Origin of the sequence: Sphingobium agrisoli (assembly GCF_041877245.1) — a bacterium.
Lineage (GTDB): Bacteria > Pseudomonadota > Alphaproteobacteria > Sphingomonadales > Sphingomonadaceae > Sphingobium.
Map to the genome: position 1 here is coordinate 1 of NZ_JBHDJI010000020.1, position 43,046 is coordinate 43,046.

41 protein-coding genes are annotated in these 43,046 nt (G+C 63.5%); 26 read left to right on the top strand and 15 right to left on the bottom strand.

Annotated elements, in window-relative coordinates:
- Positions 1–127 precede the first annotated feature (127 nt).
- Both ACETPF_RS20205 and ACETPF_RS20210 read left to right on the top strand, forming a co-directional pair.
- A complete protein-coding gene (locus ACETPF_RS20205) occupies positions 128–259 on the top strand; it encodes a hypothetical protein (protein ID WP_373936412.1) in 132 nt (43 codons plus the stop codon).
- A 122-nt stretch (positions 260–381) separates the two neighbouring features.
- Complete coding sequence (locus ACETPF_RS20210) at positions 382–1,647, top strand: tyrosine-type recombinase/integrase (protein ID WP_373936413.1); 1,266 nt, start codon at positions 382–384, stop codon at positions 1,645–1,647.
- On the opposite strand, the gene ACETPF_RS20215 is transcribed toward ACETPF_RS20210, so the two are convergent.
- The 6 genes from ACETPF_RS20215 to ACETPF_RS20240 form a co-directional block, all read right to left on the bottom strand.
- The gene (locus ACETPF_RS20215) at positions 1,623–2,918 is read right to left on the bottom strand and encodes a hypothetical protein (protein WP_373936414.1); all 1,296 of its coding nucleotides are present in this window, start codon (positions 2,916–2,918) and stop codon (positions 1,623–1,625) included. The two genes, ACETPF_RS20210 and ACETPF_RS20215, sit on opposite strands and share 25 nt — an antisense overlap.
- A 66-nt stretch (positions 2,919–2,984) precedes the next feature.
- The gene (locus ACETPF_RS20220; RefSeq protein ID WP_373936415.1) at positions 2,985–4,361 is read right to left on the bottom strand and encodes an MFS transporter; all 1,377 of its coding nucleotides are present in this window, start codon (positions 4,359–4,361) and stop codon (positions 2,985–2,987) included.
- 24 nt (positions 4,362–4,385) lie between these two features.
- Positions 4,386–5,783, bottom strand: coding sequence for an MmgE/PrpD family protein (locus tag ACETPF_RS20225; protein ID WP_373936416.1), 1,398 nt, complete (start codon positions 5,781–5,783; stop codon positions 4,386–4,388).
- Positions 5,784–5,888: 105 nt separating this feature from the next.
- Positions 5,889–6,611 carry an SDR family NAD(P)-dependent oxidoreductase gene (locus ACETPF_RS20230; protein WP_373936417.1) on the bottom strand — a complete coding sequence of 241 codons (723 nt, stop codon included), beginning with the start codon at positions 6,609–6,611 and terminating at the stop codon, positions 5,889–5,891.
- Positions 6,612–6,734: 123 nt separating this feature from the next.
- Positions 6,735–9,614, bottom strand: coding sequence for a TonB-dependent receptor domain-containing protein (locus ACETPF_RS20235; protein ID WP_373936418.1), 2,880 nt, complete (start codon positions 9,612–9,614; stop codon positions 6,735–6,737).
- Positions 9,615–9,878: 264 nt separating this feature from the next.
- Complete coding sequence (locus ACETPF_RS20240; protein WP_373936419.1) at positions 9,879–10,655, bottom strand: GntR family transcriptional regulator; 777 nt, start codon at positions 10,653–10,655, stop codon at positions 9,879–9,881.
- A gap of 298 nt (positions 10,656–10,953) precedes the next feature.
- Between ACETPF_RS20240 and ACETPF_RS20245 the strand changes: the two genes are divergently transcribed.
- The 13 genes from ACETPF_RS20245 to ACETPF_RS20305 all read left to right on the top strand — a co-directional run bounded on the left by ACETPF_RS20245 (position 10,954) and on the right by ACETPF_RS20305 (position 22,482).
- Positions 10,954–11,802, top strand: coding sequence for a PfkB family carbohydrate kinase (locus ACETPF_RS20245; protein WP_373936420.1), 849 nt, complete (start codon positions 10,954–10,956; stop codon positions 11,800–11,802).
- 39 nt (positions 11,803–11,841) lie between these two features.
- On the top strand, positions 11,842–12,822 hold the full coding sequence (locus tag ACETPF_RS20250) for an SIS domain-containing protein (RefSeq protein WP_373936421.1): 981 nt from the start codon (positions 11,842–11,844) through the stop codon (positions 12,820–12,822).
- 248 nt (positions 12,823–13,070) lie between these two features.
- Positions 13,071–14,546 (top strand): glucose-6-phosphate dehydrogenase, encoded by a 1,476-nt coding sequence (zwf, locus tag ACETPF_RS20255; RefSeq protein WP_373936449.1) that lies wholly within the window; start codon positions 13,071–13,073, stop codon positions 14,544–14,546.
- Entirely contained in the window at positions 14,539–15,204 is a 666-nt protein-coding gene (locus tag ACETPF_RS20260; protein WP_373936422.1) for a 6-phosphogluconolactonase, read from the top strand. The genes zwf and ACETPF_RS20260 overlap by 8 nt, the downstream gene beginning before the upstream one ends.
- Positions 15,201–17,036 (top strand): phosphogluconate dehydratase, encoded by a 1,836-nt coding sequence (edd, locus tag ACETPF_RS20265; RefSeq protein ID WP_373936423.1) that lies wholly within the window; start codon positions 15,201–15,203, stop codon positions 17,034–17,036. Before ACETPF_RS20260 ends, edd begins: the two co-directional genes overlap by 4 nt.
- On the top strand, positions 17,033–17,431 hold the full coding sequence (locus ACETPF_RS20270) for a methylglyoxal synthase (RefSeq protein ID WP_373936424.1): 399 nt from the start codon (positions 17,033–17,035) through the stop codon (positions 17,429–17,431). Before edd ends, ACETPF_RS20270 begins: the two co-directional genes overlap by 4 nt.
- Positions 17,428–18,099, top strand: a complete 672-nt coding sequence (gene eda / locus ACETPF_RS20275; protein WP_373936425.1) for a bifunctional 4-hydroxy-2-oxoglutarate aldolase/2-dehydro-3-deoxy-phosphogluconate aldolase — start codon at positions 17,428–17,430, stop codon at positions 18,097–18,099. The genes ACETPF_RS20270 and eda overlap by 4 nt, the downstream gene beginning before the upstream one ends.
- 120 nt (positions 18,100–18,219) lie before the next feature.
- On the top strand, positions 18,220–19,347 hold the full coding sequence (locus tag ACETPF_RS20280; RefSeq protein WP_373936426.1) for an NAD(P)/FAD-dependent oxidoreductase: 1,128 nt from the start codon (positions 18,220–18,222) through the stop codon (positions 19,345–19,347).
- A gap of 61 nt (positions 19,348–19,408) precedes the next feature.
- Positions 19,409–20,197 (top strand): LuxR family transcriptional regulator, encoded by a 789-nt coding sequence (locus ACETPF_RS20285; RefSeq protein WP_373936427.1) that lies wholly within the window; start codon positions 19,409–19,411, stop codon positions 20,195–20,197.
- A gap of 70 nt (positions 20,198–20,267) precedes the next feature.
- On the top strand, positions 20,268–20,870 hold the full coding sequence (locus ACETPF_RS20290) for an acyl-homoserine-lactone synthase (RefSeq protein WP_373936428.1): 603 nt from the start codon (positions 20,268–20,270) through the stop codon (positions 20,868–20,870).
- Positions 20,867–21,730, top strand: a complete 864-nt coding sequence (locus ACETPF_RS20295; protein WP_373936429.1) for a phytanoyl-CoA dioxygenase family protein — start codon at positions 20,867–20,869, stop codon at positions 21,728–21,730. Before ACETPF_RS20290 ends, ACETPF_RS20295 begins: the two co-directional genes overlap by 4 nt.
- A gap of 10 nt (positions 21,731–21,740) precedes the next feature.
- A complete protein-coding gene (locus ACETPF_RS20300; protein ID WP_373936430.1) occupies positions 21,741–21,923 on the top strand; it encodes a transcriptional regulator domain-containing protein in 183 nt (60 codons plus the stop codon).
- A gap of 289 nt (positions 21,924–22,212) precedes the next feature.
- Positions 22,213–22,482, top strand: coding sequence for a DNA -binding domain-containing protein (locus ACETPF_RS20305; RefSeq protein WP_373936450.1), 270 nt, complete (start codon positions 22,213–22,215; stop codon positions 22,480–22,482).
- Here the strand turns inward: ACETPF_RS20305 and ACETPF_RS20310 are convergent.
- Complete coding sequence (locus tag ACETPF_RS20310; protein ID WP_373936431.1) at positions 22,463–22,693, bottom strand: helix-turn-helix domain-containing protein; 231 nt, start codon at positions 22,691–22,693, stop codon at positions 22,463–22,465. The two genes, ACETPF_RS20305 and ACETPF_RS20310, sit on opposite strands and share 20 nt — an antisense overlap.
- Before the next feature lie 169 nt (positions 22,694–22,862).
- Here ACETPF_RS20310 and ACETPF_RS20315 point away from each other — a divergent pair, with 169 nt between their 5' ends.
- The 4 genes from ACETPF_RS20315 (at position 22,863) to ACETPF_RS20330 (ending at position 26,752) form a co-directional block, all read left to right on the top strand.
- Positions 22,863–23,099, top strand: coding sequence for a hypothetical protein (locus tag ACETPF_RS20315; protein ID WP_373936432.1), 237 nt, complete (start codon positions 22,863–22,865; stop codon positions 23,097–23,099).
- A 363-nt stretch (positions 23,100–23,462) separates the two neighbouring features.
- Positions 23,463–24,473, top strand: coding sequence for an ArdC family protein (locus ACETPF_RS20320; RefSeq protein ID WP_373936433.1), 1,011 nt, complete (start codon positions 23,463–23,465; stop codon positions 24,471–24,473).
- On the top strand, positions 24,470–24,904 hold the full coding sequence (locus ACETPF_RS20325) for a DUF2958 domain-containing protein (protein ID WP_373936434.1): 435 nt from the start codon (positions 24,470–24,472) through the stop codon (positions 24,902–24,904). The genes ACETPF_RS20320 and ACETPF_RS20325 overlap by 4 nt, the downstream gene beginning before the upstream one ends.
- A 90-nt stretch (positions 24,905–24,994) precedes the next feature.
- Positions 24,995–26,752: a ParB/RepB/Spo0J family partition protein gene (locus ACETPF_RS20330; RefSeq protein WP_373936435.1), complete on the top strand. Its 1,758-nt coding sequence runs from the start codon at positions 24,995–24,997 to the stop codon at positions 26,750–26,752.
- A gap of 89 nt (positions 26,753–26,841) precedes the next feature.
- Here ACETPF_RS20330 and ACETPF_RS20335 read toward each other — a convergent pair whose 3' ends face one another.
- The gene (locus tag ACETPF_RS20335) at positions 26,842–27,729 is read right to left on the bottom strand and encodes a hypothetical protein (protein ID WP_373936436.1); all 888 of its coding nucleotides are present in this window, start codon (positions 27,727–27,729) and stop codon (positions 26,842–26,844) included.
- Between the two features lie 76 nt (positions 27,730–27,805).
- Entirely contained in the window at positions 27,806–28,222 is a 417-nt protein-coding gene (locus tag ACETPF_RS20340; protein ID WP_373936437.1) for a thermonuclease family protein, read from the bottom strand.
- Positions 28,223–28,537: 315 nt separating this feature from the next.
- Here ACETPF_RS20340 and ACETPF_RS20345 point away from each other — a divergent pair, with 315 nt between their 5' ends.
- The 6 genes from ACETPF_RS20345 to rlxS all read left to right on the top strand — a co-directional run bounded on the left by ACETPF_RS20345 (position 28,538) and on the right by rlxS (position 33,380).
- The gene (locus ACETPF_RS20345; RefSeq protein ID WP_343890338.1) at positions 28,538–28,837 is read left to right on the top strand and encodes a DUF736 domain-containing protein; all 300 of its coding nucleotides are present in this window, start codon (positions 28,538–28,540) and stop codon (positions 28,835–28,837) included.
- Between the two features lie 332 nt (positions 28,838–29,169).
- Entirely contained in the window at positions 29,170–29,409 is a 240-nt protein-coding gene (locus tag ACETPF_RS20350) for a helix-turn-helix domain-containing protein (protein ID WP_343890339.1), read from the top strand.
- A complete protein-coding gene (locus tag ACETPF_RS20355) occupies positions 29,396–29,980 on the top strand; it encodes a S26 family signal peptidase (RefSeq protein WP_373936438.1) in 585 nt (194 codons plus the stop codon). Before ACETPF_RS20350 ends, ACETPF_RS20355 begins: the two co-directional genes overlap by 14 nt.
- Positions 29,968–30,576 carry a lytic transglycosylase domain-containing protein gene (locus tag ACETPF_RS20360; protein WP_373936439.1) on the top strand — a complete coding sequence of 203 codons (609 nt, stop codon included), beginning with the start codon at positions 29,968–29,970 and terminating at the stop codon, positions 30,574–30,576. The genes ACETPF_RS20355 and ACETPF_RS20360 overlap by 13 nt, the downstream gene beginning before the upstream one ends.
- A 218-nt stretch (positions 30,577–30,794) precedes the next feature.
- Positions 30,795–31,151, top strand: a complete 357-nt coding sequence (locus ACETPF_RS20365) for a hypothetical protein (protein WP_373936440.1) — start codon at positions 30,795–30,797, stop codon at positions 31,149–31,151.
- 252 nt (positions 31,152–31,403) lie between these two features.
- Positions 31,404–33,380, top strand: coding sequence for a relaxase/mobilization nuclease RlxS (rlxS, locus tag ACETPF_RS20370; protein WP_373936441.1), 1,977 nt, complete (start codon positions 31,404–31,406; stop codon positions 33,378–33,380).
- A gap of 70 nt (positions 33,381–33,450) precedes the next feature.
- Here rlxS and ACETPF_RS20375 read toward each other — a convergent pair whose 3' ends face one another.
- The 6 genes from ACETPF_RS20375 to ACETPF_RS20400 all read right to left on the bottom strand — a co-directional run bounded on the left by ACETPF_RS20375 (position 33,451) and on the right by ACETPF_RS20400 (position 41,771).
- Positions 33,451–34,848: an RES family NAD+ phosphorylase gene (locus tag ACETPF_RS20375; protein WP_373936442.1), complete on the bottom strand. Its 1,398-nt coding sequence runs from the start codon at positions 34,846–34,848 to the stop codon at positions 33,451–33,453.
- A 2-nt stretch (positions 34,849–34,850) separates the two neighbouring features.
- Positions 34,851–35,504, bottom strand: a complete 654-nt coding sequence (locus ACETPF_RS20380) for a GIY-YIG nuclease family protein (protein WP_373936443.1) — start codon at positions 35,502–35,504, stop codon at positions 34,851–34,853.
- Between the two features lie 13 nt (positions 35,505–35,517).
- Positions 35,518–37,950 carry an AAA family ATPase gene (locus ACETPF_RS20385; RefSeq protein WP_373936444.1) on the bottom strand — a complete coding sequence of 811 codons (2,433 nt, stop codon included), beginning with the start codon at positions 37,948–37,950 and terminating at the stop codon, positions 35,518–35,520.
- Positions 37,947–38,582 (bottom strand): hypothetical protein, encoded by a 636-nt coding sequence (locus ACETPF_RS20390; protein WP_373936445.1) that lies wholly within the window; start codon positions 38,580–38,582, stop codon positions 37,947–37,949. The genes ACETPF_RS20385 and ACETPF_RS20390 overlap by 4 nt, the downstream gene beginning before the upstream one ends.
- Positions 38,579–40,333, bottom strand: a complete 1,755-nt coding sequence (locus ACETPF_RS20395) for an SIR2 family protein (protein ID WP_373936446.1) — start codon at positions 40,331–40,333, stop codon at positions 38,579–38,581. The genes ACETPF_RS20390 and ACETPF_RS20395 overlap by 4 nt, the downstream gene beginning before the upstream one ends.
- A gap of 172 nt (positions 40,334–40,505) precedes the next feature.
- Positions 40,506–41,771 carry a hypothetical protein gene (locus tag ACETPF_RS20400; protein ID WP_373936447.1) on the bottom strand — a complete coding sequence of 422 codons (1,266 nt, stop codon included), beginning with the start codon at positions 41,769–41,771 and terminating at the stop codon, positions 40,506–40,508.
- Positions 41,772–42,195: 424 nt separating this feature from the next.
- Between ACETPF_RS20400 and ACETPF_RS20405 the strand changes: the two genes are divergently transcribed.
- Positions 42,196–43,046: type IV secretory system conjugative DNA transfer family protein (locus tag ACETPF_RS20405; protein ID WP_373936448.1), on the top strand; the 851-nt coding region annotated here is incomplete at its 3' end.

Genomic DNA, 43,046 nt, shown 5'->3' on the forward strand with positions numbered 1-43,046 from the left:
TTGAACTCTTCACTATGCTTGATCATCTCGTCGGTCTCCTTGAACGAGCCTTAAACTCTCAAGTGACCGGCACAAAACCGTTACAAGTCCATCCCCCGTTATGCCGATCTATCACCGAGCCCCGTCCATGACCAAGACCGCCCATACCACAGAGCGCGCCACAGCACTCGATGAGGATGAAGACCGCAGCGGTTCGGGTGTTCTTCTGGGCACCATTTGTTCTTCCGGTGACGTCCGAGGATGTCCCGGAAATGGCTGAAATCCGTCGATTCTTATGCTATAACCGTCCGGTGAAATCCGGGCGGATACGGCACCAATCGAGAACAATTCGGGTATCTCGGAAGGTATCGTTCTCCTCCCTTTTTGGAGGCGATACCCCAGATGGCCACCCTCTTTGCCACGACCGTGGCCAGCGCCAAGCCGGCCGCGAAGGACTATAAGCTCTCCGACGGCGCCGGGCTATACCTGCTCGTGCGACCGAACGGCTCCAAGCTGTGGCGCTTCAACTATGTCCATTGCGGCAAGCACCGCACGCTGGCCTTCGGCGCCTGGCCCGAAGTGGGCCTCGCCGACGCGCGCGGCAAGCGCGACGAGGCCCGCCGGCTGGTCGCGGCCGGCCTCGACCCCTCGCATGAGGAGAAGGTCGCGCGGGCCAAGGCGCGCGTCGAGGAGAACGACACCTTCAAGACGGTGGCCAAGGAGTGGATCGCCAAGAACGAGCGCGAGGACATGGCCGAGATCACGCTCAGCAAGATCCGCTGGCTGCTCGATATGGCCTATCCCAAGATCGGCAATCGGCCGATCGCCAAGATCACCACCCAGGAGGTGCTGGCTGTCCTCCGCTCGGTTGAGGCGACCGGGCGCTATGAGAGCGCCCGCCGGATGCGCAGCGTGCTGGGCCGCGTCTTCCGCTATGCCGTCGCCACCACGCGCGCCGAGCGCGACCCGACCGGCGACCTGCGTGGCGCGCTCACCGTGCCGAAGGCCAAGCATCACGCTGCGATCACCAATCCCAAGCGCGCAGGCGAACTCATGCGCGCGATCGAGGGCTATACGGGCCACGCCATCACCCTCTATGGGCTCCGCCTCTCGGCCCATCTGTTCGTGCGCCCCGGGGAGCTCCGGCAGGCTGAATGGGCCGAGTTCGACTTCGACCAGTCGGTCTGGAACCTCCCGCCCGAGAAGATGAAGATGCGTGGCGCCCATCGCGTGCCGCTCTCGATGCAGGTGAGGGCCATGTTCGAGGAGCTTTGGGAGCTTACCGGGACTGGCAGCTATTGTTTCCCTTCGTTCCGCACCGATCGGCGGCCGATGTCGGAGAACACCGTCAACGCGGCTTTGCGCGTCCTCGGTTTCGCCCAGGAGGAGATGTGTGCCCACGGCTTCCGCGCTATGGCGGCGACCTTGCTCAACGAGAGCGGACGATTCCATCCCGACGCGATCGAGAGGCAGCTTGCCCATGTCGAGCGCGACGGCGTGCGCCGCGCCTACACCCGCGGCGAATATTGGAAAGAGCGGGTCACGATGATGCAGTGGTGGTCGGACGAGCTCGACCGCCTGCGCAACGGCGCCAAGTTGCTGAAGCCCAACTTCCGGGGCAATGCGCAGCTCGGTCCAGACGATCAATCGAGACGTTTCGCGTCGTAGATGTAGACGTCGTCGTCCATCAGCTTGAGATCGGCGATCCGCTTGGCGATGGCATCCGGCGCAAGCTTGGTCTCGAGCCATTTCCGGTAGAGGCATGCGAACTCCAGCAGCTCGGCAAATTTCGTGTCAGGATCCTCGGCGGCGCTCCAAAGATCGATGAGACCAGCCAAGCCATCGATCTCGCGCTTCCGCTCGACCTGGCGTTGCAGGAACGTGATCCGGTAGCCTTCCACGCGGACCTGCCGTTCGTGGTCCTTTCTGCGGCGCTCCTGCTCTTCCCAGTTCCGTTTCCACTCGGCGCGTTCTTCGCGCTTGGCTTTCACGGCAACGGACCAGCGCTCGAGCGAATCGATCATCGAAGGGATCAGGTCCTCGAGCCGCTGGCGCTTGCCATCCGAAAAGGTCCGGCGCGTGCCGCCAGCGTCATAGTCATGGTCGAGCTTCAGGACGAGTTCGCCATTGGGCACATAGTCATGCTCGGGGATCGGCGGCTCGCGCCATGGCCGATAGCCGATCCCGCGATCGGCCAGCGCACATTTGCGATCATACTCGGCCTTTTCCTTGAGCTCGGCCGCCGTGACGATGTGCGGCAACCGGTCCAGCTTCTCCTCGATCATCAGGCCGACCGTCTCTCCGTCCGTGACGATGGCGTAGCCCTTCTCCGTGTTGTCGAGGGGCCAGCCCCTGGCCTCAACGGTTGCGACGAGCTTGTCGAGAATGGAACAGGCGCGCGCTCCCGATGCCGGCGCGACGAGCAGGCGGAACTTGCCGCGGCCGCCCGTTGATGCCCGGTCCGCTGAATGGCTCTTCGCGATCGCTGTCCGCGTGGAAGCGACCTTGCGTTGCTCTCCGACATTGTTCACCTGCGCTGCTTCGGAACTTTCTGTCCGGACAGCGCCGCCACCTTCCGCGGGGAGCAGATCCTCCGCCTCCAGTAAAACTGGGACCTCCGGCGGCCTTGGCAGTTCGACCGCAGTCGGCGCTAGCGGCCGTGTCGGCGTATTGCGAACCTTCGGACGCGGAAGTGGATAGCTCTTTTCGTCCAACTGCGGGTCTGCCGGATAGTCCGGTGTCGGCGGTTCCCTGCCGACCTCCTTCTTCATCCAATGTCCGGCGCGCGGGAGCGGCAGGCCGAGGCGCCGTGCCAAGGTCGAAAGCGCCGACGCCCTTGTACCGAGTGCCGACGCGTTGGTGGTCATTGGCGTCGACCAGATGCGATCGAACAATTCTCGTCGGCTGATTTGACCGTTGTCAGCCTGTCTGTCGCTCATGTGAAACACCGATGTTGCCGCGGCTACAGGGGCCGGGATGTATCGACGTCTCCATCGGGCTTGTCGTTATTCAAGCGGCTTGCGAAGGGTTTCAGGCGCCCACGCATAACATACAACGGCCGCGAAGATCATGACGACCATGCAGAACCCAAGAGCAGCCGATACTCCATATCCTTCCACAACTGCGGGGAGAACAAAGGTACTGCTTGCCGTACCGAACCGGCTAAACGCCAACGTTGCCCCAAGCCCTCGTGCGCGCAGTTCGGTCGGGAAGAGTTCAGGCGGATAGACGAACTGAAGAATTCCGGCGACCGACAACACGAAGGCAAACGCCGCGAAAAGCGAAACGGTGACCAGCGCGGGAGCTGCGCGCCAGCCGATCAGAATGGCGAGCAGGGTCGCCATTACGACAAAGCCGCCGACAAGCAACTTACGCCTCGGCATCCGGTCTATAATGAATGGACCAATCAAGGCACCCAACCAGAATAGGATATTGTAGACTAGCGCGCCGGTATATCCATCGCCCAGCCCCAGGTTCGCCATCACAATCGGAAGGTAGGTTCCGAGCGCGAACAAAGGTATTACCTGAGACGCGTAGAACACGCAGCCAACGACGAGATTCTTAAGCAATGGCGGCTTGAATAGCCGGGCCGCGCTTTGGGAGACGACGACGTGGAACTGGTCCACTGCGGGTAGCGAGATTCCTGGCCCAATATACTTCGAAACGACTCCGCGGGCCTCTTCCATCCGCCCCTTATGAGCGAGCCAGAGCGGCGATTCGGGAATCCGGCAGCGCAACAGGAATGCTATGAACGAGGGCGCCGCGCTGGCCAGAAGTGCGAGGCGCCATGCCTCTGGTCCGCCACTGCGAACCACATAGCCCGCAATAAAGGAGCAGAGATAGCCCGAGGTCCACGACAAGGCGAGAATGCTCAGATTCACGCCGCGGTTTCGGGATGGCGAATATTCCGTCACCATCGCCTTGCATGCTACATAGTCACAGGCGAGGATGACACCGAGCAAAAATCGGGCTGCGAATAGCACCTGAGCCGAAGGTGAGAGATATTGCATCACCGCGATGATCGTAAACAGCAGCATACCCCAGTTGAACATGGGTCGCCGGCCGTACCGATCGGTTATTGACCCGGCGATCAGGCTGCCGAAGAACAAACCGAAGAGGGTGCTGGCACCTAAGGCGCCCATCCACCATCCGCTCAGCCCTAGCGGTTCCTTAGCGAGGCTGAGCGCGATCGCGATGATACCGATCGAGAAGCCATCGGAGAATTGGCCGCTACCGGCGCTGATGACTAAGCGCCGATGAAAGCGGCCTACCGGAACATTTTCAAATGGTGTCATCGCGCCGTCTTCCACGACTGAGGAGGCCGGATACGGCCGGGCGGCTGTTGCGTGCTTGCACCAAGCCGATTCGAACTGGCGGGACACGCCCCTTGCTGGATACCGCTACGCTCAATGCATCCTCACATTCGATGGCAGATGGTCGAGCAGTCCGGAAAAGGATGGATGAGAGCCGGCCTGGATCAGGAGATGAAATACACGCGACGCGTCTGCGGGCTTCGCATCGCCAACGCATTCCACGAATTTGTCGTGAAGATCTTCATCGCTCAATGATTGGCCGAGACTCCCCGGTACGCACTCTTGGAACCGGTCGAACATAGCACCATTCTTGAGGGCGACTTGCAAGGTTGATGCATTCGAAGCTCCACTGGGACCTTTTGGGACGCCCGGGTCTGGAACTATTTCAACACGCTCCATGAGATCGCGAACGCTCGGATCGTTGACCGCCGCTTCCTCGAATTCCTTTATCCCAACGGCGCCGAAGGTCGCGGCAGCCGAAAGGCAGTACTGCATGCTGAACTTGGCCTGCGTGCCGTCGACCGGACGATCGTAAATCAGGATCGCAGGCTGCGCCGGGTCCAGATGGCAAACAATCGATGCGATTTCTTCGCTGGAGAATCTGTGCTCTGATCGCAATGCCAGCATCGAATAGATCGCGGTGTGTGTGGCGGTACAACAGGGATAGGCCTTTATCGCCATGCTCCCGCCGAGAAACCGATACGGCCTGCCGAAGCCTGCGATGATGGTCGCCATGTCTCGATCCTGCTCGAACAGGGAGGCATATCCCGAGGGACCGAACAGCGAGCCGGCCGATGCGGTCATACCCGCCATGGCCGCCTCCGCGGCGAATATGCCGTTCCTTACGGACTGACCGACCTGGAGCGGTTTTGCTTCGCTGCCGAAATTGGCGCGCAGACCCGAAGCCAACGATGCGCAGATACCGAAAGCATGGCGCATCTGTGCCACGGACAAGCCAAGGAGCCTGCCGGCTGCAGCGCATGCGGCAAAGGTTCCGAGCGTGGCGCTCGCGTGCCAGCCCCGTCGATAGTGATAGGGGTTTATGATCTCTCCGACGCGGAACGCCACTTCGGTCCCCAAGAGATAGGCTACTAGCACTTCATGCCCGCTGATCCCGGGGCGACTGTCAGCGCAAACGATGGCCGCCGTCGCTGCCGTGACGGTCACGTGAGCCATCGAATATTCGATCTCGTCGTCGTCGAAGTCGTGCACATGGCCTGCATAGGCATTGAGCAAGCCCGCTTCGCGCAGTGGTGCCCAGTGCCGCGTGCCCCAGACCCTGGCGGCGCCGGCCATTCTTGCAGGCGCTTCGGCTGTCAGCACCCGAAGTCTTCTGGTGTCGGGAAGACCGGCGCCCGCCAAGGCCACGCCGATCAGGTCCGCAACGTGGCGCGCCGCTTGCTGAAGCTCCTCGGGGCTGACGGCAGGAGCGTCGCGTACAACGAAACTCGCAAGACGCTCTTCAAGTTCATGAAATGTGCCTATCGACACGCCAAGTCTCTCCCGAAAATGCAAATTAAAGGTGTTAAAACCCTCTTTGATTCAGTCCCGAGTCTGCGGACTGAGGCAGTCTCGGGCGAGCGGCTTTCGTCGGCGTCAGAACAGGTCCTCGAATTCGCAGTTGACGAGCATCTCGGCCATCGCAGCGTTGTTGGGCAATTCGATCGCAGTCCGCACGAGTTGCGCGATCGTAGCGGGATCGATCATCTCTTCAGGCTGTAGCTTCAAGGTAGGAGACTTCATGCTCTTGGCCGTCCGGACCCAGCCTGGGCAGATCGCAGTAGCCCGGATGCCCTTGTCCCACCCGTAGGTTCTGATCGCGTGGGTGAGCCCCACTTGTGCAAACTTCGAGACCCCATAGCCGACCACGACGTTGCGGATGCGTTTGCCGCCGAGCGATGCGATGTTGACGACGCGACCGCGACCGCATTTCTCGAGATACGGCAAGCAAAGACGCGTGAGCCGCAGGGGCGTTTTAACATAGATTTCGTAGAGTTCGTCGAGCCCCTCGTCATCGTCGTCCAGGATCGAGACGCGCCGACCACCGCCAATCGAATTCACCAGGCCATCGATCTGCCCGAATCGCTCGATCGTCTGGGAAACCCATCCTTCTGCGCTGGGAGCGTCAAAAGCGTTGAACGGCACATAAAGCTTATCGTCCGTTTCCGGCCCGAATTTCTCGACAAGCACGTTTACGTCGAGTGATCCGATGCTCACACGATATCCGTGCGACGTCAGTTCCTCGACGATTGCCGATCCGATCCCTCCATCGCCACCGGAAATCAGGATCACGGGTTTCGGCGCATCTGTCTTGCTCATATCATCATCCGTCATTTGTTAGCTTCGATACTGAGCCTTGAAACGTACTCAGTGACATATTCCTGCCGTTGAACCGCGAACGATTAGGGAGGGACGGCGCGAGGGCGCCATCCCTCGCAAAAGTCACATCTTGAACCGGATGCCCGCCCGGAACGTCCGGCCGATCACATCATACAGAGACTGGTTTACGGCATGGGGAGGACCATTGGCCGCCCAAGCAACCTGAGCCGGATCCTTGTTGGCGATATTGTCGACCGATAGGAACGTCTCGACCCCGTGTCCGACCTTCACAGTGACGTTCGCGTCGAAGTAGATCGCGCCCGCGACATGATTGTCATCGATCGTAGTGGCGCTCACCGTCGAGGTTGGACAGTTGCTGGAGCACTGGACGTAGGTCGTGTTCAGCACACCGGCGCTTACGCCGCGAGCGGTCAGTTGAAAGGCGACGGGATCCCGGTCGAAGCCCAACGTTGCGTTGTAGCTCCACTTCGGCAGCGAGGTGGCATCTGCGCCATTCCCGTTGTTGTTTCCAACCAGGTCGATCGGGACGGTGATACCGTTGTTCGTTTCGTTCTTCAGGTATCGAGTGGCCAGGCCCCGGAAGCGCAGGGTGCCTCCGAACATCGGCCGCACGTAGCTGAGCTCAAAATCGAGACCTCGAGCTTTCTGCCTTGCTAGGTTGATCGGCTGGGACGTGACGGTCGTGATCACGCCGGCGGCATTCCGGTTCACCCGCGAACAGAAGGTAGCGTTACCCGCCGCGCACTGGTTCACCACATCCCCCGCAACCAGCGTCGTGATCGCGTCCTTGATGTCGACGTTCCAGTAATCGAATGACCCGGCCAGACCTGGAATGAAGCTGGGTTGCAACACGATGCCCGCGCTGAAGGTATTGGCTCGCTCGGGCTGCAGACTCTGATTGCCCGAGGTGATCTGGAAGATTGTGGTCTGAGCAAAACCCCGTAGCGGATCCGTGATTGTCGCTGAACCCGCCTGTTGCTGTTGGAAATACTCGGCAAGGTTAGGCGCGCGGATGTCGCGCGATCTGGTGACGCGGAAGGTGATGTCGTCGATCGGCTTGTAGGTCAGGCCGGCCTTCCAGGTCGTCACATAGCCCGATGTGCTATAGTTTGTGCCACGGACGCCTGCGAGGAGATCGAGGCTCTTGGCGAACGCGGAATCCTTGGCCAGCGGCACGACCGTCTGGAGATAGCCCTCGGTAACGGTGTACGAGCCAAAGCTCGGCAGATAGTTTCCGGTCTGATATGGCAACACCCGCGCGGCGCCAGTCGCCTGTGCCTGTGCCAGCGAAGCAGCATCGAGCGCGTCGACCGTTCCGCTTACGCTTTCACGCCGGTTCTCGATTCCGAGTGCCACTGACACCGGTCCTGCCCAAGTCGAGAAGGGATTGCCTCGGAGGTTTGCAGCGACAACCCGCTGCTTGAGGTTTTGCCGAAACCAGGCCGTGCCCTTCACATAATCGACAGCAGCCTGACTATTCACGCCTGTCCCGAAAACGCTGAAGGGGACACAGCCATTGGTCGGATCAGACAGCGTCGAGCGGCAAACGATCGTCCCATTCGGTGCTCGTACGGCGTCGATGGCACGAAGCCAGTTGGCAGTGATCGGAATTTTGATCTCGCCATAGCTGTGCGTGATCGTTTCCTGTCCATAGATGTCCCAGGTCCAATTGCTTCCAAGAGCATCGAAATCACCGCGCGCACCGATCACCGGTCGGTAATTGGTACGGCGCGTATTGCTGATGACCGGCCCGATGTCGTAAACGAAGGACCCCATATTGAACGACGTCACGCCAAGTGCTGCGGCTTGAGCTGCGACACTGGCTGGCAGAAACGCATTGTCGCTGTTGATCGAAATGTTGCCATACCTGGGCAGCGTGCCGAAGGCGATGCCGGTGGTAGCGCGGGCGAACGAAAACTGTGCGAAGACCTCAAAATGATCTGTCAGTTCGAAGCTTGCGCGAGCGAAAATATTCTGTCGGCCTTGTTCAGGAGCAAGGTCACCCGTTTTCGCCCAGTCGGCATATTGATACTGGCCGCCGTTCATGAAGTTGCCGCCAATTATGGGCCCATAGTTGAACTGTTTTGGCGTTCCACCCTCGTCGAAGTAAATTCCCCGTAGCGGTCCGGAAGTGATAATCCCGCCGGGCGTAGCGTTATTGAACCCGGTGTTGTCACGAACCACAAGCCGAGGCTGCCCGTTAGTTGCAGTGTAGTCGGGATTCGTAATGACCTTGCGATACTTGTACCAGTCTCGGCCACCAAAGCCCGTCACACCGTCGCTGTGGGCCAACTCGCCGGCGATGAGAATGTGTCCGCGGCCATCTGCGAAGTCGGTCCCGGCCGTGAGGCTAAGCTTATAGTTGCGGTCGTCGCCGTAGGTGGTGACGCCGCCTTGCGCCTCACCCTTCACACCCTTGAACGTCCTATCGAGGACGAAGTTGACGACGCCGGCCACGGCGTCCGAGCCCCAGTCTGCCGAGGCGCCGCCCGTCACAATGTCGACACGCTTGACGAGCGATTGCGGAAAGCCGTTGATATCTACCCACCCCTGAAGCGAGGCAGCGCCGACGCGCTGGCCATCGAGCAGGACAAGCGTTCGATTGACGCCGAGGTTGCGCAGGTTGAGCGCATTGATACCAGCGGTGCCGTTGCTGATGCTGGGCGTGCTATTGCGAGCTGTCGCGCTAGAGGCCAGCGCGGGAATTTGATTGACGTAATCCGCGAGGTTCACGGGTGCCTTGGCCGCAATCTGCTGTTCGCCGATAACTGATACCGGATTAGGCGCTTGGTAACCGTCGCGAACGACGCGGGTGCCAGTGACGACGATGTCACCAGTACTTGCGCTGGATTCAGCCTCTTGAGGCGAGGCGGGTGCCGAAGCCGGGCTCGCGTCCTGTGCAAAAACGACTTGCGACGAAAAGATGCCACTTGCGACCAGCGCAGTTGCAGTCAGCAGGCGCGTACGATTCCCCATTTTCATCATGTCTCCCCTTCGATCTCTCGCTCGCTTGCGATCTGGCCAAAAGAGGACATTGACCAGGCGCGGATGCTGCCCTCGGCCAGTCCATGATTGATCCAGATCGGCTACCATTCTCGGCGAGCCCGACTAGACCAACATGCAACTGGTCTATACCAGATGCAAGAAAATTTTTCAGATCGATGACGATTCAGGAGTGTTGGTATATTCCTGTATCTTTGAGAGAGGGTTCGGGGACCGTGTCATCTCGGCCTGCAGCGGTTAAGCTCACTTCGACCCAACGCCCGACATGCTGGCCTGCACCGTCTTGAAAACCACCAATTTCGGGTGGTTCACTGACCTCATGAACTCTATCGGATGGCCTTTCTCGTCAAAGACCTGAAGCTGCAATGACAGGCAGGATGTTCCCGGACTGAGGTTCAACAAGCGACCTTCCATTTCCGTGCACGTTGCAACTCCGATCTCTCGTTCGCCATGCATCACGCCGATACCGTACCGACCGTGCAGAAGGTCGTAGAGTGATTCCCCCGCCATCAGGTCCTGGGCCGCGAGGTCCGGCACAAGGGACAATGGCAGGTGGCTGGTCTCGATACACACGGGGGTGTCGTTCGCCGTCCACAAACGACGGAACATGACGATTTCGGCGCCCTCGGCGAGCTTCAGGCGGCTTGCCACCTTTGCCGAAGCTCGAGCCTGCTCGAAGTGGAGCAATTTGTTGCCTGCAGTGCCCCCGCCCGCCTGGATGACCCGATGGATACCCTGTGAGGTACTAGGATCGATCGGGCGGGTCACTCGGGGTTTTGGGATTCTCGTGCCGCTAGTGCCATTACGCTCGAGTAGCCCCATCGTGATAAGGCCGTCGATTGCCTTGCGGACGGTCATTCTGTTCCGGCCCAGTTGCTCCGCGAGGACGCGCTCGGAAGGAATTCGGTCACCTGGGCCATAGTCGGGGCCGGCCAGAAGGTCTTGTATATACGCCTGGATCTGCATGTAGGCGGGCTTGCCGGGATCATGTGACAGGCTGTGTTCTGACGCGTTAATCAAAGGGTTCCTCCTAAGTGGACATGGCCGCGATGCGATCCGCCGCTCGTGCAGCAGGTCGCAGTCCGCGAAGGTGCGACATTACGGCGCTCCACTTGGCCATACCACAATCACTGAATGAGCAGCCCAGCAACCTGTGGCATGCAAGTCATAATTCTTGCCTGGTTCCAATTTCCCGTTGACGACTCAGAGCTTGGTATATACCAGATAGCACAAGTGGACTAGTTGATGCGGGAGCGGCACCCATTGCCGGGGCATATTCGCCGCATTTCACCAGAGCATTTCGGGGCAAATCGAGACCATGCAATCTACCAAGCCGAATCTGGCATGCGTTGGCGACAACACGGTCGACGTTTACGTCGACAAAGCCGTCATGTTTCCTGGCGGGAATGCGGTGAATGTCGCCGTCATTGCTAAGCGAGCGCAGATCGAGACCGCCTATGTGGGGTGCCTCGGTCAAGACAAATACGGCGACTTGGTTCTTGAAGCGCTCGCCGCGGAGGGCGTCGATATCAGCCATTGCTCTCGTGACCCCGGACCTAATGGACGTGCACTCGTTCGGCATACTGACGGTGATCGGGTCTTTGCCGGCGCCGCGCCCGGTGTGCGCGCGCGAATTAAATTGGACGCCGAGGTACTAAACTATCTCAGCAAATTCGCAGTACTGCACACCAGCATCAACAGCGACCTTGATGACAAGATCGACCGGCTCGCGGGTCTGCCCGGTCTCTTGTCCTACGATTTCTCAAACCGATGGACGCTCGAGCAACGGCATCTGCTCGGCCCGCGCCTCTACGCGGCATTCTTCTCGGCCTCCGAGCTTGATGATCAGGAGTGCGATGCATTGCTGAACAGCTGGGCGGAAGCGGGCGTTACCCTCGCCGTTGCCACCCGGGGTGCGCGGGGAGCGGTAGCCCTGCACGAGGGTGTGCTGCACCATCAAGCCGCAATGCCGACGACGGTCGTCGACACGCTCGGAGCGGGCGACGGGTTCGTCGCAGGCGTCCTCTCGGCAATTGCCGAACGCAAGCCGTTGCCGCTCGCGCTTGAGCAAGGGGCGAGCTTTGCGGCCGCTACCTGCACGCTGCTCGGTGCCTTCGGCCACGCCCAGCCAGCGTCCGGCGACGACTTCATCCTTCCGACAATTTGAAATCAGTCCGGCCTAGTCCGGCAAACAAGGGAAAACTACATGAGTTCGGCTATTGAACAGCAGATCGAAACAGCGCTGGCCGGCGTCACAGAGCGCGGAAAGCCTGCAACGATCTATTTTGTCGGCTGCGGCGGTTCCTTTTCGCAGATGAACGTTCCGAAATACGCCATCGACCGTGAAGCCAAGTCCATCACGGCCGAGGCTTACACCTCCGCCGAATTCATCGCGCGCAGATCGCCGCGGTTGGGGTCTTCGAGTGTCGTTGTACTGTGCTCAAAGTCGGGCGACACACCCGAAACCGCAGCAGCAGCTCGCTATGCGGCGGAGCGCGGCGCTTACACCATCGGCCTGACCGTCGAAGCGGAATCTCCGCTCGCGAAAGCGGTTCATGCCCGTATCGACTATGATGCTCGCAATGACGTGGGCACGGGGTATGCACCGATCGGCATCCTGCTGCGCTTAGCCTTCGGTGTTCTGGCGGAGTTCGAAGGCAATCCTAAACTTGACGCCCTGAAGGCAGGCCTGGCTCAGATGCCCGCGATCGTGGACAGCGTGCGGGAGAAGCAGCGTGAAGCGGCTCTCGCGTGGGGTGAGAAGCACAAGCGCGCTTCAGTCATCTACACCATGTCGAGCGGCGCAAATTACGGTGTCGCCTACCTGTGGTCCTTGTGCATCCTGCAGGAAATGCAGTGGATCCATTCTCAGCCCATCCATTCGGGTGAGTACTTCCATGGTCCCTTCGAAATCACGGATTTCGACGTGCCCTTCGTGATCCTCAAGGGTTTGGGAGAGCATCGTGCGATCGACCAGCGCGCCCTGAATTTCGCAAACAAGTACAGCGAGAAGGTGCTCGAACTCGACGCAGCCGAATTCCCCCTCGACAACATCGACGAAAGCGTGCGCGAATACGTGACGGGCCTCGTGTACCTCCCCGTTCTCCGCGCTTACGCGGTCGCCCTTGCCGATGCGCGCGGCCATCCGCTGACGGTGCGCCGCTACATGTGGCGGATGGAATACTGAGCTGCCGAGCCGTGGCGACCGTATGCCCTTCGCCACGGCCGGCTTCGGGCTCGAGTCCGAGCCCGCGTCCTGCGCCGCCCGTGGCTCAGCATCAACATGTTCAAGCCGGCGGTCAAACGGCCAGTTCCCACGCGCCGTTACCGACGGACCCCAAGGCCAGCGACGTGGCGCAAGACAATCTACTCTATTCGGCACTCGACCGGCCCGTGTCCGGCATGAACTGGGACGAAGAAGGAACAGCCCGCGCCATGCTTCGCGCTTCGCGCTCGAGTGTTATCGGTACAAGCGATACCCTTCTGCTGTTCGGCGTCACCGGCGACCTCTCCCGGCGCATGCTCCTGCCTTCGCTGTTCAAGCTGGATGCCGACGGGCTTCTCCCGAAAGGCCTGCGGATTGTCGGAGCAGCCCGGGAAAGTCTGGACGACGAGCGCCTGAGAGGCCTCGCACACGAGGTCCTCTCGCCCCTCATTGCAAGCGGCAGCTATCCCGGAACTCTGATCGAGCGGTTCCTGGCACGCCTTCATTATGTCGCCGTCGACGCCGCAGACCCCGATACATTCGATCAGCTTCGTGACCGCCTCGATGCGCGCCCGCCGCAGGGCCTGGCCATCCTGCTGTCCACGCCACCCGAACTGTTCGAACTGGCGATCAGAGGACTCCAGCGGGTGGGCTTGGCCATCAGCGACGCGCGGCTCGCCTTGGAGAAGCCGCTGGGGGCGGACCTTCGCTCCAGCCAGCAGATCAACGATGCAGTGGGGGATGTCTTCCCCGAAGAGAATATATTCCGGATCGACCATTATCTGGGCAAGGAGACGGTCCAGAACCTGCTCGCGCTGCGGTTCGGCAATGCCTTGTTTGAGCCGCTGTGGAACGCGCAAGGCATCGACCATATTCAAATCACCGTCGCCGAGACGGTCGGGCTCGAGGGCCGCACATCCTATTATGACGGCACGGGTTCGCTGCGGGATATGGTGCAGAACCATATGCTCCAGCTGCTGGCGCTCGTGGCGATGGAGGCACCTGCGCGCTTCGCCGCCGACGAGGTACGCGACGAAAAGGTCAAGGTTCTGCGTTCGCTTCGGCCGATTGATGCGAAGAAAGAGAGCGTCATCGGTCAGTATGACAACGGTGCGATCCAAGGCTGTCCCGTTCCCGGCTACAGCGATGAACTGGGCCGCCCGTCAGATACCGAGACCTTCGTTGCGCTGAAAGCGCATGTCGACAACTGGCGTTGGCGCGGCGTGCCATTTTACCTGCGGACAGGGAAGCGCCTGCCGGAGCGTGTGTCGGAGATCGTGGTACAGTTCCGACCCGTGCCCCATTCGATCTTCGAAAGCCGCGGGATCGATCTCAGCGCCAATCGACTGGTCATCTCGATCCAGCCCGAGGAGAATATCCGGCTTGCCATCATGACCAAGCAGCCTGGCCTCGACCGCCAGGGCATCCGTCTGCGCGAGGTTGACCTCGATATTCGAGATGCCAGCCTTGCTCCGCAGACGCGGCGCCCGATAGCCTATGAACGCCTGCTGCTCGACCTGATCGAGGGCGAAAGAACGCTCTTCGTCCGGCGCGATGAGGTCGAAGCGCAATGGCAGTGGATCGACGCCATTCGCCGCGGCTGGGCGGAGGCGGGAATGACGCCGAAGCTCTACCCCGCCGGAACCTGGGGCCCTTCTGCCGCGATCGCCATGGCCGAGCGAGCAGGAGTCAGCTGGCATGAATAGTCCGTGCCTCATCGAGTTTGTCGAGCATTCGAACAGCGCGGCTGCCGCTTCGGTTGCGGCGGACGAGGCCGCAACATGGCTCGGCATTTGCGCGCTCAGCGGCGGCACCTCGGTCGCGCTCCCCGGCGGGCGTTCGGCCCGGCGCATGCTCCAGACACTCGCCGCAGCGCCGATCGCGTGGAACCGGATTACCGTCACCACAACCGACGAACGGCGCGTCCCGGCCGACCACCGCCTTTCCAACATGGGCAATCTTCGACAGGCCTTTGGTGATCTCTGCGGTTCACGAGCGCGGTTTGTCTGCCTCGACCGGAACGATGTGCACGAAGACGTCAAATTGCCGTTCGACCTCGTCGTGCTCGGGCTTGGAGCCGACGGCCACATCGCCTCCCTGTTTCCGGGGTCGCCGATCGACAGCGGGCCTGCCGCGCCGCTCATCGAGGTCACGCCCGATCCCATTCCAATAGAAGCTCCGGTGCCTCGGCGTAGCTGGAGCTTGTCGGCACTCGCTTCGAGCCAGCGGACCCTGCTGCTCGGAACCGGGATCGCAAAGCGGGCCGCAATCGATCGAGCGCTCGAGGGGCAGGACGAGTCACCGCTGCGGGCCCTGTTCCGCCGAGCCAGAGGCGTCATCACAATCCATTGGGCCGAGGCATGAACCCCAGGAACACAGACCTGCACCCCCAGGTACGAGCGGTCACCGAACGCGTGATCATACGATCGGCCGCTACAAGGCGGAGCTATCTCGATCTCATCCGCCGCGCGCGCGACACTGGAGTCCACCGGCCCAACCTGTCCTGCGGCAATCTCGCCCATGGCTTCGCCGCGTCGGGCGAGGACAAGCCGGCCATCCGCGACGGCAAGGCGATGAACATCGGGATCGTCACCGCCTATAATGACATGCTTTCGGCGCATCAGCCCTATGGCCGCTATCCCGACCAGATGAAGATTTTCGCCCGCGAAGTGGGCGCGACGGCCCAAGTTGCGGGCGGTGTTCCGGCAATGTGCGACGGCGTGACCCAGGGACAAAAGGGCATGGAACTGTCGCTGTTCAGCCGCGATACGATTGCGCTCTCCACCGCAATCGCGCTCAGCCACGGCATGTTCGAGGGCGCGGCTTTGCTCGGCATCTGCGACAAGATCGTCCCCGGCCTGCTGATCGGCGCGCTGCGCTTCGGCCATCTGCCGACGATCCTGGTCCCCGCCGGGCCGATGCCCTCGGGGCTCGCCAACAAGGAGAAGGTCCGCGTCCGCCAGCTTTACGCCGAGGGCAAGGTCGGCCGCGCCGAACTGCTGGAGGCGGAGAGCGCCTCCTATCACGGCGCGGGCACCTGTACCTTCTACGGCACCGCCAATTCGAACCAGATGATGATGGAGGTGATGGGCCTCCACATTCCCGGCGCGGCCTTCGTCAATCCGGGGACGAAGCTGCGGCAGGAACTGACCCGCGCCGCCGTCCACCGGCTCGCCGAGATCGGTTGGGACGGCAACGACTATCGGCCGCTCGGGGCCTGCGTCGACGAGAAGGCGATTGTCAACGCGGCGGTCGGGCTGCTCGCCACCGGGGGATCGACCAACCATGTCATCCATATCCCGGCGATCGCGCGCGCGGCAGGTATCATCATCGACTGGGAGGATATCGACCGGCTGTCGGCGGCGGTCCCGCTGATCGCGCGTGTCTATCCGAACGGATCGGGCGACGTGAACCATTTCCAGGCGGCCGGTGGCATGGCCTATGTCATCGCGACACTCCTCGACGCCGGGCTGCTCCATCGCGACATCCTGACCGTCGCGGGTGATGACCTTGGTGACTATGCGAGGGAGCCATCGCTAGAAGGCGATTCCCTGCGATGGAAGATCGCACCGGCGGCGTCGCTCGACGAGTCGATGCTGCGCCCCCATGACCGTCCCTTCCAGCCCGACGGCGGGATGCGACTGGTTCAGGGCAATCTCGGGCGCGGCACCTTCAAGACAAGCGCTGTCGATCCGGGGCGCTGGACCATAGAAGCCCCGGCGGCAGTATTTGAAGACCAGGATGCCGTGCTGCAGGCCTTCAAAGCGGGCCTGCTCGATCGCGATGTCGTGGTCGTCGTTCGCTTCCAGGGGCCGAGAGCCAACGGCATGCCCGAACTGCACAAACTGACGCCCGCCCTGGGCGTGCTCCAGGACAGGGGTTTCAAGGTCGCGCTGGTCACCGACGGACGCATGTCCGGGGCGAGCGGCAAGGTCCCGGCCGCCATCCACGTCACGCCCGAGGCGCTCGGTGGTGGCCCGCTCGCGCGCATATGCAACGGCGACGTCATAAGGCTGGACGCCCATACGGGAACGCTCGAGCTGCGCCTCGCACCCGTTGTCTTCGAACGACGCCCGCCGGCGCAGCCGCCAGCTACCGCCCTCGGCACGGGCCGCGAACTGTTCGCGATGATGCGGCATGGCGCGGATGGTGCCGAACAGGGGGCATCGGCCATGCTGGCGATGGCGGGGCTATGATGCGCTATGACCTGGGCCTCGTCGCGCATGATGCCAAGAAAGGCGATATGACGCAGTGGATCGGCGAGCACATCGATCAGCTGCGATCGCTTCGTCTGGTCGCCACGGCTTCGACCGGGGCATTGATCGCCAGATCCTATCCCGGTCTGGACATCCGCTGCCTGAAAAGCGGTCCGCTCGGAGGCGACCAGGAAATTGGGGCGCTGATCGCAAATGAGAAGATGGGAGCGCTCATTTTCTTCATCGATCCGCTGTCGCCCCTGCCGCACGATGTCGACGTGAAGGCGCTCACGCGTCTGGCCGTGCTCTACAACATCCCCTTTGCCTGCAATCGCACCACTGCGGACCACCTGCTGGCCAGTGGTCCGCCGAAACGCGAAAACGAACGGCCGTGAACATCGGGGATATCATGCGGATTGCACCGGTAATCCCGGTGCTGGTGGTGGATGATCCGGCGGTCGCCGTGCCCGTCGCCGAGGCGCTGGTCGCCGGGGGGCTGTCTGTCCTCGAGGTGACGCTTCGCACGCCTCAGGCACTCGACGTGATCCGGGCCATGGCAAAGGTTCCGGGCACGATTGTCGGCGCAGGGACCGTACTCAATCCAGCACAACTCGCCGCGGCGATCGAGGCCGGCGCCCGTTTCGTCGTTGCGCCCGGGCTGACCACGCCTTTAGGTGAAGCAGCACTTGCGCGAGGCGTTCCACTCCTGCCGGGCGTCGCCAGCGCCAGCGACATCATGCGCGGGCTCGATATGGGGTTCACGCATGTCAAGTTCTTCCCCGCGATCGCCAATGGCGGCATACCGGCCCTCCGGAGTCTTGCTGCGCCTTTCCGAAACGTACGCTTTTGCCCCACGGGCGGAGTGACCCAGGAAACCGCACCTGACTGGCTGAGGATGCCGGAGGTGCTTTGCGTCGGCGGAAGCTGGCTTGTGCCTGCTGGAGTTCCGGATCCGGCCGCGATCACGGAGCGGGCACTGAGGGCCAGCACGCTCGGAACTGCCGAGAAATCCGTCGCCGCTCGCCCACCAGTGGATGGAAAAGGTATCGCGAATGACACGTGAACCGGCCGCGGTGGAGACGAGAAGCCGACGGGCTGCCGGCGGCCGGACCGGCGTTGCCGTCGCCTTCCACCCCGTCAGGCCTGAGCAGATCTGCAGAACGCCAACGAGACGGAAACAGGAATGATCACAGCGGATTTCCTCATCATCGGTGGCGGCATTGCCGGTGTCTCCGCTGCCGCGCGCCTCGCGCCACACGGACACGTCATCCTGCTCGAAGCGGAAAGCGCCTTCGGCTACCATTCAAGCGGCCGCAGCGCGACATTCTACCATTTTGGGATCGGCAACACGGTTGTCCGCGGATTGACGGCCTATAGCCGCGCCTTTCTCGAAGGCGAGACCGACGACGGCATTCCGCTTTCGCATGCCACGCCAGCAGTCTTCATAGCCCGCCCCGAAATGCTGGACGCGGCAACCGCGCTGGAGGCGGAGATGCGGCGCTTCACCAGCGCGATCGAATGCGTGGATGAGCAGTCTATCCGCGCCTTGAACCCAGCCATACGTTGCGGCGACGACGCCATTGTCGCGGGCGTGATCGACCATAGCGCGCGCCGGCTGGACAGCGAGGCGCTTCAGCAGGGCTGCCGCACGGCGGTCAAGCGGCACGGCGGCGCCTGTGTCGCCAGCGCACGGGTCCATGCGATCGAGCGCAAGGGCGGGGCCTGGAACGTCACGACCGGTACAGGCAACCAATATGCAGCGCCCATCCTGGTGAATGCTGCGGGCGCATGGTGCGATGAAATTGCGGCTCTTGCCGGCGTGCAGCCGCTAGGTCTCCGGCCCCTGCGCCGGACCATCATCGCCTTCGATCCGCCGGCCGATCAGGCCATCGCAGGCTGGCCGTTCACGAAGACCGTGGTGGACGATTTCTACATGCTTCCCCAGAGCGGCAAACTCCTCGCATCACCTGTCGATGAGGTGCCGAGTGCGCCGACCGATGCCCAGCCCGAAGAATATGATATCGCGCTCGCGGCAGCGAAGGTGGAGGAATATACGATACTCGCGGTCCGCCGCATCCAGCATAGCTGGGCTGGACTGAGGACCTTCGCGTCAGACCGGGTGCCCGTCGCCGGCTTCGCGCAGGACGCCGAGGGCTTCTTCTGGCTGGCGGGACAGGGCGGCTACGGGCTCCAGACCGCCCCCGCGATGAGCACCATTACCGAAGCCGAAATTACCGGGAGCGCGTGGCCGGCTACGCTGGCGCAATGGGGTGTTACGCCTTCCGAGATCCGCCCCATGCGCCTGTTCTGAACTGCGGACAGTCGCCTGGATAAGTCGACCAATTGCAAGTGGGGGTGAAGGACATGAGTGGATGTCGGCTACCCCCTTTCAACCAGATACTCCATTCTGCCTGGCGCTGACCAGTTCGGTCGTAGCCGCGCTTCGGGCAACCGCGACGCGGAGCGAACTGGTGACGCTGTTGGAAGCAGTCGCTCGCGAAATGGGCTTCCGCTACTATGCCTTGGCCGACCATGACGACCTGCGGGGACCACGGCCCGACCGCGTCGACCTCCGGGACTATCCGCCAATCATCATCGATCATCTGATCAGCCAGCATCGCTATCGTCGTGATCCGGTGATCAGGGGCAGCATCTTCGCCGGTGGCGCCTTCCTCTGGTCCGATCTACCCAACATTATCACACTCGACCGGCACGACCGCGCCAGCCTGGAGCGAGGCGCGCGTGAGGGCCTCAACGAGGGGATCACTGTGCCCTATGTCCGGCTCGGCGAACGCATGGGCTCCTGCACTTTCGCCGGGATGCGGCAGCCCGATCGCGCGCAAGATTATCTCGGCGCCGCCCAGATGGTCGGTATCTTCAGCTTCCAGGCCGCACGCCGGTTGCTCGGCATTGAACCCATCGTTGCTGCAAGCCCGGTAAGACTGCACCCGCGTCCGCGCGATTGCATCGTTCTCGCTGGACGCGGCTATTCCAACAAGCGGATAGCGCGTGCGCTCGATCTCACCCCGCGGACCGTCGACGGCTATCTCACCGAAGCCCGGCGTCTATTCAACGCCCACGATCGGACCGAACTGGTGGTGAGCGCGGTGCTAGCCGGCGAGATTGGAATCGACGAACTCAAGGTCCGTCAACCCGAGTAATCGCTCGGTCTATTTCGAGCGCCGCTCTGCTGCTTCCTTCGTGCGCGATACCACGACCGGGAGCACTGCAATGATCCACGTCATCGACAACCACCTGGCGCCGGCACACCGGCCGCTGCTGCAATCCATGTTCACCGACCGCAAGCGCCTTTTCGTCGACCTGTTCGGCTGGGAAATACCGGTAGTCGACGGGCAATATGAGATCGACCAGTTCGACAACGACCACACCGTCTATGTGATCGCCGCCGATGAGGACGGCACGCATGAGGCGTCGATCCGGCTGTTCCCAACCGTCCAGCCGCACATGCTGAGTACACTCTTCCCGCACCTTTGTCCGTTGGGCGTGCCGACCGGCGAAACGACCTGGGAAACAACCCGGTTGTGCCTGCCGCAGCGTCATGGAGCCGCCCGTCGGCGCGAACTACGCAACATGCTGTTCTCCACTGTCATCGATCTCGCACTAAAGCGGAAGATCGAGCGCCTGACTGGCCTCATCCCCGAGCCCTTCCGCAAGGAATTGCTGGCCATGGGCTGGCGCGCCGAACCGCTGGGCCCAGCCGCTCCGATGCCGGGCGGCCCCGTGGGAGCTTTCATGGTCCATGTCCGGCCCGACACCCCCGAGCGCTTGCGCTGGACGGGCGTCTACACGCCTGCCGGAAAGGCCGCGGCATGAGCATTGTCGATCATCGCGCTGCGACGCTTGGCCGGGACGGATGGTGCGTGCTCGGGCGGGCTGTGGACCCGGACCTTCTCCTCGGAATTAATCGCGACCTCGACCAGCGCTTTCACACGACGCCCTTCTCTCATGGGGCCTTCTACGGCGCCCGCACCAGGCGCTTCGGCTCGCTGCTCACCCGCTCGGGGACAGTGGAAGCACTCGTGATGCATCCGCTGATTCTCGAGATCGTGGAGCAAATGCTCCTGCCTTGGTGCGAGCGCATCGCGCTCAATCTGACCCAGGCGATCGAGATCCACCCCGGAGCCCTGCCGCAGCTGCCGCACCGTGACCAGGATATGTGGCAGGGTCCCAAAGGTAGCCTGGAGTATCTCGTTAACGTGATGTGGCCGCTGACCACCTTCACGCGTACGAATGGCGGAACGCGGCTCTGGACCGGCAGCCACTTCGATCAGGATATCCCCGTCTTGCCCGAGGAGGACGCCGATGTTCCGAATGTGGCCCTGGGCGACGCGCTCATCTTTCTCGGCTCGACTCTCCATGGCGGAGGAGGCAACACCAGTGCGACTCCGCGACGGGGCATCGTCGTCAGCTACTGCCTGGGCTGGCTGAAACCGTTCGAACTGCAATGGCTGGTCTATCCGCCACAGGTCGCGCGGCATTTTCCGCCCGCGTTGGCCGCACTGGTCGGCTATGCCCAGCATCGGCCCAATCTCGGTAACGTCGAGGGCCAGTGCCCCTCGATCCTGCTGGCCGACCAAGTTCCCGAGCATCTCCCCGCGATCGATGCGCTGCGCCCCGATCAGGCGGAGGCTGCGGCCATGTTCCTGCGCTCCCAGATGGGCGAGCTCGGCTGAAGCCGCGACCATGACCGGGCCGGATTCCGACGCCTTCGCGGCGATCACCCGCCGGGGACGCAGTGCGTTGGCCTGGGAAGTACTCCGGCGCGACCCGAACTATCGTGCGGCCTATCAAGCGCTCTCCACGCCGCCTATTGCGGGTATAGCCGACGCCGAATTCGCCGCGCGCTGGGGGCTGCACTTTCGCTGAAGACCCTGCGCACAATTGCGCCATCGTCCGCCCGATGTGGTCAGCGGCCGTTGACCCGTGCGTGCTTTCGGTGCGCGTGATGCCCCCGGTCGACCCGCAAGCTCATGTCTTTGACCGGCTGCCGCTCGGCACGCGCCGGCTAATAGGACCGGATGCCGAATATTTGGCGTTCAACCAGGGTGGTGCCCCGATCCGGCTGGACGTCGTCGCGGGATCGACCGAAGCCGCGCCCTTCAGCCTTCGTTTTGACATCGCAGATGATGCCGATCTGGACACTCGACTGTTGGAGATGCAGCGTTTTCGAGCGCGGTCGGGGAATGCACGCCAGCATGATCGACTGGCGAAGCAACTGTTCGCCTTGAAGGCCATCGACGCCCACGAGGCCGGAGCTAGTCTGAGGGAAGTTGCCGCACTTTTGCTTCCTTCCGAAGAGTGGCCGGGCGATGGCGAGCATCGAAAGTCGTTTGTACGACGATTGATCGTCAAGGGTCGGCATCTCGTTCGTGCAGGCCCGGCTTGCATACTTAGACCGAAGAGAATCACTCCGGGATATCGGTGAGTGTTTCCTCGTCGAAGAAATCTCGGGGATGGATACCGAGTGCCTCGCTCAATCCCCAAAGGCTATGCAGGGTTATATTCTGCTCGCCCCGCTCGATGGCGCCGATATATGCCCTGTCCACGCCCATCCTTTCAGCCACCGCTTCCTGACTCATTCTCGTCGCCCGACGACGGCGCAGTACGTTCGCTCCCACAAGTTTCTTGATGTCCATCCTAAGGTTAGAGGACATGCGGGCATTTTGGTGCTACGCATTATAATACCCGATTTTTTGGATGGGCAGGCGAGATGACCGAACTCTGTCGGACTATAGCGCGTGCGAGCCTCTCGGGCGCGCTGTGACCATAACTACCCTTAGCATGGCCGCTCCCAGCGGCTCGTCGGTGACCGACTATGATCGTCGGAATCTCGCCCTTTATGCGGCATTGCTCGAGGCCGACGATGCAGGGCGTAATTGGCGGGACGCTGCGGCGGATCTGATGCATCTCGATGTAACCTGCCATGGATCCGAGGAATGCTGGCGATCGCACCTCGAGCGTGCCCGCTGGATCGTCGGGGACGGCATGGCGAACGCCATCGTGGCATTTGGCGTTGGGCCGGGACAACGTGAGCACAACTAAAGGATAGCGCCTCGCACTTGGTGCGACCGCGCTCTACTTCGACCGGCGCTGGGCCGCCGGTCTCCGCCGAGCCCCAGGCGGGTCTCGGCCATCCGGTCACGATCGCTGGCGTGGCTGAGGTCGCCGCGCCTGCGCGCGGCGGCGTTGCTTGTGCCTCTCCCGTTGCGGCGGGTGCGGGCGGCGCTCCCGGCTAGGCCCGTCGCGGCCGGCGGCAACCCCTCCGCTACGCTCGGGGTGCTCCACTTCGTTTCGCCCTGACGGTGCCGTCGGCCACTGGAGCCGGGCCTCTTGGTCGCTCTTTGCCGCCCACCCCCGCCTTTGCGGGGAGGCTTTGTGCTTTTTGGGGTGGCGTGGAGGAAAGCCATGCGTGAAGCCGCCAGCCGTCGTTCCCGCCGCAAGGGTGCGGGCGAAGACCATCAGACCGAGAACCGGGCAAATCTCTATGACGAGGTGACCGCGCGGATCATCTCCGAGCTTGAGGCGGGGCGTTTGCCGTGGGTCCAGCCGTGGCGCGCGAGCGGCGGGACCGGACCCGGCTTGCCGCGCAATGCGCTGACCGCGCGCAATTATTCGGGCGTCAATGTGCTGATCCTGTGGGGCGCGGTCATCGAGCATGGCTGGCCGTCGCAATCGTGGCTGACCTTCCGGCAGGCGCAGGAGGCGGGCGGATGCGTTCGCAAGGGCGAGCATGGCCTGACCGTGGTCTATGCCGACCGCTTCACTCCCGAGGCCGAGAAGCGGAGGGTAGCACCGGTCCGGGGGACCGATGCAACCGACGCTCGCGCCTCGCGCGAGGGCGGCGACCCCAAGGCCGTGCCGTTTCTCAAGCGCTTCACCGTGTTCAATGTCGCGCAGTGTGAGGGATTGCGCGCCGGGCTGGCGTCCGATCCGGCACCCTTACCCGAACGCGAGATCGTGCCCGTCGCCGAGGAAGTGATCGCCGCGTCGGGCGTCGATTTCCGGATCAGCGGGACGCGCGCCTTCTATGTGCCGTTCCTCGATTTCGTGCAGGTGCCGCCGCAGCCCGCCTTCTTCGAGCAGGTCAATTATTACCGGACCTGCCTGCACGAACTGACCCACGCGACCGGGCACGCCAAGCGGTTGAACCGTGACCTTACCAACGGTTTCGGCAGCAAGGATTATGCGCGGGAAGAACTCGTTGCCGAGATGGGGTCGGCCTTCCTCTGCGCCGCGCTCGGCATCACGCCGACCGTGCGCCACGCCGACTATATCGGCTCTTGGCTTGAGGTTTTGCGCGAGGACAATCGCGCGATCTTCCGCGCCGCCAGCGCGGCGACAAAGGCCGCCGACTGGCTGCTCGCGCGCCACCGCGAGGCTCAAGCCACGCGGCAGGACGGGAGGATCGCGGCATGATCCTCCTGCCCCCCGAACTGCGCTTCGCGCTCCGCGCGAACGACATTTCCCGCCGCGCCTGTGACGAGAAGGGACAGCGCTTCGATCCGCCACCAGTGGTCAAGCTGTTCAACCCGCTCGGCGCGGCGACATGGCTGGCGACCGAACTGGACGAGGATGGAGACACCCTGTTCGGGCTGGCCGACCTTGGCTTCGGCTGCCCTGAACTCGGCTATTTCAGCCTGTCCGAGATCGCGGAGGTCCGCCTGCCCTTCGGCCTGTTCATCGAGCGCGACCTGTCGTTCGAGAGCGCCTTTCCGCTGACCATCTGGACCGAATGGGCGCGCCGCGCCGGTTCGACCCTGTGGGCCGAAACCCTGTTGCGCCGCGCCGTCCAGACCGGCGCGGCCCCTGATCTTCCGCACCGTCCGGGCGAAACGGACGGCGGTTGAAGCGCGGGCGGCGCGCTTCGCCGCCAATCCGAAAACCGGCCCGCCATCCCAGCAAAGAGCGACGGACCGGCACTCACAAGGAGTTGTGCCATGACACTCGTTTTCATCGATCAAGACAAGCTGTCCGTCAGCAAGACCAACATGCGCTACGGCAAAAAAGCACCGGCCGTGTCCCATATGCTGCCGACCGTGCGCAAGCGCGGCATCATCCAGACATTGCTGGTGCGCCCCAATTGTCAGGACGGCCATTATGAGATCATCGCTGGCGCGCGGCGCTTCCACGCCGCGCGGATCGTCGCGCAGGAAACCGGCGAAGCCAAGCCGCTGCCGTGCCGCATCCTCTCCGAAACCGACGATGCCGCCGCCATCGAGGCGTCGATGATCGAGAACCTCGCCCGGCTCGACGCCGACGAGGTCACGCAATGGGAAACCTTCACCCGGCTGGTGAAGGAAGGCCGCGACGTCGCCGACATCGCCGCCACCTTCGGCCTTCCCGACTTGACCATCGCGCGGGTGCTGGCGCTCGGCAACCTGTTGCCGCGCATCCGCAGCCTCTATGCGGCGGAGAAGATCGACCGCGCCACCGTCCGCCACCTGACCCTTGCCAGCAAGAGCCAGCAACGCGCTTGGCTGGCGCTCTACGATGACCCGGAAACCTATGTCCCGACCGGGCACCAGTTGAAGGCATGGCTGTTCGGCGGGCAGTCGATCCCAGCGCGGTTCGCGCTGTTCGATCTGGACGGGTTCAAGGGCGCAACGGTCGCCGACCTGTTCGGCGACGACCGCTATTTCGCCGATGCCGACGCCTTCTGGACGGCGCAGAACGAGGCCATCGAGGCCCGCCGAGCGGCCTATCTGGAGGAAGGCTGGAGCGATGTCGTGATCGTCCCCGCCTCCGAACATTTCCATTCGTGGGAATATGAGAAGGCCCCGAAGCGCAAGGGCGGGCGCGTCTATGTCGATGTCCGTTCGACCGGCGAGGTCACCTTCCACGAGGGCTATCTCTCCGCCAAGGAAGCCCGGCGCGCCGCGCGCGGCGACGGCCCGGAACCCGCGAAACTGGCACGGCCCGAGGTTACATCGACGATGCAGACCTATCTCGACCTGCACCGTCACGCCGCCGTGCGCGCCGCCCTGCTCGGTCATCCCGGCATCGCGCTGCGCCTGATGGTCGCGCACGCCATCGGCGGCTCGCATCTGTGGCGGGTGTCGCCCGAACCGCAGGCGGCGCGCAACGACGAAGTCCGCGAAAGCCTCGAAACCTGTCGCGGCGAGACGCTGTTCGACGAGCGCCGCCGCGCGGTGCTTGGCGTTCTCGACTTCTCGTCCGAGGAGCCGACCGTCACCGACGGCAATGGCGACGACTATGGGGTGGCGGGCATCTTCCTGCGCCTGATCGATCTTCCCGACGCCATCGTCATGGAGATCATCACCGTCGTCATGGGCGAGACGCTGGCCAGCGGCAGCGCCGCCGTCGCGGCGGCGGGAACGCAGATCGGCGTCGACATGGCCGACTGGTGGCAGGCAGACGCGGCGTTCTTCGAGTTGATCCGCGACAGGGAAGTGCTGACCGGGATCGTCGCGGAGGTTGCGGGCGAAACGGTCGCCGCAGCCAATGCGGGGGAGAAGACCAAGACCTTGAAGCGCATCGTCCGCGATCATCTCGATGGCGCGGACGGGCGGACCAAGGTCGAGCGCTGGGTGCCGAAATGGCTGGGCTTCCCGGCCTCGGCCTACACCGCGCGCGGCGGCGTCGGCACCGTCGCCGCCCATGCCAAGGTCGAGGCGGCGCGGACCCCCGAGCCGGACCCCGACGCCCAACGAGAGCCGTTGAAGCAAGCTGCGTGACCGAACGCGGGCGGGCTTCGGCCCGCCCGCCATCAGACCTGAATATCGGCCGCGCGCCTCCGCCGTTCCGGCGTCGGCGCGCGGATTTTTCATCTTGGGGGCGGGTTGAGCGCGTGCACCTTAAGCGTGACGCCCAGCGTCCTGGCGCGGGCCTTCAACTCCTCCGGCAACTCTTCCTCGGTTAGCAGCAGCGCGCGCACGTTGGCGCCGACCGGCAGTTCCTGCGCCGCGATCACCGCGCGGTATTTCACGCATTGGTAGAGTCCGCGCTGCCAGTCGTAATAGCCCGACCGTATCGATTTGACCTCGACCGCGACGAAGGCTGTCCCATCCGTGAAGAAGGCGTCGATCCGGTCGCCGGACAACAGGTCCTTCTCAGGTTCTCCCTTCATCGCGCCCGCTAGGCCGAGCGCCTGCGGATTGTCGACAGCCCATTCCTTGAGCCGACGATGCTCCTCGCTTTCACCCGCGCCCCGCGGGCGTGCCGTCTCGGGTGGCTTGCCGTCCTTCTCGGTGAATTTCTTAGGTTGAGGCCGCCGCGGCGGATCGCCGCCATAGATCGCCCGATAGACCTTGTCCCAATCCGGATAGGCGCGCACGTCGCCGCGGACCTCGGCGACGACATCGAGCTTGCGAGGATCGGTCAGCTTCGTCCAGCCGCGCCCACCGGCCGGCTTGAGGATACGGTCGTAATAGCCGCCGAAGCCGACCCCCGGAATGCCGGTGGGGCGGGTGACGAGCGCATTGATCAACGGCGCGTCTGGATCGACCCCCTCGATCTGGTCCATCATCTCGCCGGCCACCCAGCCGATATGAGTCGGGAAGACCTTCGGGATTTGCAGCTTTTGCTCGAGCAGGCGCGCGATCGCGCCATAGGTGACGAACGGTTCGTCGCCATCGCGGACATGCTGGAGCAGCAGCTGGAACGCGTAGCGCGCGCCCCGCTTCGCGAGATTTGGAACCGTATAAGTGGCCATCGGATACCCCCCGGACTCTGCCGGACGGCGGAGCGCTGAGGCCTAAGTGCCATTCCCTTGATCACAACGCACGCGGTCAGCGTGGACGTTCGCACCAAACCGGTTTCGGTCGCCCGTGCGGCCACCACTTCGCGACACCGATCCGCACCAGCTCGGTTCCAAGATCGCGTCCATCGACGACAACGGTGGCCACTGTCCGATTGTAGCTGCGGCCGACGCGGCGGAAGGTCGCCTCGCGCCCCGCGAGCAGCGCCGTGGCGCGGTCCCTCGCCCGCAATCCCAATAGCGTTTCGCCTGCGCATCTGGCCTGGTCGCGGTGCGTTTCCGGGGCATCGATCCCCGCGATCCTGATCCGCTCACCGCTTTCCAGCCGGAACGTGTCTCCGTCGGTTACCCAGGCCACCCGGCCGGAATCGTGGCCGTCCGCCGCGCCGGCGGGCGCTGGCATCGGTGTCGCGGCAATGAGGACGGAGAGCGCTAGGGCACGAAGCATGGACAGGATTATCGCTGTGCCGGGGGCCGATTGTCGAGCGTCATCCGCACGGTGCCAGACCTCGTGCATGTCGACTGCCGCCCTGAACGGACCTCTCTCTCGGCGGTTCTGGCGGGGTCCGCCGGTCCCGCAACGGCGTCGCCGACCTTCTTCCCCGGCTCGGTTCCCTCGCCTTCCTCGCGAGGCAAGAAGCCCGGCTTTGGCCGTCCTCCGCTGTGCTGCGGCCCTGCGGGTGCGGGACCGTCCTCCGCCCGCCTGATCGACCGCCTGTCGAGGCCGCATCGGGCGGCATCGCATCACTTGAAGGAGGTTATCATGGCACAGATTGGCAGCTTCACCCGCGGCGAAAACGGCGTCTACACCGGCGAAATCCGGACCCTGACGCTTCGCGTCAAGGCGAGCATCCGCCCCTGCGAACGCGACAACGAGAAGTCGCCCGACCACCGGGTCAGCGCATCGGGCGTCGAATTCGGGGCGGCCTGGACCAAGGCGGCGCGCGAGACCGGCGCGGAATATCTGAGCCTCAAGCTCGACGATCCGTCGTTCCCGGCTCCGATCTACGCGACGCTGAGCCAGGGTGATGACGGCGAGCACAAGCTCATCTGGTCGCGCTGAACCGGATGCCCCGCGCGCCACCGCGCGCGGGGCACGAGCGGTGAGCCGGATTTGCCATAGCTCGCGAGGGACCTTGCAGGCGGGGGCGTCTGCACTGTCAGCTTACCGTCGCACGGGACCGACAAGCCCGTGACACCCGGCATAACCCACGTCGCTCTTCCTGGCGAAGGCGAGCCCCGCGCGCTCCGGCGCGCGGGGCATTCACGCCCCGCCGCATCAGGTGTGTCGAAAACGCAGGTCGCGATTCCGACACTCCGCAACCAGTGTCCCGCCCGCCATTCCCGGTGTCAGCGACGGCAGATCGCCGTCGCTTTCGGACCCGGACAGGAAGAATGGACAGCGACGACGACATCTCCCGCGCGACCCGAGCCAAGCGCGGCTCCCCCTATCTCAATACCGATCAGGCGGCGGCCTATCTGAAGTTCTCGAGCCGGCTGCTGAAACGGCTTCGCCGCGCCGGCAAGGGGCCGGTGTTCCGGCTGCACAGCCGCTTCGTCCAGTATCATATCGACGATCTCGACGCATGGTCGAAGGCCCAGTCGATGGGAGGCCGCGACCATGACCAGGCGTGACATTCGTGGTTCGACGACACCGCTACTGGACTGGGGCGATCAGCTTCGCGCCGACAAGCAGTGGCGCAGGCTCCTCGGTCGTCGCATCGCGATCACCGGCGTCGGCATCGTACTGCTCGGGCTGACGACGGCGTTTCCGCCGGCCCCGCGCCTGGTGTGGAATGCCAGCGCAAGCGCGCCGATCGGCCTCTATGCCGTCACCCCCGGAGCGCCCGTCGACCCCGGCGACATGGTCATCGCACGGGTGCCCGATCCGTGGCGGATGATAGCGGCGCAGCGGCGCTACATTCCCGCCAACGTGCCGCTGGTGAAGCGCGTCGCGGCGGTGGCGGGCGACGAGGTATGCGCGCTCGGTCAGGAAATCTTCGTCAACGGAAAATGGGTGGTCGAGCGGCGCATTGCCGACGCCAGTGGCCGGCCGATGAAATGGTGGAGCGGCTGTGTGCGCCTTCGCGGCCACCAGCTCTTCCTGCTCATGTCGGGCAATCCGGCGTCCTTCGACGGCCGCTATTTCGGGGTGACCGAAGGCGGATTGGTGGTCGGCAAGGCGCGGCTGCTATGGGCGCGCTGACCCGATTGCTCCCGGCCATGCTGCTGCTGGCCGCCACTGCCGCGCGAGCCGACGAGGTCGGGCGCTGGCGGCCGTTGATCGAGGAGGCGTCGGCCAAATTCGGTATTCCGACGAGCTGGATCGAGCGCGTCATGCGGGCCGAGAGCCGGGGCTACACGACGCTGAATGGTCGCCCGATCCGAAGTCGCGCCGGCGCAATGGGCCTGATGCAGCTCATGCCCGCGACCTGGACGGACATGCGCGCGCGCCTCGGATTGGGCACCAATCCCGACGATCCGCGCGATAACATCCTCGCCGGCACGTGTTTCCTGAGGCTGATGTATGACCGCTTCGGCTATCCGGGATTGTTCGGCGCCTACAATGCGGGACCGGGCGCCTATGCCGCCTGGCTTGCCGGCAATCGGAGGCTTCCCGGCGAGACGGTGGCCTATCTCGTTACGGTTGGCGGCACGTCGCAGCCGTCCTCGCTGGCCAGTCAGGCAGCAGTTCCGCCCCCGCTGTTCGTCGTCCGGCGCATCGTGTCCGGGGATCAAGCCTCGCCCACGGTTCGTGAGCCGCAGCCGTCCTTGTTCGCTGTCCGGAAAGTCGGGCCATGATCGCGAGCGGTGGAGAGGCTCGTCTCGACAGGCCCAGCATGACGGCTGCCGAAGCGCCTATCAAGGCCCGTGGGTGCCCCCCAATTTTCTGCGAAAATCGGTTCCCCCCACGTCCGCTTCGCGGCGCTCCGCTTCGCTCCGCGGCCCTGACAGCCGCTCCGCCACCCGTCTTCTTCACGATGTTCTCGATCAGGAGAACAGAAGCGAAGGAGATGATCATGGGCATGTTTCAACCCATTTCGGTGGCGTCGGATCGCGTGATGGCTGCGCTGGTTTCGGGGCTGGAGATCGAGTTCGGCCACGGTGTCGGGGAGGCTCTGGCGCATCGGTTCCTGGAGGCTGAGGAGAGTGATTTTCTCTGGGATGCGCGAGATCAGGAGCGCTGGATCGGCGCCTATGAGAGCACTGACGAAGACGAAATCGACCTGGATCGAGTGAGGATCTTCGGGCGACTGGATGGCCGGTGGTTCGTGGCGGTGATGATCGTCGATGGCGATGGCAACGCGCACGGAGTGATGGGCAAGCGCGAATTTGGGCGGCGGAAGCAGGCTTTGGCGGCATTCGCGGATGCGTGAGGATCTGCGCATTTCGGGCCGGGGCGCGGTGCCGGGTCGGCATCGTGTCCCGGCCTTTGTTTTGAGCCGAGGAGAGGGAGAAGAAGGAAGAAGGCGAAAGCAAGAGAAAGGCACTGTCTCGCAACAGGTGCCAAGTGATTGTCTGCACATCGTTTTTTCGGGAGACAGGCTGCGCTTCGCGCGAGACAGGCTCGTAAGGAATGGCGAAAATCCGCCGTTTTCGCCGCAAAATTGCGAGACTTGGGGCGGCCGGTGAGCGAGGACGACGAGTTCACGCCCCGGCTCGGCCGCCAGCGCCAGCAGAGCGGCAAGAAGGCGCGCCGCTACCTCGGCCGCGTGATCAGCGCGGCGATCCGCTCGGCCGAGAAGGGGTCGGTCAGGAGCCATCGATTCGACGGCAGCCGGATCGGCCGTGGCGCCAGCATGGGACGTCTTCTGTCCAGCCGCGATCGGTTCGGCGGCATGCGCGCGCGACGCGCGGTAGTGAAGACGCGGCTGGTCCGCATCGGCACCAAAGGGATGCCCGCAGCGCGAGCCCATCTCCGCTACATCCAGCGCGACGGCGTGACACGCGAGGGTGCGCCAGGCGAGCTTTATTCGGCCGAGCACGATAAGGCCGATGGCAAGGCATTCCTCCAGCGCTGCGATGGCGACCGCCATCAGTTCCGCTTCATCGTCTCGGCCGAGGACGGGTCGGAATATCCCGATCTCAAGCCCTATGTCCGCAGGCTGATGGCGCAGATGGAGGCAGACCTCGGCACCAAGCTCGACTGGGTCGCGGTCGATCACTTCAACACCGCCCATCCCCACACGCACATCATGCTGCGCGGCGTCGATGACACCGGCGAGAATCTGATCATTGCCCGCGAGTATATCTCGCACGGCATCCGCGAACGGGCGGCCGAGCTGGTGACGCTCGATCTCGGGCCACGCACCGACCAGGAGATCGAAGCCCGCCTGCGGCACGACATTGGCGAGGAGCGAATGACCGCGATCGATCGCCGCCTAATCCGGTCGATGGATACAGATCGCCTGGTCCTGTCGGCCGACCGCGATCCGTTCCAGCAATCGCTGCTGGCGGGGCGTCTGCAGAAGCTCGCGAGCATGGATCTAGCGGAGAATGTGGGCAGCGGCATCTGGCGCCTCGCCGATGACCTTGAGGGAACGCTGCGATCGCTCAGCGAGCGCGGCGACATAATCCGGACCATGCAGCGCGAACTGACGGCGCGGAACCTGCAGCGGCCATGGATTGGACGAAGCCTGTTCGGCGGCGGCGACAGCGACCCAGAACCAATCGTCGGGCGGGTGATCGCACGCGGCTTCTCCGATGAGCTCCGGGATCGACATTTTCTGATCGTCGACGGTGTCGACGGGCACGCCCATTATGTCGACATCGGGCGTGGCGACAGCATCGCGCCAATGCCCGAGGGAGCGATCGTCAGGGTGGCGGCGCGCAGCATCGCGGTCCGCGACGCCGACCGTGTCGTCACCGAGGTCGCGGTGGCGAATGGCGGTCGCTACTCCATCGATCTTCACCTCCGGTACGACCCGTCGGCAACACAGGCCTTTACCGAGACTCATGTCCGCCGGCTCGAAGCGATGCGCCGGGCCGGCACAGGCGTCGAACGCGAGGCCGACGGGACCTGGACGATCCCTGGTGACCATGTCGATCGAGCAGCAGCCTTTGAGGCGCGCCGGCTTCGTGATCAGCCGGTCGAGGTCGAGATCGTCTCGGCCCGTCCGCTCGAACAGCTGCGCGGCGCCGATGCGGCAACCTGGGTGGATCGGGAACTAGCATCGCCAGCATCGTTGCCGGTGCGGGACGCCGGGTTCGGGCGCGACGTGCGCGAGAGCATGAGCGCTCGTCGACTATGGCTGGTCGAGCAGCAGCTCGCGGATGTTGATGGCGACCGCTTCAGACTGCGTGCGAACGCGATCGCAATACTGCAGCGACGCGAACTTCTTCGCGCCGGTGACGCCTTCTCGGCGGAACTGGGAAAATCCTTCGTCGAGACTCGTGTCGGCGACGCGATCGAAGGGCAGTTAGCGCGGCGGATAGACCTGGCGAGCGGCCGCTTTGCGCTTGTCGAGAAGGCGAAGGAGTTCACGCTCGTACCGTGGCGTCCGGTGCTTGAACGTCAGATCGGCAAGGCGGCGTCCGGTATCATGGGTGCCGATGGCGTGAGCTGGCGTTTCGGGCGCGGGCGGTCGGGGCCGGCGATTTCGTAGGTCAGCTGCTCTCGACGGCGGACGGCGGCGGGTCGGTCAATCCGGCCCCGTCCGCTTGGCTGAAAGGCGCTCAGCCTTCGGGATCTGGCCAGGGACTGCCCATGGTCACGCGGCGCTCGGCGCGATTATAATCGGTGGCGCGGATGAACTCGACCGAGATCGTCTCGGGAGCGAGCCGCAAGGTAACTGGTCGCTCGTCGTCGAAATCCGGCTGCATGAAGGTTTCAGGCAGGGGATCGACATATACCGGCCGCGGCTCGCCTTCGAGGACGTCGAGCGGGCCAGGTGGCTCGGTCGCGCCGATCTCCTTCAGAGTCAGCGTGATGCCGTCATCGAAATCCTCGGAATCGACATCGATCGTCCGGATCCATGGCTCGATAAAATGGCTATGATGCGGGAAGGCTTCGACGCGTGCCGATCGGTTGAACAGCATGACATTGCCGAGCGCCGAGCCGCGCTGCGTCGATTTGAAAAGAAGCCCGTCGATCGGTTGCGCGAGACGCTCCGCCAGATATTCGGCCACGACCTGGGTGGGCATATAGCCAAGCTCTTCGTCGCCCGGCAAAACCGGCCGTGCAATCTGATCGCTGAAGCTGCGCAGAAAATGCGCGCGGTCACGCTTGGGGACAAACTCCGGGTCGAACGGGTTGGCCTGGACCGCGAGCCGGTCGAGCGCTTCGCAGTCGAGCAGTCGTAAGGGGCGCACCACATCGAAGCGCGCCAGCACGACATGCGACCCCACCGGCGGGCGAATTTCCGACACGCAGGTAGCCGGGTCAACCGCGCCGTAGAAGACTGAGATTCCTGCGGCATTCAGCCGACCCGCTTGGCCACGCCCAGGCGGCAGCGGACCGATCTGGAGGATGGGTTGCGATAATATCTGGCGCAGCACAGGCTCGCTTGTGGCGACGCGGCCGCGATAAAATTGGCTGTCCGCTCCGCCCGGCACGATCTCTTTGATGACGCTACGCGCATCCCAGGTTCGATGGCTGTCGAGGTCGGCGAAAACGGCGTCGAGCCAGGCCATCGCCTCGGAATTGATGTAGCGGCTCTTGTTACGCAGCGTGCTGCAGAAGCTTTGCCAACGCTGTTCTTGCCAGAACATCGGGGTTCGCGCGCGGATGAAGCCGCCGTCGGAGGCGTAGATATTATAGCCATCCTCGACCTCCGCCCTCGCGCCGATCGTCTCATCGAGATATTGCTCGATCCGCCAAGCCAAGTCGGCGTCGATACCGGCGATCTCGGAGAATATCTCGGCCGCGCCGGGGTTCTGATCATAGATGGTCGGCTCGTAATTTGGCTGAAAGGCCTCGTCGATCTCCTCGGCGATCCTTGCCAATTCCACGGACGGTCCCGTCTCGCCGCACTCCTCGCAGGTCGCTCGCACCGCCTCGGATGCAAACCGCGCGCGCAGATGGACATTGCCGATGCAATCGAGGCAGATCGGGTGCTTCGCCGGAGCGTCCATGGTCAGGACAATGGCATGCGACGGGGGCCGCCGCTATCGCCGATCAGCGGCAATGCCTCTGCGCGCCGCTTGGCGGCACTCCTCAGCGCCGATAGCGGCACGGTGAACGCAGCACAGGGGTTGCCATCGATGTTGAGCGGCAGTGGCAGACCGCTCGCGAGCATGCGTTCTTCCGGTTCCCAGGGAGATGACACGGCGGCCCAGGCGACACGGGCATGGGCGTGAAGCCAGCGATCGAGCAGCTGCTCGCCGGGGTTCGTAAAGGTGAGCCGACCGGTCGTGCCTACGCGCCGCAGGACCGTGCCAATCTCGGCCTCGAGCAGGCAACCAAGCGTCAGCCGTAAGGTCGAGCCGGCGGCATTGCCCCCGAAATGGGTCCTCAGGCGCTGGTGAATGTGGGATCGGCTGGGTGGACGGCCGTTGGTCGGCGGCTTTTTCGGGGAGATGCCGCAATAGAGCAACGTCCAGCCGGCGTGCCGATGGCATTGACTGGCGTTGACGCCGGCCGGGATCGCGTCGAAATACCAGGCGTAAATGCCCGCCTGGCGCGGGGCACCGTCGCGCACCGCAGTTTCGTCGGCGGTATAAAGCCGGTCCGGCTGAAGGAGCCGCGCGATGATCTCATCGCCAGCGAGGTGCTTCTTCCAGTCGCTCAACTGCAGCGTCTCATCAGGCAGCGGCGCGAAGGGCCGTCTCTTCCTTGAAGGAGAAGCGGCGCGCAACGCAGACACTGTCCCGGCGGGGGCCGCGGGAAAGCTCCAGCGTCAACAGGCTGTCATCCTGAAAGGCGGGGCTCAGCTCGAGTTTTAGATATTCGAACAGCTGCCTGTCATGCACGGCGATCATGATCTGGCGGCCATGCTCCTTCGACAAGGTCCTCAGCAGTGCGGCGAAATGCGCGATATGCACATCGTCCATCGACTGCACGGGATCGTCGAGGATCAGCCACGGAAGTTCCTTGGGAACGGACAGATGGAGCGCCGTGAACAGGGTGAGTGCTGCGGTGTTGAGATTGCCCGCACTCAGCATCGCGCCCGGCGTGCCGCCGGCTTCGCCGCCATCGCGATGCTGGGTGATCAGCTTTGGCTGCAATTTCTGGGTCGACGCCGCCGGGATTCGGAAGGCCGGTACGAAGGGTTCGCCCGGGGCCAAGCGAACGAAGAGATCCCGCCATAGGAGATTGAGACGCTCGTTGAATTCGCGGCGGATGATCCCCGACCGGACCTTATCGACCGCGTTACGGATCGCTATGCCCTGGTCGCGCAAGAGCTGCGCCCGACCCAAGGCATCTTCGGCCCGCTGCCACGCCGCGGCGTCGGCCGAGATACGAGTCTTCGCCTGTTCGCGACGGGCAATCGCCGAACGCGCGACCGCGAGATGATCATTCCCCCTTCTGCGCAGAGCGAGCCGGCCTTCCAACCGCTCCGCACTGGCGGCCAGCATCTGCTCCAAGCGCGAGGCGGCCGCATGGAAGGTTTCGCCTTCCGCGATCGCGTCTGCGTCGATCGATATGGCAAAAGCGCTCAAGGTCTCGCGCGACGCGGCCAGGGAGACGTGCCGCGACTGGGCGTCGGTGACCGCCCGCCGCGCCGCCACATCGGCCGCCCGCAGGTTCGTGCCCTCGCGCAGCGCATCGAGAAGACCTTCCAGCTCGGCGATCACGGATCCGGCCGCGGACAAGCGCCGGTCGAGGTCGGCAATGGCTTCATCGGTGAGCTTGCGGCTCCCGATCGCTTCAATTTCGCGATCCAGGCGCTCGATCGTGACCTGAGCCTCGCTGCGCGTCCGTCCCAGGGTCAGCAAGCGCTCTGCCGACGCGGATAATATCCGCACCTTGCCATGCACATGCTCGCTCAGAGTACCGCCCTCGACCTCGTCGAAGTCACGATCGCAGACGGGACAAACCTCGCCGTCGATGAAGGACGTCAGCTCGGCGAGGGTCGACGCAAGGCTGCCGGCGCTGGCCGATAGCCTTCCGACTTCCTCGTCGATCGTTTCGCGCTGGCGGTTGGCCACGTCGCGCTCATCCTGTGCTTTCGTATGCCGCTCAATATCGGAGCGCGCCTGGGAAACGCGGTCGCCCAGCTGCTTCTGTTCCGATCGAAGCCGCTCCAAAGCTTCGTCCGCAAATTGGCTTGGGTCACTCGGCAGCGAAACGTCGACCAACAGGCCCTCGGCACGCTGGCGGGCGGTTGCGAAGCGCTCGCCAAATTCGGCTTCCCACAATGCATATCGCTTGCTCGCTTCGTCGGCGCCGATCGCGGCTACACCGGGATTCTCGCCCGTCGCGACTTGCGCGCTGTCGATCTCGCGCCGGATCGCGGCCAGCCGGCGCTGCTGGTCGGACAGGTGGGCGAACGCATCCGCATCCGCCGAGTCCGCCAACGCTGCGGCGACGTCTTCCAGATTATCTTCTGCGACCTTGATCGGAAGTTCGAGCGATGCGCAAATCCGCACTAGCTCGTCGATGGCGAGTTTCACTTCGCCATCGAGCGCGTCGTGGTTCTTGCGATGATCGCTCAGCAGCGCTTCGACGCGCGATTTTTCATTCTCTGCCGCCAACCAGCCGTCGACGGACTTGCGGACATTCCGGACATCGACCAGCGGCTTGAGACCTGCCTCGAGGGCATCGAGCCGATCGAGACCAAGGAGCTTGCCGACGAATTGGGCCAAAGGCGATGCCGCATCACTACCGGCATCCTGGTAGATCTGCAGGAGCTGGCCCAGCAGCGATTGTGGCAGGAAGGCCCGCTCGCGGAAGAAGGTCGCAAGCTCCTTGTCTAGCGCATGGATGGACTGAGCGCCGTCGGCGGTCAGTACCGCCTGGTAACCCTCCTCCTGGGTGCCGCACAGCGTCTGCAGGATCACGCTGCCTTCGGTCGCTGATCGGTACAGCAACTGCTTTTCGTAGCCGGGATCGGCGCGCTCCAGCGATTGGACCTTCCCGGTTAGGGCTAATTCAATGGCAGACAGGACACTCGTCTTTCCGGCGCCATTCTCTCCGTGGAGCAACACCACCTTGGCGTCGAGCGGCGCATGAATATGCCCCCGGATGCTCCGGAAGTTGGTGATGTCGAGGCTCTTGAGGATGCGCTCGGTCATGACGGCTCCTCCTCACCTTCCGGCTGAAACGATTGCGTTATGATCAGGGCGACGGCATCGGTGACAGCCTGTTCGCCGCCTTCCGCGGCGGCGAGGGCCGCGTCGACAAGCGCCTTGCTGGTGTCCGCGGGGAGCGCACGGACCAATTGATCCAGTGCAGGGCCCACTCCGGTCTCAGGCTCCGCTGACGCCACGGGAAGTTTGAGCGGCAGAAGCACGCGAATGCGATCATCTAGCTGTCGCTCGGCGGCTTCGTCCACAGGCTTGCCTTCGGCATCCAGCGACACCGCCTCGACCTGCAAAACCCGGCATGTCTCCGAGAGGGCTTCGACGCCGTCCGACAACACCGCACCGGCCAGGATGACCGTGACGACATAGCGCGACCCGGTGACATCGAGAGCGCGGCTCAACGCCTCGATCCGCTGGCGTACCCTGGCGCCGTCGCGATCTCCGAAATCCCCCGTGGTCGTGTCGACCAGCAGGACCAGATCGAGTGCCCGGCCATCGCGACCCCGCATGGCGGCCGTGAACGCGAAGTCGACCCCGGCCAATTTGAACGGCGTCGACAGGTCGCTATAGCCCGCTATGCGAAGGCGCGCCTGAATGGCGAGCAGGATCGGCGAGGCGCTCACAACATCATCTCGGCGACGAAATGTTGTTGGAGCTCCACTGCATCCGCGCTGCGCGCGATGAGGTCGGCGATGCTGACATGGGTTTCTCCAACGACGCCCGTGCGTCCGGGTGCCGAGCGAACGCGGCGCGCGCTTCCGCCACCGCCAACCATGCGCTGCCACACGTCATCGCCATGCACGACGATCGCATTGTCGTTCGCAAAGGCGCCATTGCTCTGTAACTTGATCGCGTCCGCCGCTGATTTGACAAGGAACAGCGGTCGATCGACGCCGCCAGGCCGCGATGCACGGGCGGTCATCGCGCCAGCATCGAGGTTGGCGGAGACCGGCGCACGCAATTCCCAATGTCCCGACGCCCGCCCATGATGAAGCAGCGACAAGGCCACCCCAAGCTGGCCCAACCCCATGGCCTGAGCATTCTGATCGGCTGCGATCAGGTTGAGCGGCGATCCACATAGGGCCTCATACATATCCGGGTGGACAGGTAGGGCGCCGCTTCGGAAAATCGACAGCATGCGTGACCAGAGAGCGATTGCTTGGTTCGCAAAAGCGATACGATCCCGTGCCCCGGTTATCGGGACAGCCAGATCGGCAATGTCATCGCGCAGACTACCCAGCAGCGGAGCGAGTGCAGCCGCAATGGCCGCTTTGCCGTCTGCCGCCAAGGAAAGCTCCATCAGCCGTGCCAGTTTCTCGGCAAGCAGCTTCAGGACCAAGGCGATCAGCACCTGTTCGCCCCATGCGCGAAGCAAGGTGGCGTCGTGGAGGGTGGCCGGATCGGCGTTGTAGGTCGGACCGTAGGCGATGCGCAGCACGTCTCGCTGGCCCCGCTGGATCGTGTCCTCGCAAAAGACATAGGCCGGGGCATCGGGCGCGCATGGCCAGGGCCAGGCATGAACGGCTTTCGCCTTGGAAAAGATCGTCTGCAGATTGCTGTCCTGGATCGACAGTCCCAGGACCAAGGTCTTCTGCGCCGTCGCCAGTCCGACCACCGCATTGTGCATCGCCGTGAACGTCGCATTTTGCGGCCAGTCCATGATCTGGGTGTGGCTGCCCGTCAGATAGGGGCGGAACACCTGCGGCTCGCGGGTCGCATGCACGATGCAGCCATGAAATTTGTAGAGCCGGGCGCGGCCGGCGGGGCCACGCAATTGGTTGGGATCGACAACGACCTGGAGCATGCCGGCGACGCCGTTGCTCAATCGGTCCACCGCCGCTTCGATGAAACCGTCCCAGTTCGCGGACGCGACGGACTGCACCGCCCCTTCCAGGATCAGGATCGCGATGCACAGATGTTCAGCGGCAGGCGGCGCCGGATGTTCAAACGCCCGTCGGATATCGATCGCATCCCAGAGGATGAAATCGACGTCCGTTCCTGCGATGCGGATATCGAGGACCTCGGAATATTTGTTCCAGAGCCGATTTATGATCGCGTCATGTTCGGGCCAATCGGCAAGCGCCTGCCCGAATTGCGCTTCGAGGGTGGCGGGAACGATCTCGGCGAGAGTCAGCGCTTCATCAAGCGCCGGGCGATAGGCTGCGGCGGTGCCGGGGTCGATCGCTCGTACGCGAATATAGTCGAAAGCTCGCTCGATGAGAGCGCCGAGATTGGGGGCTTTGCGGGAGATGCCCGATCCGACCCAAAGCGCGAACTCGCCGTTTTCCACGGCGCTCGCCACCGAGGCGAACGCTCCCTCGAGGTGCGCCAGCACCTCGCGCACGGTGATATCAGTGGCTGTCGGCAGCGCCACGTCTGTCAGTCCCCCCTAGCGGCACGCACCCACGGCCCCCTCGACAGCGACCCTATTCCTCCGAGCGCCCTTGTCCAGCAACAGAATAACCGAATTGGCATACGACACCGATATTAGGCTTAGGACCACTCAGTATTTCTCGCAGCGCATCGCCCGTTGGTCCCGTGCGCTCTTAGTCTGTCTCCGCCTTCGCAGCTCGTCGTCGCGCGCTCTCGAAGAGGTAGTCAGGCACGGTTTCGTAGGTCGGCATTTCATCGTCCAAAGGCATGACAAGTGCGCCCGACCAGAGGATACTCGTCTCATAATAGGGTCGGCAAAGCCATTCATCGTCGATCCACTTCCAATGTGTTGCCTCCGGTGCCAGCGAAACGGGAAAAGAGTGGGCGGCAAAGGGATTGTGGAACACCTCCAGCTCAGCGCACCAGGGTTCGTGTCGTGACGGCCAAAAAGAGAGATATTCCTCGCTCGCGACATCGAGGCAGAAGGGCACGCCCTTGAACACGTCCAGTCCACGATCGAAGAGTTTGCCGTATCGGACGTAGCGGCGATGATAGTTTGGCGCACCTCGGGTGATCATCACGCGGTTGAATTTGCTCAACGCACAGGCGTTGCTGAATATGACCGCCGATAGGCCGCTATAGACGTCGTCGCGGAATAACCCCGCCGGAAAGGCGGAGGGACCCATCAGATGCGAGACCTCCTCCATCATCGGCGCGCGCACGCCGCCTGTCTCGCCAAAGCTGACCCCGGTGCCGGTCAGATAGCCGATCAGCGCTTCCCGGCTCCACATCATCGAAGCCGGTGCCTGAAAGTCCGCGAGCGCCAAGACAAATGGTAGCCCTCGGACGTGATCGAGCTCGTGATAGTTTCGCTGCAGCTTGCTTCCGATCGTCTTAGCAAACCTCACCGCTGCCGGGCCGAAAAACAATTCTCTCGTTTCACCGGGCTGGAGGCTGATCCGGGCGTTGACCGGCTCGTACCGCTCCTCCGGATTGGCGGTCACGGCTTCGACCCACGCAACTTCGCCCGCTTTGTTCTCGAGCCGAAAGTCAGGGGATTCCAGGGGTTGCGTGACTCGCAATCCCTGCTCGCGAAAGCTCGCGAGAAGCTGCGCCTCCCAAAGCCGAGCGTTGAAATTCTCGGTCTGGCAGTCAGCCGCCCATTTACGATCGGGCCGTGGCAGCGACAGATAGAGCTGGTTCAGCAGCCAAGCGGCATTGTGATAGGTTTCGGTTGTCAGCAAGCGGAACACACTGCCGGGTTCACGGCCCTTCAGATCGTATAGGGCAGCCCGCCTCGGTGTCCCGGGAGGAACGGGTTCGGGTTGACCGTCTTCCTTCAGTTCGATTTTCGCCCGTGCCCGGACACGATCCATGTCCGGAAAGGATTGGTCATCGCAGGTGATGGCCCAGACCCCGTCAACGCGGCGAAGCATCACCAGGAGGCTAAGCGCTCCCGTTCGTTCGTGCCGGCGAATGATTGCGCAGGCTTTCTGATCGTCGGCCTGCCACAGCTCGACGGGGACATCGTCCCCGAACGCATGGCCGCGGGTAACGCGAGCGCGAAGATGTCGAACTGGCCCCAGGCGAGTTGTTTCATATAGCGTTCTTTGGCTCTGTGGCCGATCCCGTGGTCGTAACCGCCCCAAAGGGAGCGCCCAGCCTGATAGCATCATCGACTCAACGGCAAGAACCACGCGGCTGCAATTTGAGCTGTAATATCGATCCGCGGCCTGGTGACGGCCGGCAAGTCCCCCGATCGGGCCCTAATGGCACCAGAGAGGCACTGACGTCGAAATGGACGATGTTCGAACTTAGCGGCCGAGCCCGCGCCGACTGATTCTCGTGCGGGCGGAGGCCCGCATGACACCGACCAAATTGCTCATCGGACAGATCATTGTCGTCTTCGCCATTGTGTTGGCGGGGGTCTGGTTCTCGACGCAATGGGCAGCCGCTGCGTTGGCGTATCAGCCCGAGCTCGGGCGGCCCTGGTGCTTTGCCTTTGGCCGGCCGGTCTACGCGCCATGGGCACTATTTCTCTGGTGGTTTTCGTTCGAGGCTTATGCCCCGGTCATCTTCGAGAAGGCTGGGGCAATCGCCGCCGCGAGCGGATTGGTCGGCTGCAGTGCCGCAATCCTCGGCTCAGTTTGGCGCGCGCGGCAACGGAATAATCTGACGACCTATGGATCGGCCCGCTGGGCCAGTGCCAAGGATATTCGCGCGGCGGGATTGGCGACCGATGCTGGGGTCTTTCTCGGCCGGACGGGATCGCACTACCTGCGCCATGACGGTCCCGAACACATCATGGCCTTTGCCCCGACGCGAAGCGGCAAGGGCGTCGGTCTGGTCATCCCGACCCTGTTGGGTTGGTCCGGCTCCGCGGTCATTCACGATATCAAGGGCGAGAATTGGCAATTGACCGCCGGTTGGCGCCAGCGCTTTTCACACTGCCTGCTGTTCAATCCGACCGATGCCCGTTCGGCGCGCTACAACCCGTTGCTCGAGGTTCGCCGCGGCATCGATGAGGTACGCGACGTTCAGAACATCGCCGATATTCTGGTCGATCCCGAAGGGGCGCTCGAGCGCCGCAACCACTGGGAAAAGACCAGCCACTCTCTGCTCGTCGGCGCCATCCTTCACATTCTCTATGCCGAGGAAGAAAAGACGCTCGCGCGGGTGGCGTCCTTCCTGTCCGACCCGCAGCGTCCGTTCAC

Bases quoted from the DNA above. Each gene is read 5' to 3' on its own strand.
- ACETPF_RS20280 (WP_373936426.1), top strand. From the start codon at position 18,220: ATGATCACAGCGGATTTCCTCATCATCGGTGGCGGCATTGCCGGTGTC.
- ACETPF_RS20325 (WP_373936434.1), top strand. From the start codon at position 24,470: ATGATCCTCCTGCCCCCCGAACTGCGCTTCGCGCTCCGCGCGAACGAC.
- ACETPF_RS20235 (WP_373936418.1), bottom strand. From the start codon at position 9,614: ATGAAAATGGGGAATCGTACGCGCCTGCTGACTGCAACTGCGCTGGTC.
- ACETPF_RS20215 (WP_373936414.1), bottom strand. From the start codon at position 2,918: ATGAGCGACAGACAGGCTGACAACGGTCAAATCAGCCGACGAGAATTG.
- ACETPF_RS20330 (WP_373936435.1), top strand. From the start codon at position 24,995: ATGACACTCGTTTTCATCGATCAAGACAAGCTGTCCGTCAGCAAGACC.
- ACETPF_RS20285 (WP_373936427.1), top strand. From the start codon at position 19,409: ATGTCGGCTACCCCCTTTCAACCAGATACTCCATTCTGCCTGGCGCTG.
- ACETPF_RS20245 (WP_373936420.1), top strand. From the start codon at position 10,954: ATGCAATCTACCAAGCCGAATCTGGCATGCGTTGGCGACAACACGGTC.
- ACETPF_RS20340 (WP_373936437.1), bottom strand. From the start codon at position 28,222: ATGCTTCGTGCCCTAGCGCTCTCCGTCCTCATTGCCGCGACACCGATG.
- ACETPF_RS20295 (WP_373936429.1), top strand. From the start codon at position 20,867: ATGAGCATTGTCGATCATCGCGCTGCGACGCTTGGCCGGGACGGATGG.
- ACETPF_RS20350 (WP_343890339.1), top strand. From the start codon at position 29,170: ATGGACAGCGACGACGACATCTCCCGCGCGACCCGAGCCAAGCGCGGC.
- ACETPF_RS20205 (WP_373936412.1), top strand. From the start codon at position 128: ATGACCAAGACCGCCCATACCACAGAGCGCGCCACAGCACTCGATGAG.
- ACETPF_RS20365 (WP_373936440.1), top strand. From the start codon at position 30,795: ATGGGCATGTTTCAACCCATTTCGGTGGCGTCGGATCGCGTGATGGCT.
- ACETPF_RS20260 (WP_373936422.1), top strand. From the start codon at position 14,539: ATGAATAGTCCGTGCCTCATCGAGTTTGTCGAGCATTCGAACAGCGCG.
- ACETPF_RS20250 (WP_373936421.1), top strand. From the start codon at position 11,842: ATGAGTTCGGCTATTGAACAGCAGATCGAAACAGCGCTGGCCGGCGTC.
- zwf (WP_373936449.1), top strand. From the start codon at position 13,071: ATGCTTCGCGCTTCGCGCTCGAGTGTTATCGGTACAAGCGATACCCTT.
- ACETPF_RS20270 (WP_373936424.1), top strand. From the start codon at position 17,033: ATGATGCGCTATGACCTGGGCCTCGTCGCGCATGATGCCAAGAAAGGC.
- ACETPF_RS20300 (WP_373936430.1), top strand. From the start codon at position 21,741: ATGACCGGGCCGGATTCCGACGCCTTCGCGGCGATCACCCGCCGGGGA.
- ACETPF_RS20210 (WP_373936413.1), top strand. From the start codon at position 382: ATGGCCACCCTCTTTGCCACGACCGTGGCCAGCGCCAAGCCGGCCGCG.
- ACETPF_RS20305 (WP_373936450.1), top strand. From the start codon at position 22,213: ATGCAGCGTTTTCGAGCGCGGTCGGGGAATGCACGCCAGCATGATCGA.
- ACETPF_RS20355 (WP_373936438.1), top strand. From the start codon at position 29,396: ATGACCAGGCGTGACATTCGTGGTTCGACGACACCGCTACTGGACTGG.
- ACETPF_RS20335 (WP_373936436.1), bottom strand. From the start codon at position 27,729: ATGGCCACTTATACGGTTCCAAATCTCGCGAAGCGGGGCGCGCGCTAC.
- ACETPF_RS20230 (WP_373936417.1), bottom strand. From the start codon at position 6,611: ATGAGCAAGACAGATGCGCCGAAACCCGTGATCCTGATTTCCGGTGGC.
- edd (WP_373936423.1), top strand. From the start codon at position 15,201: ATGAACCCCAGGAACACAGACCTGCACCCCCAGGTACGAGCGGTCACC.
- ACETPF_RS20375 (WP_373936442.1), bottom strand. From the start codon at position 34,848: ATGGACGCTCCGGCGAAGCACCCGATCTGCCTCGATTGCATCGGCAAT.
- ACETPF_RS20320 (WP_373936433.1), top strand. From the start codon at position 23,463: ATGCGTGAAGCCGCCAGCCGTCGTTCCCGCCGCAAGGGTGCGGGCGAA.
- ACETPF_RS20345 (WP_343890338.1), top strand. From the start codon at position 28,538: ATGGCACAGATTGGCAGCTTCACCCGCGGCGAAAACGGCGTCTACACC.
- ACETPF_RS20360 (WP_373936439.1), top strand. From the start codon at position 29,968: ATGGGCGCGCTGACCCGATTGCTCCCGGCCATGCTGCTGCTGGCCGCC.
- ACETPF_RS20310 (WP_373936431.1), bottom strand. From the start codon at position 22,693: ATGGACATCAAGAAACTTGTGGGAGCGAACGTACTGCGCCGTCGTCGG.
- ACETPF_RS20385 (WP_373936444.1), bottom strand. From the start codon at position 37,950: ATGACCGAGCGCATCCTCAAGAGCCTCGACATCACCAACTTCCGGAGC.
- ACETPF_RS20290 (WP_373936428.1), top strand. From the start codon at position 20,268: ATGATCCACGTCATCGACAACCACCTGGCGCCGGCACACCGGCCGCTG.